Annotated in this window: 53 protein-coding genes (1 of these 53 running past the window's edge); 48 read left to right on the top strand and 5 right to left on the bottom strand. The window is 42.9% G+C overall.

Annotated features, from left to right (window positions below; all coding sequences use genetic code 11):
* Together fre and ubiD are read right to left on the bottom strand one after the other, a co-directional pair.
* Positions 1–509 carry the 5' portion of an NAD(P)H-flavin reductase gene (fre, locus tag ACFI6L_RS14875; RefSeq protein ID WP_462574315.1) on the bottom strand. 187 nt of this gene lie to the left of the window's left edge, so 509 of the gene's 696 nt are visible here — the first part of the coding sequence; its start codon is at positions 507–509; its stop codon lies off the left edge, out of view.
* Between the two features lie 98 nt (positions 510–607).
* Positions 608–2,074 carry a 4-hydroxy-3-polyprenylbenzoate decarboxylase gene (gene ubiD / locus ACFI6L_RS14870; protein WP_014950926.1) on the bottom strand — a complete coding sequence of 489 codons (1,467 nt, stop codon included), beginning with the start codon at positions 2,072–2,074 and terminating at the stop codon, positions 608–610.
* Between the two features lie 294 nt (positions 2,075–2,368).
* On the opposite strand from ubiD, the gene ACFI6L_RS14865 reads away from it, so the two are divergent.
* Together ACFI6L_RS14865 and ACFI6L_RS14860 are read left to right on the top strand one after the other, a co-directional pair.
* On the top strand, positions 2,369–2,620 hold the full coding sequence (locus tag ACFI6L_RS14865; RefSeq protein WP_014950925.1) for a TIGR02647 family protein: 252 nt from the start codon (positions 2,369–2,371) through the stop codon (positions 2,618–2,620).
* A gap of 178 nt (positions 2,621–2,798) precedes the next feature.
* Complete coding sequence (locus ACFI6L_RS14860) at positions 2,799–3,443, top strand: tetratricopeptide repeat protein (protein ID WP_462574314.1); 645 nt, start codon at positions 2,799–2,801, stop codon at positions 3,441–3,443.
* 137 nt (positions 3,444–3,580) lie between these two features.
* On the opposite strand, the gene ACFI6L_RS14855 is transcribed toward ACFI6L_RS14860, so the two are convergent.
* Complete coding sequence (locus ACFI6L_RS14855) at positions 3,581–4,144, bottom strand: cytochrome b/b6 domain-containing protein (protein ID WP_462574313.1); 564 nt, start codon at positions 4,142–4,144, stop codon at positions 3,581–3,583.
* Between the two features lie 101 nt (positions 4,145–4,245).
* Positions 4,246–4,527, bottom strand: a complete 282-nt coding sequence (locus tag ACFI6L_RS14850) for a PepSY domain-containing protein (RefSeq protein WP_014950922.1) — start codon at positions 4,525–4,527, stop codon at positions 4,246–4,248.
* Between the two features lie 318 nt (positions 4,528–4,845).
* Here ACFI6L_RS14850 and ACFI6L_RS14845 point away from each other — a divergent pair, with 318 nt between their 5' ends.
* Positions 4,846–7,209 (top strand): TonB-dependent receptor, encoded by a 2,364-nt coding sequence (locus ACFI6L_RS14845; RefSeq protein WP_283633220.1) that lies wholly within the window; start codon positions 4,846–4,848, stop codon positions 7,207–7,209.
* A 121-nt stretch (positions 7,210–7,330) separates the two neighbouring features.
* Here the strand turns inward: ACFI6L_RS14845 and ACFI6L_RS14840 are convergent, their stop codons facing one another.
* Positions 7,331–9,049 (bottom strand): alkaline phosphatase D family protein, encoded by a 1,719-nt coding sequence (locus ACFI6L_RS14840; protein ID WP_462574312.1) that lies wholly within the window; start codon positions 9,047–9,049, stop codon positions 7,331–7,333.
* A 307-nt stretch (positions 9,050–9,356) separates the two neighbouring features.
* On the opposite strand from ACFI6L_RS14840, the gene rnr reads away from it, so the two are divergent.
* From rnr to ACFI6L_RS14615, 45 genes are all read left to right on the top strand, one after another.
* Entirely contained in the window at positions 9,357–11,774 is a 2,418-nt protein-coding gene (gene rnr, locus ACFI6L_RS14835; protein ID WP_462574311.1) for a ribonuclease R, read from the top strand.
* A complete protein-coding gene (gene rlmB / locus ACFI6L_RS14830; RefSeq protein ID WP_239246084.1) occupies positions 11,775–12,515 on the top strand; it encodes a 23S rRNA (guanosine(2251)-2'-O)-methyltransferase RlmB in 741 nt (246 codons plus the stop codon).
* A 512-nt stretch (positions 12,516–13,027) separates the two neighbouring features.
* Positions 13,028–14,698 (top strand): S8 family serine peptidase, encoded by a 1,671-nt coding sequence (locus ACFI6L_RS14825; RefSeq protein ID WP_462574309.1) that lies wholly within the window; start codon positions 13,028–13,030, stop codon positions 14,696–14,698.
* A 311-nt stretch (positions 14,699–15,009) separates the two neighbouring features.
* Positions 15,010–16,404 carry a DUF4397 domain-containing protein gene (locus tag ACFI6L_RS14820; protein WP_462574308.1) on the top strand — a complete coding sequence of 465 codons (1,395 nt, stop codon included), beginning with the start codon at positions 15,010–15,012 and terminating at the stop codon, positions 16,402–16,404.
* Between the two features lie 132 nt (positions 16,405–16,536).
* Positions 16,537–18,645 carry a GAF domain-containing hybrid sensor histidine kinase/response regulator gene (locus ACFI6L_RS14815; protein ID WP_462574307.1) on the top strand — a complete coding sequence of 703 codons (2,109 nt, stop codon included), beginning with the start codon at positions 16,537–16,539 and terminating at the stop codon, positions 18,643–18,645.
* A 221-nt stretch (positions 18,646–18,866) separates the two neighbouring features.
* Entirely contained in the window at positions 18,867–19,235 is a 369-nt protein-coding gene (gene rplN, locus ACFI6L_RS14810; RefSeq protein ID WP_012519228.1) for a 50S ribosomal protein L14, read from the top strand.
* Positions 19,236–19,247: 12 nt separating this feature from the next.
* Positions 19,248–19,562 (top strand): 50S ribosomal protein L24, encoded by a 315-nt coding sequence (rplX, locus tag ACFI6L_RS14805; protein ID WP_014950912.1) that lies wholly within the window; start codon positions 19,248–19,250, stop codon positions 19,560–19,562.
* Positions 19,563–19,579: 17 nt separating this feature from the next.
* Entirely contained in the window at positions 19,580–20,119 is a 540-nt protein-coding gene (rplE, locus tag ACFI6L_RS14800) for a 50S ribosomal protein L5 (protein ID WP_012519226.1), read from the top strand.
* Positions 20,120–20,131: 12 nt separating this feature from the next.
* Positions 20,132–20,437 (top strand): 30S ribosomal protein S14, encoded by a 306-nt coding sequence (gene rpsN / locus ACFI6L_RS14795; RefSeq protein ID WP_012519225.1) that lies wholly within the window; start codon positions 20,132–20,134, stop codon positions 20,435–20,437.
* A gap of 13 nt (positions 20,438–20,450) precedes the next feature.
* Complete coding sequence (gene rpsH, locus ACFI6L_RS14790; RefSeq protein WP_012519224.1) at positions 20,451–20,843, top strand: 30S ribosomal protein S8; 393 nt, start codon at positions 20,451–20,453, stop codon at positions 20,841–20,843.
* Between the two features lie 13 nt (positions 20,844–20,856).
* On the top strand, positions 20,857–21,390 hold the full coding sequence (gene rplF, locus ACFI6L_RS14785; protein ID WP_014950909.1) for a 50S ribosomal protein L6: 534 nt from the start codon (positions 20,857–20,859) through the stop codon (positions 21,388–21,390).
* A gap of 12 nt (positions 21,391–21,402) precedes the next feature.
* Positions 21,403–21,756, top strand: a complete 354-nt coding sequence (gene rplR / locus ACFI6L_RS14780; RefSeq protein WP_014950908.1) for a 50S ribosomal protein L18 — start codon at positions 21,403–21,405, stop codon at positions 21,754–21,756.
* Between the two features lie 9 nt (positions 21,757–21,765).
* Positions 21,766–22,266, top strand: coding sequence for a 30S ribosomal protein S5 (gene rpsE, locus ACFI6L_RS14775; RefSeq protein WP_012519221.1), 501 nt, complete (start codon positions 21,766–21,768; stop codon positions 22,264–22,266).
* Between the two features lie 6 nt (positions 22,267–22,272).
* Positions 22,273–22,452: a 50S ribosomal protein L30 gene (rpmD, locus tag ACFI6L_RS14770; RefSeq protein ID WP_014950907.1), complete on the top strand. Its 180-nt coding sequence runs from the start codon at positions 22,273–22,275 to the stop codon at positions 22,450–22,452.
* A gap of 3 nt (positions 22,453–22,455) precedes the next feature.
* Positions 22,456–22,890 (top strand): 50S ribosomal protein L15, encoded by a 435-nt coding sequence (rplO, locus tag ACFI6L_RS14765; RefSeq protein ID WP_014950906.1) that lies wholly within the window; start codon positions 22,456–22,458, stop codon positions 22,888–22,890.
* Positions 22,891–22,895: 5 nt separating this feature from the next.
* Positions 22,896–24,215, top strand: coding sequence for a preprotein translocase subunit SecY (secY, locus tag ACFI6L_RS14760; RefSeq protein WP_014977524.1), 1,320 nt, complete (start codon positions 22,896–22,898; stop codon positions 24,213–24,215).
* 38 nt (positions 24,216–24,253) lie between these two features.
* Positions 24,254–24,370: a 50S ribosomal protein L36 gene (rpmJ, locus tag ACFI6L_RS14755; RefSeq protein ID WP_012519217.1), complete on the top strand. Its 117-nt coding sequence runs from the start codon at positions 24,254–24,256 to the stop codon at positions 24,368–24,370.
* A 175-nt stretch (positions 24,371–24,545) separates the two neighbouring features.
* Positions 24,546–24,902, top strand: coding sequence for a 30S ribosomal protein S13 (gene rpsM, locus ACFI6L_RS14750; RefSeq protein ID WP_012519216.1), 357 nt, complete (start codon positions 24,546–24,548; stop codon positions 24,900–24,902).
* A 14-nt stretch (positions 24,903–24,916) separates the two neighbouring features.
* Positions 24,917–25,309 (top strand): 30S ribosomal protein S11, encoded by a 393-nt coding sequence (gene rpsK / locus ACFI6L_RS14745; protein ID WP_012519215.1) that lies wholly within the window; start codon positions 24,917–24,919, stop codon positions 25,307–25,309.
* 24 nt (positions 25,310–25,333) lie between these two features.
* Positions 25,334–25,954, top strand: coding sequence for a 30S ribosomal protein S4 (rpsD, locus tag ACFI6L_RS14740; RefSeq protein WP_012519214.1), 621 nt, complete (start codon positions 25,334–25,336; stop codon positions 25,952–25,954).
* Positions 25,955–25,973: 19 nt separating this feature from the next.
* The gene (locus ACFI6L_RS14735; RefSeq protein WP_039226687.1) at positions 25,974–26,963 is read left to right on the top strand and encodes a DNA-directed RNA polymerase subunit alpha; all 990 of its coding nucleotides are present in this window, start codon (positions 25,974–25,976) and stop codon (positions 26,961–26,963) included.
* Positions 26,964–27,004: 41 nt separating this feature from the next.
* Positions 27,005–27,406 (top strand): 50S ribosomal protein L17, encoded by a 402-nt coding sequence (rplQ, locus tag ACFI6L_RS14730; protein WP_012519212.1) that lies wholly within the window; start codon positions 27,005–27,007, stop codon positions 27,404–27,406.
* A gap of 168 nt (positions 27,407–27,574) precedes the next feature.
* Positions 27,575–27,817 (top strand): type II toxin-antitoxin system Phd/YefM family antitoxin, encoded by a 243-nt coding sequence (locus ACFI6L_RS14725; RefSeq protein WP_462574305.1) that lies wholly within the window; start codon positions 27,575–27,577, stop codon positions 27,815–27,817.
* Positions 27,818–28,340: 523 nt separating this feature from the next.
* Positions 28,341–29,561, top strand: a complete 1,221-nt coding sequence (locus ACFI6L_RS14720; protein WP_462574328.1) for a flagellin N-terminal helical domain-containing protein — start codon at positions 28,341–28,343, stop codon at positions 29,559–29,561.
* A gap of 345 nt (positions 29,562–29,906) precedes the next feature.
* A complete protein-coding gene (locus ACFI6L_RS14715; protein WP_462574304.1) occupies positions 29,907–32,735 on the top strand; it encodes an SLBB domain-containing protein in 2,829 nt (942 codons plus the stop codon).
* Positions 32,736–32,746: 11 nt separating this feature from the next.
* Positions 32,747–33,688 (top strand): Wzz/FepE/Etk N-terminal domain-containing protein, encoded by a 942-nt coding sequence (locus tag ACFI6L_RS14710; RefSeq protein WP_462574303.1) that lies wholly within the window; start codon positions 32,747–32,749, stop codon positions 33,686–33,688.
* The gene (gene tviB, locus ACFI6L_RS14705) at positions 33,688–34,962 is read left to right on the top strand and encodes a Vi polysaccharide biosynthesis UDP-N-acetylglucosamine C-6 dehydrogenase TviB (RefSeq protein WP_462574302.1); all 1,275 of its coding nucleotides are present in this window, start codon (positions 33,688–33,690) and stop codon (positions 34,960–34,962) included. The genes ACFI6L_RS14710 and tviB overlap by 1 nt, the downstream gene beginning before the upstream one ends.
* A gap of 27 nt (positions 34,963–34,989) precedes the next feature.
* Entirely contained in the window at positions 34,990–36,015 is a 1,026-nt protein-coding gene (locus ACFI6L_RS14700) for an NAD-dependent epimerase/dehydratase family protein (RefSeq protein ID WP_462574301.1), read from the top strand.
* 1 nt (position 36,016) lies between these two features.
* The gene (gene rfbB / locus ACFI6L_RS14695; protein ID WP_462574300.1) at positions 36,017–37,081 is read left to right on the top strand and encodes a dTDP-glucose 4,6-dehydratase; all 1,065 of its coding nucleotides are present in this window, start codon (positions 36,017–36,019) and stop codon (positions 37,079–37,081) included.
* Positions 37,081–37,959: a glucose-1-phosphate thymidylyltransferase RfbA gene (gene rfbA, locus ACFI6L_RS14690; RefSeq protein WP_462574299.1), complete on the top strand. Its 879-nt coding sequence runs from the start codon at positions 37,081–37,083 to the stop codon at positions 37,957–37,959. The genes rfbB and rfbA overlap by 1 nt, the downstream gene beginning before the upstream one ends.
* Positions 37,956–39,032, top strand: a complete 1,077-nt coding sequence (locus ACFI6L_RS14685) for a DegT/DnrJ/EryC1/StrS family aminotransferase (protein WP_462574297.1) — start codon at positions 37,956–37,958, stop codon at positions 39,030–39,032. The genes rfbA and ACFI6L_RS14685 overlap by 4 nt, the downstream gene beginning before the upstream one ends.
* Positions 39,029–39,622: an acyltransferase gene (locus ACFI6L_RS14680; RefSeq protein ID WP_462574296.1), complete on the top strand. Its 594-nt coding sequence runs from the start codon at positions 39,029–39,031 to the stop codon at positions 39,620–39,622. The genes ACFI6L_RS14685 and ACFI6L_RS14680 overlap by 4 nt, the downstream gene beginning before the upstream one ends.
* Positions 39,609–41,105, top strand: a complete 1,497-nt coding sequence (locus tag ACFI6L_RS14675) for an oligosaccharide flippase family protein (RefSeq protein WP_462574295.1) — start codon at positions 39,609–39,611, stop codon at positions 41,103–41,105. The genes ACFI6L_RS14680 and ACFI6L_RS14675 overlap by 14 nt, the downstream gene beginning before the upstream one ends.
* A gap of 2 nt (positions 41,106–41,107) precedes the next feature.
* Positions 41,108–42,004 (top strand): glycosyltransferase family 2 protein, encoded by an 897-nt coding sequence (locus ACFI6L_RS14670; RefSeq protein ID WP_462574293.1) that lies wholly within the window; start codon positions 41,108–41,110, stop codon positions 42,002–42,004.
* On the top strand, positions 41,994–43,130 hold the full coding sequence (locus tag ACFI6L_RS14665) for a hypothetical protein (RefSeq protein ID WP_462574292.1): 1,137 nt from the start codon (positions 41,994–41,996) through the stop codon (positions 43,128–43,130). The genes ACFI6L_RS14670 and ACFI6L_RS14665 overlap by 11 nt, the downstream gene beginning before the upstream one ends.
* 60 nt (positions 43,131–43,190) lie before the next feature.
* The gene (locus ACFI6L_RS14660) at positions 43,191–44,285 is read left to right on the top strand and encodes a glycosyltransferase (RefSeq protein WP_462574291.1); all 1,095 of its coding nucleotides are present in this window, start codon (positions 43,191–43,193) and stop codon (positions 44,283–44,285) included.
* Entirely contained in the window at positions 44,286–46,208 is a 1,923-nt protein-coding gene (gene asnB / locus ACFI6L_RS14655) for an asparagine synthase (glutamine-hydrolyzing) (protein WP_462574290.1), read from the top strand.
* Positions 46,201–47,316, top strand: coding sequence for a glycosyltransferase family 4 protein (locus tag ACFI6L_RS14650; protein WP_462574289.1), 1,116 nt, complete (start codon positions 46,201–46,203; stop codon positions 47,314–47,316). The genes asnB and ACFI6L_RS14650 overlap by 8 nt, the downstream gene beginning before the upstream one ends.
* Positions 47,316–48,254, top strand: a complete 939-nt coding sequence (locus ACFI6L_RS14645; protein WP_462574287.1) for an NAD-dependent epimerase/dehydratase family protein — start codon at positions 47,316–47,318, stop codon at positions 48,252–48,254. Before ACFI6L_RS14650 ends, ACFI6L_RS14645 begins: the two co-directional genes overlap by 1 nt.
* Before the next feature lie 5 nt (positions 48,255–48,259).
* Positions 48,260–48,808, top strand: coding sequence for a sugar transferase (locus ACFI6L_RS14640; protein WP_462574286.1), 549 nt, complete (start codon positions 48,260–48,262; stop codon positions 48,806–48,808).
* Positions 48,809–48,903: 95 nt separating this feature from the next.
* Positions 48,904–50,841 carry a polysaccharide biosynthesis protein gene (locus ACFI6L_RS14635; protein ID WP_462574285.1) on the top strand — a complete coding sequence of 646 codons (1,938 nt, stop codon included), beginning with the start codon at positions 48,904–48,906 and terminating at the stop codon, positions 50,839–50,841.
* 34 nt (positions 50,842–50,875) lie between these two features.
* A complete protein-coding gene (locus tag ACFI6L_RS14630) occupies positions 50,876–52,288 on the top strand; it encodes a capsule assembly Wzi family protein (RefSeq protein ID WP_462574283.1) in 1,413 nt (470 codons plus the stop codon).
* 322 nt (positions 52,289–52,610) lie between these two features.
* The gene (gene glmS, locus ACFI6L_RS14625) at positions 52,611–54,443 is read left to right on the top strand and encodes a glutamine--fructose-6-phosphate transaminase (isomerizing) (protein WP_462574282.1); all 1,833 of its coding nucleotides are present in this window, start codon (positions 52,611–52,613) and stop codon (positions 54,441–54,443) included.
* A gap of 66 nt (positions 54,444–54,509) precedes the next feature.
* Positions 54,510–55,850 carry a phosphoglucosamine mutase gene (gene glmM, locus ACFI6L_RS14620; protein WP_462574281.1) on the top strand — a complete coding sequence of 447 codons (1,341 nt, stop codon included), beginning with the start codon at positions 54,510–54,512 and terminating at the stop codon, positions 55,848–55,850.
* A 600-nt stretch (positions 55,851–56,450) separates the two neighbouring features.
* Positions 56,451–57,638 carry a nucleotide sugar dehydrogenase gene (locus ACFI6L_RS14615; RefSeq protein ID WP_462574280.1) on the top strand — a complete coding sequence of 396 codons (1,188 nt, stop codon included), beginning with the start codon at positions 56,451–56,453 and terminating at the stop codon, positions 57,636–57,638.
* The last annotated feature ends 33 nt before the right edge of the window (positions 57,639–57,671 follow it).

Raw genomic sequence — 57,671 nt, 5'->3', positions numbered from 1 at the left:
GCAAACTCTACAACCGGCACAAAAGTGAAGTGATCGTTAGCTTCAGCGAGCTCAGTTAGCTTGTCAGCTAAATACAAATCAGCCGCGTGTTTTCCACCCCAATAAAGGGTAAGTGATGTCTTATCACCGCTGTTAAGATGCTCTTGCAGAATAGAGTAGGTATATGAGAAGCCAGTACCACCAGCAATAAGCACCATAGGCAGGCCATTACTTTGCAAAAAGGCATTGCCATTACCTACGTTTACGGTAATTTCGCCATCCGCACGCATGCGCTCTAGCACTTCACCAGCGTAGCTATTGCCAGGCTCTGCGCCAATGTGTAATTCAATGCGGCTATTATCAAATGCGGCATTGGCAATAGAAAATGGACGCATATCTTTTTCGCCCATTACCACCATGGCGTACTGACCCGCCTTAAACTCAACAGGGCTTGCTGGCGTTAATTCAACTTTTTGAACCACTTCGGTTAAAGGCGTGATGCTTGCAACCTTACACTTAATTTCTGACATGTATTCTCTTCTAACCTTCTTGCTTAGCGTGTCGCCTTTTCATGCGCTTAAGAAAAGCGCATGTTTCAATACAAAATAAATAGCGCTAAAAATAGTCGCTACATAATACCAAGACTGTCCCAAATATCATCAACGCGTTTCTTAACGTCTTCGTCCATCACAATAGGTACGCCCCATTCTCGGTCGGTCTCGCCCGGCATTTTATTGGTGGCGTCCATTCCCATTTTAGAACCTAGCCCTGAAACGGGGGACGCAAAATCCAAGTAGTCGATAGGCGTATTTTCTATCATTACCGTGTCGCGGGCTGGGTCCATACGGGTAGTGATGGCCCAAATAACATCGTTCCAGTCACGCGCGTTGACGTCGTCATCGCACACTATCACAAATTTGGTGTACATGAACTGGCGCAAGAACGACCACACACCCATCATCACCCGTTTCGCATGCCCAGGGTATTGTTTCTTCATCGTCACTACTGCCATACGATAAGAGCATCCTTCAGGCGGTAAGTAGAAGTCGACAATTTCAGGGAACTGCTTTTGCAAAATAGGCACAAACACTTCGTTTAGCGCAACACCTAAAATAGCTGGCTCATCTGGTGGACGGCCTGTATAGGTTGAATGATAGATAGGATCTTTACGATGGGTAATATGCGTTACCGTAAACACAGGGAAGTCATCGACTTCATTGTAATACCCGGTGTGATCGCCGTATGGACCTTCAGGCGCTGTTTCATCTTGTGCAATATAACCTTCAAGCACAATCTCGGCACTGGCAGGTACTTGTAAGTCGTTACTAATAGACTTAACTACTTCGGTTTTATCACCACGTAGTAAGCCCGCAAAAGCATATTCAGAAAGGGTGTCTGGTACAGGGGTAACCGCACCTAAAATGGTAGCGGGATCTGCGCCAAGGGCCACAGATACCGGGTAGGGCTCGCCTGGGTGTGTTTGACACCACTCACGAAAATCAAGGGCGCCACCACGGTGTGACAACCAGCGCATAATAAGTTTGTTTTTGCCGATAACCTGCTGACGGTAAATGCCCAGATTCTGGCGCTTCTTATGCGGCCCCTTAGTAACACTCAAACCCCATGTTACCAGAGGTGCAGCGTCACCCGGCCAACAGCGCTGTACCGGAATTTTTGACAAGTCTACGTCGTCACCGGTAAGTACAACTTCCTGACAAGGGGCTTTTTTAAGTACTTTGGCAGGCATATTAAGTACCTGTTTAAATACTGGCAGCTTCTCCCAAAGATCTTTCAGCCCTTTTGGGGGCTCTGGCTCTTTTAAGTAAGCCAGTAGCTTACCTACTTCGCGAAGTGCTTCAACAGACTCTTGACCCATGCCCATAGCTACGCGCTCTGGCGTACCAAACAAATTAGCCAATACGGGCATGTCGTGGTTTTTCGGGTTTTCAAATAACAGCGCAGGGCCGCCAGCACGCAACGTCCTGTCGGCAATTTCTGTCATTTCAAGGTCGGTATCAATGGGCTGGGTAATGCGTACCAATTCACCTTTAGCTTCTAGCTGGCGAATAAAGTCGCGTAAATCTTTGTACTTCATCAGTGCAGGTGCATCCACAAACTCAATTTATGGCAAGAATATACTATTTAGCGCCAAAGTCCGATCAGTAAGCGCTGTGTTTACACGATTAAACGTTTTACAGATAAATTACGCTTTACAGAGGTGCCATTTGGGTGTGATATAAGAAAGCGTTAAAAATATTAACAAATCTAGGGCTAATAGTGCTTTGGTGTGTGCGCTTCGGTATAGGTTGTTACCATAGTGCTTTGCTGAGGTGTTTTACAGTGGCCAGCGTGCTAAATCCCTACTAACCCTTTTGCCTAAGGTGGTTACATGAGTTCATTCGATCAGGACATGTTAGACGAATTAAATTTGTTACTGAAATTTCCAACAGACAGCCTACTTCAAGGTTTAAAAATTCATCACGATGCCAGCCAAAGCATGGTGAACGCAGCATCCAGGCTATACTCAAAAGGCCTAATCACCCAGCCAGACGGTGGTTACCTAACTGATTTAGGTATTGACCTAGCCGATCACGCCCGCCATATCCAATCGGCCATGTGCCCACGAAAAAGTAGCCACTAAAAGCAAGATGCTGGCGTACGGTTAAATGCAGGTGGTCAGCATAAAGTTGAAAGCAGATATTAGCTGGCCGCAGACGCTCATGTGTCCATTCGTAAAGAAAAGCATGTCTTGGTTAAGATAATCTATAATTAGTCGATACCTTAACTAAGACATTGTAATCAACACATACTCTTTTGCTATGAAACGTATTCTACACACAGCCTTATTTATCTGCGCGACTGTCACGGGTTTTTGCGCTCATGCTCTTGAAGGGGAAACGATTGAAGAGCTTCGCGCAGTTCAGCTTTACAGCCAAGATGCCTTAATCGATATGATTAATGCTAATACGCATTTAGACAAAGTAGTGGCTGATCGATGCCAATTAGTGCAAGACATTGAAGCGCGTGCCAACGTGTTGAAAGTACCGGCCTACCAGTTTTTATGGGGAGATATGCTGGCGTGGGGCGTGTGCGTAGACGCTGAACCTGCCCGTGGTATTGGCTACATGGAAGATGCCGCGAATCAAGGTTTGCCAGCAGCACTAGAGCAATTGGGGCGTTACTATGCCAAAGGCACACTCGTACAGCAGGATAAATCTCGCGCCGTGGTGTATTTACGAGAAGCCGCTGCGCTTAAAAACCTAAAAGCGCAAATTCACTTGGTTGAGTTGTTTTTGGACGGTTATGGCAGTCCTTACGATTATGAAGACGCATACCACTGGCTTTATAACTCGGTGACCAACGATAAAAAGCAGCATCAGAAAATTGCGTCTTACCTCGCTCGCTTAGAAAAATTAATGCACCCGAAAGCCGTGCGAGAGGCAAAGCGGCCTTTGGATAGTTAAAAGCCACAAGCGGCGAGGTGATAACGAACACCTGCAGGCAACTAAAATCTTAAGGGCAGAAAGGCTGGCAAACACAACAAGCCAGCTTCGGCAAAAGTGTATTTATGTCCGCAGCACATCTATGTCTTTACGTAGGCTTAACGCTTACGCCAGCCAGTAAGCATAGGGCGAACTAACTGAATATTACCCATACGTTGTACAGCAAATACGGCAGCAATATGCACCAACACACAGCCGTACAATACATCAGCCATAATACTGTGTATCCATTCCAGCGTGCTATTCCCAAACAGTGCGTCTATTTCTTCCATCATAAAACCGGTAATACCTAACCCAAGCAAAAGGGCAATAACTGCCATCACCATAAGCCAGCCAAAAGGATTGTGGCCATGAGTACGTGGGATTTGTTTATGCCTTAAGTGCTGAAGATGTTCTCTAAAGGCCTGCTTGCTTAGCGAAATAGTGGAGAAGCTAGCGTAAGCTGTGGAGCCCTTTTTGTTGGGATTAGCTGAATATAAGCCCCAAGCAACGCGTATAGATGTAAGCGCTACGCCAACATAGCCCGCTATTTCATGAAAAAGCCGGCCCGGCTCTACAATAAAGTAGTTGGTGATAAAACTTGCAACAATGCCCCAGTGGCATACGCGCACTACCCAATCCCAAACATAAATATCTGAACCCGTGTCTTTAGCTTTGTGCATTACGTGACTTTCTCAGGGTAAAACAAAAACGCTGCAATAGTTTGCAGCGTTTTTATCAAGTTTTAAAGCAAGCGTTCGATGAACCGTTTGCTAAACAGAATTTAGTGCATTTCTTTTTTAACAATGCTGCCATCAACAGGGTTAAAGTAAATCTCTACTTTGTTCTCTTCTTTATCGAAGCCGTAGATTTCGTAGCAGTTACCGCCTGTCACTTTAAATTCGTTGATTTTGTAGCCTTGCGCTAACAGCTGAGCCTGAAACGCATCTTGGTTTTGCCATTCAGCTTCCGGCGCAGTAGTACACTGAGTGGTGCCGTGCTCTGCACTACATGCGCTTAATAAGGTCGCGGCGCCAATAGCAGTAGCCATCATTAGTTTTTTCATTGCAGTCTCCGTTTCGCTTTTTATTTAAAAGTTCTTTCTATCCTACTTAAATATTGTACTGACATTGTTCTTTTGTGCATAGAGGTTGCACTACTTTGTTGTACAGAATTGAGTTCTGTTTGGTTTTATAACGGGGCACAGAATACTTGTCATAAAATTGCCTCCGACATGTCACGGATAGTTCATCGAACCGTCTCAAAAGCGTTCTACATTTTTGGGCTTTGATATTTCTAAACACTAGGCAATGTCGCCAATCTGTCGGCGAAATGTTTAAAAAATACATAAAACACCCAATAAGCACACAAAAGGAATGATTTGATGCGTCCTCTGTACCCACGAACGGTTTATCCACGCTCTCTGCTTGCCACAACAATTGCATTTGCGCTATCAAGCGCCGCAATTGCACAAGAAGTAGCGCCCGACACAGAAAACGAACATAACTATATAGAAGAGATTACGGTAACCGCACAAATGCGTGAGCAGTCCGTTATGGATGTGCCTGTTACTATGGATGTAATAGGTAGCGAGTTCTTAGAGCGCACCAATATCATGGAACTTGATGAGCTTTCTCGTATTTTACCTAACGTTCAAATTCAAGAGCAGGCTGTAAGCTTACCGTCCTTTAATATTCGAGGCGTGACTGACGACGTATCTTCGGTGTCGGCAACGCCTCGCATCTCTGTATATCAAGATGGCTTTGATATCAGTAAAAAGACGGTAGCCAGCGTCGCGCTTTTTGATATTGCGCGCGTAGAGGTTTTAAAAGGCCCCCAGCCAACCTTGTTTGGTGTGGCGGCAGCCAATGGTGCGGTGAGTATTCATTCTAATCTTCCCACCTTCGAACAAGAAGGCAAGGTACAGGTTGGCTATAACTCAGAGCAAGGGCAAGAACTTGAATTCATGTATAACCAGCCTATTAACGACAACCACAGTTTTCGTATAGCAGGTCTTTATCGCGAAATGGACGGCATTGTAGAAAACAATGCCTGTAGCGCTGACTCCTATTACGGTAATGCAAATATGTACAACCATCTTGGTGAAGAAGTGCCGTGCAACAGCGAAGATCTTCAGGGTGTTTCAGTACAAGCACTACGTGCAACATGGCGAGCGAATTATGATCAGCTTGAAATCATTGCGCGCGCAGCCATGGAGTATAACGACCAGCCGGGCATTGCCTTCAAATCAGGCTCTATCGCCCCCAATGGCGGAGATACTAGCCCTTTTACTGATGCCGAATTTAGTTTAGGCAGTGAACTAGGCATTGAACGAACGCTTCAAGCTTATGACTTAACCGTAAACTACGATTTCAACCAAATGCTCAGTCTGCATGCCGACGCATACTATAAAGATGTAGAAGTAAGCGAAGGTTTCGATGCTGATGGATCAGCACTTAGAATTCAAGATGCTTACTTTGATAACGATGCTACGCTTAAAGGTGCGTCAATGCGTTTAGTGTATGACTCGGGTGATAAATTGGCCGCGTTTGTAGGTGCGTCTATTACTCAAGACGATTCTATTTTGCCCTACTATGTGATGGTCGACCCATTTGTACGTGGTACCTTCGATGCGGTTAAAGCACAGCTTGAGGCCACCTCAAACATTCCGCTAAATCAGAATATCGCTACTGACGCATCGTTAGAAGAAATAGAAGCACTGCGTGCGATGTTAGTGTCGCAACTGTTTAATGAAGATGGCTCTCCTATTTCTAACCCTGCATTGCCGCCTATTCTGATACAAGGGCCGTTTATATTTGAAGCTGAACTTGATATAGCGTCTTATGTTGCTGAGGTGTCGTATTTTGTTACCGACGACATCAACATTACTGCTGGCGTGCGCTATATCGACGAAACACGTTATACCCGTAATACTTATACTACTGCAGACGGTGCATTTACGTTCGATGCCGAGCGCGACTTTGACGATACCCTGCCGCGCTTTGCCGTAAGCTATGATGTTAATAACAACTGGAACGTATACGCAAACTACGCTAGGGGACGACGTTCACCAGTTGTGGATGCTAATGCAGGTGGCGTTAATGTGACTAAACCTGAAATAGTAGACAGTTACGATTTAGGTATTAAATACCAAAGCGCGAACTTCCTGTTCTCAGGTGCCATTTTCACCTACGAATACAGCGATTATCAGCAAAGCTTTACCGACGCAGAAACCTTACAGTCTATTACTGTAACGGTAGGCGACTCGACCATGTCGGGTATTGAAGGCATGGCGACCTATAACTACAGCGAGACGCTGACGCTAACAGCAAGCCTTGGTTTCCTTGACGCTGAATTTGCAGACAATACTGCTGATGGATCTGAGTTCCAATACGGTGGCAATAAGTTCCGCTTAGCGCCAGAAGTTAGCGGCGCGATAAACATCAACAAAGTATTCAATATGGACAGTTTTGACATTGATGTTAACTGGCTTACCAGTTTCCAGTCAGAAGTGTTTTTTGAAAGCAGCAATTACCCTGGTCTTTCTCAAGATACTTACTCACTGACTGATGTATCGGTGAAGCTGCTTCAAGACAACAGCAAGTTTGCCTATGAGTTTTACGTGAACAACCTGTTTGATAAAGAATTCTTGATTGATGCTGGTAATACGGGCGGTGGATTGGGTATTCCTACCTTCGTACGCGGGATGCCACGCATTGCTGGTGTGCGTGTTTATTACGAGTTTTAAGGTTGGCAAGGAGTAAACGCGCCGCATTCAATTAAGCGCGTTTACTTATTTAATTAAAAAATGACTTCATAAAGTAAATCCGCAAGCATGCGGCTTATTCCGTCTTAATAAATAGCCTTTATCAAGCGTTTATCTCATAGCTATGCGTATTAACCACTTTGCCTGCTTTGGTCAAAATCACATCAACATAGTGCCACGTTGCTTTTGCGCTATCTTGGCTAACGGTTAAAGTCATGAACCCGCGCTGGTGGAGGTTACAGTACTGCAAATCTTCTATAAGAAGCGGTAGGTCGTCTGCAAGGGTTTTAGCTTTTTCATCCCCCATGCTTAGGTAATGTTCCATACCGGGTGACGTCACGCCTGGTGTGGCAAGTTCAACTCCCACCTCCGTGCCGTCTTTAAGGGTTAATTTATTGTGCCAAGCGTTATGTGTATCACCTGCAAGGGCAATAACTGGCTTGCCGATGGACTTAAGCTGCATCAGCACCTGTTCCCGCTCAACAGGGTAGCCATCCCATGCGTCTAAGTTGTAAGGCATTACGGTATTGATAAGCGCAAGCTCTTGCTCACTAAGTGCACCACCTTGCTTTTGTTTGCGTTTGATATTCGCGAGCCTATGTACATGATCAGGTATTGCTTTGCGTTCAACGCCGTTAAAAATAGATACAGGGAAAAGCATGCGGCCTATTAATAGCTGTTGCCCTAACACCTGCCATTTAGCCTGGCTTTGCCGCATAGACGAATGTAGCCAGTTGCGTTGGGTTTCACCGAGTAAACCGCGGTTAGGGTTGCCGATGTCTTTCATAAAGCGTGCTTGATCAAACGCTTTAGTTTCAGCATCGCGATAGTTGGCGTATTCAAGCTGTTTGTCGCGGGCAAGAACGCGGGTGTCGAGCATATATAAGTCAAGAAGTTTACCAAAGGTAAACTGACGATAAATTTCTATGCGCTCGGTGCCAAAAGGTGGGCGAATGGGTAGCCACTCATAAAAAGCTTGTACGGCCGCTGCACGACGGGCATAAAAATCTCCTTCATCCTCTTGGTGATTCTCAGCACCGTCTTTGTAGGTGTCGTTAGTAATTTCATGATCATCCCACACAACAATAAATGGCTTATTTTGATGTAACGACAGCAAGCCTTCATCCGTACGATATAGCGCGTAGCGGTTGCGATAGTCAGTGAGAGTGTAAAGCTCGGTGTCGTTATCTGGCACATAGGTTCTGCCAATTTCCTTGGCGTGCTCAGTTGCGTAACCTTCACCATCGTACTCATAAATGTAGTCACCAAGGTGCAATACATAGTCGATGTTGTCGTCTTTCGCTGCTTCCATATAAGGCGTGAAAAAGCCAGCGGGGTAGTTGGAACAAGAAAATATGCCGAACGTGACGTTAGACACATCGACCTCAGGTAGCGTACGGGTTTCTCCAACAGGGCTTGTATTATTAGCGCTTTTGAAACGGTAAAAATAACGACGAGCTGGACTAAGTCCTGCTACATCCACTTTTACGGTAAAATCATGGATTGCTTTGGTTTCAACAATACCGCTACTTATCACATTGGCAAAATCCGCATCGCTTGCCATTTCCCATAAAATATCGGCCTTGGCTAAAGCTGACTTTGAGCCCGAACCTGAGCCCAAATTTGCTGTGGGCACGGCGCGCGTCCAAATAATCACGGCGTCTTTTAATGGGTCTCCACTCGCCACACCATGGGTAAAGGTAGCGTTGGTTTGCGGTTGGCTGTTTGCTGAAGCGCTAACAGTACAGCCTGCTAGCCCTGTAGACACTGCTACGCTCGCGCCTGCGAGTGACGACAGCTTTATAAACGATCTTCTATCCATATGCCTGCTCTTTATAAGGTTTGTAAGGTATCCGGTGATGTCATTGTTTTGTTGAACGCTCATGCAACAAAAACGAAAACCCATTTTTATACTGAGTGTTTGTGACATAGAGATGTCAGGCTGAGAATCCATAATAACAGTCAATGTTTTACTGCAAATACTGTTATACTGTGCAGCAAATAACCACATGAACCAAAAATGGTTTGTGTGTCTAAACAATCATATTTATGTTTTCTACAGGGCTTTGAAGAACTAAGCCACAAACGAAAACACGTTGAACAAAATACGAAAGGTAAATTTAAAATACATGAGTGATGATCCGCATTATCAGCGCGAGAAAGAGAAGTACGAAAATCCGGTAGCCAGCCGCGAATATTTAATGAGTTTATTAAAAGAGCACGACAAGCCGTTGTCGTTTCTTGATATCTGTAACTTGGTGAACGCCTTCGACGAAGAAGCGCGAATTGGAATTCAGCGCCGACTACGTGCCATGGAGCGCGAAGGTCAGGTGCAATTTACCAAGCAGAAAAAATACATTCTCCAAAACCGTGATGAACTCATTAAAGGCAGAATTATTGGTCACCGTGATGGCTACGGCTTTTTGCGTCCTGAAGATAAGAGCGGTGATTTATTTATCAGTGCTGGGCAAATGAACCTGTTCCTTCACGACGATGTGGTAGAAGCGCGCATTAGCGGAACCGATCGCCGCGGAAGAAAAGAAGCGTTTGTTACGCAAGTCATTGAGCCACGCAGCGAACCAATTGTTGGCCGCTACTTTGTTGAACAAGGTTTTGGCATGGTTGTGCCAGATGACAGCCGGTTGCAGCACGAAATTGTTATTCCACCAGAGAGCACACACGGTGCTCGAATGGGGCAGGTGGTTGTGGTAGAGCTTACCCAGCGTCCACGCCGTAAAATGAGTCCGGTGGGCAAAATTGTTGAAGTACTTGGTGAACATATGGCGCCAGGTATGGAAATAGAAATGGCACTTCGTACGTTTGATATTCCACATCAGTGGCCTAAAGGCGTAACCAAGCAAGTGGAAAAGCTATCTGACCAAGTGCCCGAAGAAGCCAAAGAAGGTCGCATAGACTTGCGCCAGCTTCCGCTTGTTACCATTGACGGTGAAGACGCCCGCGACTTCGACGACGCGGTATATTGTGAACCGCTCGACGATGGTGGCTGGCAGCTATGGGTAGCTATTGCCGATGTAAGTCACTATGTAAGAACAGGCTCAGCTCTTGATGATGAAGCGCAGCAGCGCGGTAACTCGGTCTATTTCCCTGACCAAGTAATTCCAATGTTGCCAGAAGTACTGTCAAACGGCTTGTGTTCACTAAACCCTGAAGTCGATCGCCTATGTATGGTGTGTGAGATGACCATCAGTGCAAATGGTAAACTAGAAGAATTCCAGTTTTACGAAGCAGTCATGAACTCACACGCCCGTTTAACCTACACTAAAGTGTGGAATATTCTGCAGGGCGACAAAGAACTTCATCAGCGTTACGAGCCTCATGTACCTCATCTACGCAATCTTCACGACTTGTACCGCGCGCTTAAAAAAGCCCGTGCCAAGCGCGGAGCCATTGAGTTTGAAACCCAAGAAGTGAAGTTCGTATTCAACGCCCAGCGAAAGATTGAAAATATTGTGCCATTGGTGCGTAACGACGCGCACAAGCTTATTGAAGAGTGCATGATCATGGCAAACGTGAGTGCGGCTCTTATGCTTGAAAAGCATGAGGCGCCAGCGCTATACCGTGTGCACGACAAACCAGACGCCGACAGGCTTACCGCATTTACCAGTTACTTAAGTGAAATCGGTATTCCTCATCGCATAGTTGAAGACGCGGAGCCTGCCGCATTCACCGATGTGGTGCTTAAAACCCGCGGTCGAGTGGACGAAGAACTAATTCAAACCATGCTGCTGCGCTCAATGAAGCAAGCGGTTTACGATGGTGACAACGTAGGTCACTTTGGGTTGGCGCTAGAAGCTTACGCGCACTTCACGTCACCTATCCGTCGCTACCCAGATTTGGTCGTGCACCGTGCGCTAAAAGGCATTATTGCTAAACAGCAGGGCAAAAAAGCTGTCAGTGGCGCGAAAAACTACACCGTTGAAGAAATTGAACAGTTAGGCGAGCAGTGTTCAATGACAGAGCGCCGCGCCGATGATGCCACCCGTGACGTGGCTGACTGGCTTAAGTGCGAGTTTATGCTCGACCACGTCGGCGACACCTTTGAAGGTGTGGTCAGCTCGGTCACTAACTTTGGTTTATTTATACGTCTTACCGAATATCACATCGACGGCCTAGTACACATTACATCGCTAGATGATGACTATTATCACTATGACGATGTAAAACAAGCGCTGGTTGGTGAGTCGGGCCATCGCCAGTTCAGATTGGGTGATACGGTTGAAGTAACCGTAGCAGCGGTCAACCTTGATGAAAGAAAGATTGATTTATTACTCGATAAGTCTATGCTGCGCGGCACTAAGGGTAAGAAGGTAAAAGTGAGGTCTGCGAAAAAGGCTTCAGATAAACCTACTCGTTTTGATAACAAATCACGCTCTGATAAAGGCTCGCGTTCTGATAAAAAAGGGAACAAAGGCAAAGGCGGCTCAAGCTCGTCTAGTCGTAGCGGTGGAAAATCGTCAAGTCGCGGCAGCGCCAAAGGCGGTAGTAGCGGCAAAACACTGTCATTGAATAAAAGAGGTAAGCGTTAAATGGCGCAGCAAGAATGGTTATACGGTTTACATGCCATGCAATCGGTACTTGAAAAAGAACCCGAGCGTGTAATGGAAGTGTTAGTGTTAAAAGGTCGCAATGACGAGCGCCTAACCAACATTGTTAACCAAGCCCGTCGTTTCGGTATTTCCGTTCAGTTTTGTCAGCGCAAAGCGCTAGATGACAAAGTAAGCGGTGAGCAACACCAAGGTGTGGTAGCAAGAGCAAAACCAGCCCGCGTGCTAGATGAAGCTGACTTAGACAAAATTTTAGAAAGCGAAACGCAGCCTTTAATTTTGGTACTAGACGGTGTTACCGACCCGCATAATTTAGGTGCGTGCTTGCGTACTGCAGATGGAGCAGGGGTACACGCGGTAGTAGTACCGAAGGATAAATCAGCAAGCTTAAACGGCACAGTAAGAAAGGTGGCCTGTGGTGCAGCTGAAGTGGTTCCACTTATTCAAATCACGAACCTGGCCAGAACCTTGAAGCACCTTCAAGATAAAGGCCTTTGGATCGTCGGCACAGCCGGTGAAACCGATAAAACCCTTTATGATGTAGACCTGAAAGGCCCAACTGCATTAGTAATGGGGGCTGAAGGTAAGGGCATGCGTAGACTTACCAAAGAAACGTGCGATGAGTTAGTGAAGCTCCCTATGGCTGGCAGTGTGACAAGTTTAAACGTGTCGGTAGCAACCGGCGTGTGCTTATACGAGATCGTAAGACAGCGCAGTTTATGAGGCTAAGTTGCTAGAATTGAGCCTCTAATGAGTTTTCAATTGGTTTTTAAAAAAGCGTGTACCTTTGGGTACACGCTTTTTTTATATTTAAGTAAAACTTATAAAGAGTTTAATATTTTGTTACATTTGAATTTGTGAAATTAATGTTAATTATAGTTTTTTATTCCTACCATGAATCTGCTCGTAATACACATATGGCGCGCTCTTCATAAGTTGTGTTGTTTTTTTGTGCATTTTTAAAGGTATTAAAAATGCTCACCAGGGTTAAGGCAACATACTCAACAGCCTGATTCGCCGCCTAATATGAGCTCTGTAAATAATTGGTAATACCGTTTATTTGCATACCTGACAAACGGGTAGGTCGTTGCAACGCAGTTGCGTCGGTTGTCATGGATGAGCTTTTCGTATGAGGTAATGGTTATACCTGTATGTCATTTAATAACAAATAGCTTCCAAAGCACGGAATAAAACAGTGTTGAAGTTAATAAGACAGATAAAACAGGAAATAAATTTTGAACTTAAAATTAAATAAGAAACACACATGTCTAACAGCAGCTGCTCTAGCTGTATCACTTGGCTTAATGGGTAATTCTGCAATGGCAGCAGGCGAAGGTCTGGTAAAAGTTAAAGAAAAGCCTCAAACCCTAAAACAAGCACTAGGTAAGCGATTGACTGTCGATCGTCTTGTCACCACTGACCAAGAGCGTTACATCATCAAGTTCAAAGATGAGATGACCAGTGAAACGGTTGAAGTGAGTGCATTAAAAGGTAAAGGTCAAATCTCAAGTGCCAAAGTAAAAGGTAAAAAGCCTTTCGATATCGCGTCTGCTAAATCAGAAGTAAGAAAAGCAGGTGGTGCAATTAAGAAAGAGCTTAAGAAGCATAAAATGGTAGCGGCTACAATGAGTAAGTCAGCGCTGAACAAGCTTCGTAAAAATCCAAACGTAGAAAGTATTGAAGTGGACGTTCGTCGTAAGCCTATGGCGCAGACCACGCCTTACGGCTACACCATGGTTCAGGCTAATCAATTTGCACAGTCAGATACTACGGCTCGCAAAGTATGTATCATCGATACAGGTTACAACCTGGGTCACCCAGATTTGCCTGGAACAAACGATGGCGTTACAGGTCAGGCAAATAATAGTGCTGTAGGTAACTGGTATAACGATGGTAACGGTCACGGTACCCACGTAGCGGGAACCATTGCAGCATACGATAATAACGAAGGTGTAGTTGGTGTGTATCCTGGCGTAGATATGCATATCGTTAAAATCTTCAACGACAATGGCCAATGGACTTACGCATCTGACCTAATCGATGCTATCACCCAATGTCAGGATGCCGGCTCAAACGTAGTTAACATGAGCTTAGGTGGCGGCAGTTCGTCAACTACCGAGCGAAATGCAATGCAGAGCTTCACAGATGCAGGCATGTTGTTAGTTGCGGCGGCAGGTAACGATGGTAACAGTGCGAAGTCTTACCCTGCTTCATATGATGCAGTAATGTCAGTAGCAGCGGTAGATTCAAGCGAAAACCGTGCAAGCTACAGCCAATATAACGATCAGGTTGAAATTGCCGCGCCAGGCAGTGCAGTTCAGTCTACTTATCCTACTAACACCTATGCATCGCTAAGCGGTACCTCAATGGCTACTCCGCACGTTGCTGGTGGTGCAGCGCTGGTATGGAGCTACTTCCCGCAGTGTTCAAATAACCAAATTCGTAGTGCACTTAATGCAACGGCAGAAGATAAAGGCAGTGCGGGGCGTGATAACTTCTACGGTTATGGCTTAATGCAGCTTGCTGATGCCTACAACTACCTTAACACCAACGGTTGTGCCGGTGGCGGTACTGGTGGCGGTGGCGGTTCTGAGCCTGGTGTAGAGCCAGTATCAGGTCAGCTAACTGGTCTTTCAGGTTCTCGTGGTAACTGGGATCGTTACACATGGACTATTCCAGAGGGCGTAACGCAAATGACCATTAGTACTGCTGGTGGCTCAGGCGACGCAGACCTTTATGTGAAGTTTGGCTCACAGCCAGAAACGAATAGCTATGATTGTCGTCCTTATCAAAATGGCAACAGCGAAGTATGTACATTCGACGCGCCAGCGTCAGGCACGTGGCACATTGGTATTCGCGCTTATTCGTCATACAGCGGTGTGACGCTATCATACTCGTATGAGTAAGTAATCCCGTCTCCCTAAGACACAGTTAAAGCCTGCTTATGCAGGCTTTTTTTTGTTTCAGTTTTGTGCGCGGTTTGCTTACGTTTATTCGCACACCTATGCCTTTTACCAGCATTTTTCGTAGCTTGAATGTCAAGTTTCCATAAAGAAAGGTCAGCTTTGCAAAGTTGACGTAAAGCTGCGAACTAAGCCCTATTCACATAGCCATATCGCTGTATTGTGCGTGCCAAGAACAGCACTCTTTACATGTGCCTATTTGCTTTAACGCAGGCTTTATCCAACCAAGAACAACTTCAAAGGACATTCAATTTATGCAATTGACCTCTCAATCTTTGCTTCGTGGAACATGGTTCCAAGCAGCGGCAATTGGGCTTATTGCACTGCTTGGGCTTACCGCTTGCGGTGGCTCAGGCAGCAGTAGCTCAGATTATTCGTATGCTTACATTCAGTTTTACAACGCTTCGCCTAACGGTGCTAATGTAGAAATGCGTGAAGTTGATGGCGATAGCTTTGGCTCTGCTCAATTTGGTGACACTACGTCAATGTACTCTATGGATGATGGAGAATTAGAACTCGAGTTCATTCGAACTGATTCAGACGACCAAGAAGTATTTATTGACGAGATTACCGTTAACTTAAAAACCGGTTATAAGACCATTGTTGTTATGAGTGGTGACTTTAGTAACCCTGTTTTTACCACCTATTCTTATAAGCGCGAAACATTGGAAGATCACTTCCGCCTATTCGCTTTGTCGGTAGCAGTAGATGAATCTTCTTATGATTTCTACATGAGTGAGTCTGGCGACCCGTTTGAAGCAGCCAACTTCCTTGGCACGGTTACAACGGGCGACATGATTGAATTTGACTTCTGGGATGCAGATGATGACAGTGAATACTTTGATGAGGGCGAGTACACGATTTATTTGACCGAACCAGGAAGTGACGATGTTGTCTTTGAATCACAAACCATCGATTTTGTATACGAAACTGAGTATCTAATGACACTGCGCGATGTCAGTGGCGCCATTCAAGAAGGGCTAGTTGTAGACACTATTCTTAACTCTTCATCAGTTACGGCGCTTACAGATGTAGAAGCAGATTCACAGTATCGTATTTACAATTCTACGAATCTGGATGCAGAGCTTCAGGTTACCTTTGGTGGAAACACTGATGAAGAGGACGTCAGTTTTACACTCGCGGCGGGCGAGTTGTCTGAGTTTAGTACTATCCGCTATGGCGATTATCGCGTTACCGTAACAGACCCATCAGGTACAGTAACGTCACTGAGCAACAAGCTAATTACGCTTAATCAGGGTGAGAGTAAGGCTATTCTTATCTACAACACCAACAATAAATTAGGCGCAGCAACCTTTGTAGAAAGTGGTTTGCCTCAGGCCTACGATAAGACAGTAAACTTCATCAACTTAGTTAGCGACTTTGATGACGTAGACTTCTACTTGGTAAGAAATGACGAAACCATTGATACTGCTGAGTACGATATACAGAATCTTGAATTTGCTGAAAGTACCAGTGAAGTGCTGCCATCAGACTATTATGAAGTGATTGCCGTATACGAAGATGACAACGAGGAGCAGGTGCTGCTTGATAGAACCGCGCTGTTTGGCTTTACAGAGGAAGAAAACTATATAGTTACTGTTGAGCCAGCGGATACGCCAACGGGATATGAAATTAACGTGCTTTATTAATCGGTTAGTACATTTATTATACTAATTGATAAGGGTGAAAACTTTCATCTGCGTATATTTCACGTAAGTTTAAAAGGTCAACGCTAAAAACGTTGGCCTTTTTACTTGCTGTCCGGGAGGGCGAAAATCCTCATGAGTATCATTAAAGATCTACAAACCATATCAAATGACAAAGCACTTTCATTTGATAAAAAGCTCGAGAGCTTGCTAAGCATAGGTACGGAAATACTCGGGTTGGAAACAGGGATTGTAAGTAACATTCAAGGCGATAATTACCGTGTGCTTAGCGTTATTACGCCCGACAACGACATACCATTAAATACGACCTTCGCATTACCAGACACTTACTGTGCAGACGTGGTGAACAGCGATGCTGTTGTCGCTTATCACAATATAGATACTGCGCCAGGTGCCTCGCATCCGTGTTTTGAAAAATACACATTAAAGAGTTATCTCGCTTCACCAGTGCGAGTACATGGTGAATTTTTCGGTACAGTAAACTTCTCATCTCTCGGTCCACGGGACACACCCTTTACGCCATTAGAGATGGATTATTTACTTTTGCTTGCTTCGTGGATAGGCAACGAATTAGAGCGTCAACAAGCGATAAGTAATCTCAATGCGCAAAAAGCGATATTAGAAGAGAGAAACTCGTTATTACACCAAGTGACTAACCTTGCCGGTGTAGGTACATGGGAATTAAATATTGATACCGGAGCATTGATTTGGTCTGGTGCACTGAAGCGAATGCTGCATGTGCACGGTGAAAAAGTAGTAAAGCCAGAAGACGTGATCAAATTCGTGGTTGATGAAGACCAGCGGAATAAATACGTCGCCCAGTTCAATCAGATGATAAAAACCGGCGAAGATTTTTCCTATGAACTTGAAGTTCGCACCGATGCGGGAGAAACCCGTTGGTTACAAAGCCGCGCTCATCCGGTCATGGAAAATGACCGTTGCGTTAAGGTAATTGGTGCTACAGTTGATATTACGCAGCTTCACATGGACAAGGCAATGCTGCAGCAAAAAACGGATATGGCAGAAAGCGCCTTGAAAGCACGAAGTGAGTTCCTTGCGAATATGAGCCATGAAATAAGAACACCAATTCATGGGGTACAGGGCATGCTTGAAGCACTTATTAGTTCCTCGCTAAATTCTACCCAGCTAGAACATGCCTCTATTGCTATGAAAAGTGCAGATTCATTACTCAACATCGTGAATGATATATTGGATTTTTCTAAAATCGACTCTGGCAACATGTCGTTTGAAGAATCGCCCACCAACCTTGCTGACACCATAGAAGAGCAAGTGCCGATGTTCACGCGGCTAGCTCACGAGAAAGGTATTGAACTTTCAGTAAGCACAAAGGGGGTTGAGGGCAAAACCTTCATAGCTGACAAACTAAGAATTGGGCAAATTCTGATTAACCTATTGAATAACGCCATTAAATTCACAAAAGAGGGGAAGGTAACGGTTGAAACTAAAAGCACCCGATACGGAAAAGGGCGGTTCAGAGTAAAACTAATCGTGACTGATTCAGGGATCGGAATTAGCGAGCAACAGCAAAAGCTCATTTTCTCGCCGTTCGTTCAAGCAGAAAACTCGACGCAGCGAAGATATGGTGGCACAGGCTTAGGGTTGTCTATAGTCAGTCAAATAGTGAAGCATTACGGTGGTAAAATTGAGGTGTGCAGCGATTTAGGCGTGGGGGCGCGATTTATCGTAACCCTCATGCTAGACGATGCTAACGCAGGCACCGTAGCCGAAAAAGCATGTGGCCATAATGCTGTTTATATCCCTTCTAAACAGGAACTGAGCGCGTTTAAAGCACTAATAGTTGAAGACAATGAAATAAATCAGCTTGTCATTAAAGAGCAACTAAAAGAGATAGGCATTACCGCCGATTTAGCAGAAAACGGTGAAGAGGCAGTAGAAAAAGTTAAAGACGCATTAAAAGGAAAGTCACCCTACACAATCATTTTGATGGACTGCCATATGCCTGTAATGGATGGGTTAGAGGCGACGAAGCTAATTAGGTCAATGGGAGACAAGGCACGGGACATCCCAATAATTGCATTAACCGCAAATGCGTTAACCGGCGACAAAGAAAAATGCTTGAAATCCGGCATGGATGACTTCATATCAAAACCTGTTGGTGTAAGCCGGTTGAAAGAGTGCCTTTACAGGCACTTGAGTAAGCAGCTTGTAAGTAATGAAAATCGCCTAAAAGATCCTGCTTGATAACCTATGACGTGGTTATCAGCCCCGACTTTTAGTCGGGGCTTTTTTATTGCTCACATAGTTTAAAAATAATTCAATTTACCGCTATCACTTCCAAATGTTTTCTGTTATTATTTCGCGCCCTTTTTATGGGGGTATGTACATAAAAGCAACGACATCCAGTTGTTTTTAGCAGCACTAACGACTCGGGAGAGTCTTAATTTTAAGAGCGGAGCACTAACATGATCCAAATGCAAACTAACCTGGACGTTGCAGACAACAGCGGCGCTCGCAGGGTTCAGTGTATTAAGGTTCTTGGTGGCTCGCATCGCCGTTATGCAGGTATCGGTGACATCATCAAAGTTACTGTTAAGGAAGCAATTCCTCGCGGTAAAGTTAAAAAAGGTGACGTACTGAATGCAGTGGTGGTGCGTACTAGAAAAGGCGTTCGTCGTGCAGATGGTTCTACCATTCGTTTTGACGGTAACGCGGCTGTTATGCTTAATGCTAACAAGCAACCAATTGGTACGCGTATCTTTGGCCCGGTTACCCGTGAGTTGAGAAGTGAAAACTTCATGAAAATCATCTCATTGGCCCCAGAGGTACTATAAGGAGTCACGATAATGGCTAATAAAATTCGTCGTGATGATGAAGTAGTCGTATTAGCGGGTAAAGACAAAGGCAAACAAGGCAAAGTCCTTAAAGTGCTTATTGCTGATAACCGTGTAATTGTAGAAGGCGTTAATCTCGTTAAGAAGCACACTAAGCCAAACCCACAACTGGGCGTAGCTGGTGGCATCGTTGAGAAAGAAGCTTCTATTCACGTTTCTAATGTTGCGATTGTTAACCCGGCAACGGGCAAAGCAGATCGCGTTGGTTTCCGTTTCGAAGATGAGAAGAAAGTACGTTTCTTCAAGTCTAACGGCGAACTTGTTTAATTATATTGGAGAGTACGATGGCGAAACTGCATGATTTCTATAAAGAAACAGTAGTAGCTGAACTTGCTAAGCAGTTCGGATACAAAAGCGTCATGCAAGTCCCTCGGATTGAAAAAATCACTCTAAACATGGGTTTAGGTGAAGCAGTTGCTGACAAAAAGGTACTTGAGAATGCTCAAGCTGACATGACGGCTATCGCCGGTCAGAAGCCTGTTGTTACAGTTGCTAGAAAATCAGTAGCGGGTTTTAAAATCCGTGAAGGTTATCCGATTGGCTGTAAAGTAACCCTACGCGGCGAGCGTATGTGGGAATTCCTAGAGCGTTTGATTTCAATCGCTATTCCACGTGTTCGCGACTTCCGTGGTTTGAATCCTAAATCATTCGACGGACGTGGTAACTACAGCATGGGCGTGCGTGAGCAAATCATTTTCCCTGAAATCGATTTCGATAAAGTGGATAAGGTTCGCGGTATGGATATCACTATCACTACCAGTGCGAATACAAATGACGAAGCACGTGCTCTGCTGGACGCGTTTAACTTCCCATTCAAAAAGTAGGGGTGTAGGGTTATGGCAAAAGAATCAATGAAGGCACGCGAAGCTAAGCGTACTAAGCTAGTAGCTAAGTATGCTGAGAAGCGCGCCGCACTTAAAGCGATTATCAGCGATGTTAACGTTTCTGAAGAAGAGCGTTGGGACGCTGTTCTGAAGCTACAACAACTGCCACGTGACTCTAGTTCTTCACGTCAACGTAACCGTTGCCGTGTAACTGGTCGTCCACATGGTTACCTACGCAAATTCGGTCTTAGCCGTATTAAGCTTCGCGAAGCAGCGATGCGCGGTGAAGTCCCTGGCCTTAAGAAAGCCAGCTGGTAAGGAGTAGCTGATAATGAGCATGCAAGATCCTATCGCGGATATGTTTACCCGCATCCGTAACGGCCAGATGGCACAGAAAGTTTCTGTGACTATGCCTTCTTCAAAACTTCGCGTTGCAATCTGTGAAGTATTGAAAGCTGAAGGTTATATCACTGACTTCGCTGCTTCTGGTGACGTTAAGCCTGTTTTAGAAGTTACGCTTAAGTACTTCGAAGGCAAGCAAGTAATTGACACTATCGAACGTGTAAGCCGTCCTGGTCTGCGCATCTATAAGAAAAAAGATGAGCTTCCAAAGGTTATGGGTGGTTTAGGCGTAGCTATCGTGTCGACTTCTAAAGGTGTGATGACTGACCGTGCAGCGCGTAACGCTGGCATGGGCGGTGAGATCATCGGTTATGTAGCATAACGGAGGAGTTGAAATGTCACGTATAGCAAAAGCCCCAGTAGACGTTGTATCAGGTGTAGAAGTTTCTATCTCTGGTCAAGAAGTTACTGTTAAAGGTAGTAAAGGCACTTTGACCCGCGTTTTCAACGACGCTGTAGAAGTTGCACAGGAAGAGAACCAACTTAAAGCACTTCCACGTGAAGGCTTTGTTGACGGTTGGGCACAGGCTGGTACTGCGCGCTCTATCCTTAACGCAATGGTTCAAGGTGTTTCAGAAGGTTTTGAGAAAAAACTTCAGTTGTTAGGTGTTGGTTACCGTGCACAAGCACAAGGTAACAAACTAAACCTTACACTAGGTTTCTCTCACCCTGTAGCATACGAAATGCCTGAAGGCATTACGGTTGAAACTCCTAGCCAAACTGAAATCGTCGTTAAAGGCGCCGATAAGCAGGTGGTTGGTCAGGTTGCGGCGAACATTCGTGGTTACCGTCCACCAGAGCCTTACAAAGGTAAAGGTGTACGTTACGCTGACGAACACGTACGTCGTAAAGAAGCTAAGAAAAAGTAGGTGGGTGATACGATGGATAAGAAAACAGCTCGCATTCGTCGCGCTACTCGCGCACGAGCAAAAATTCGTGAACTGGCCGCGCATCGCTTGGTAGTTAACCGTACACCTCGCCACATCTACGCTCAGCTAATCGCTCCATGCGGTTCTGAAGTGTTGGCAGCGGCTTCAACTGTTGAGAAAGATCTTGCAAAAGATCTTAAGTCTACAGGTAACGCTGAAGCAGCGACGGTAGTCGGTAAAGCAATCGCAGAGCGCGCGCTTGAGAAAGGCATTAAAACAGTGGCTTTCGATCGCAGTGGTTTCCAATACCACGGTCGCGTTAAAGCATTAGCTGATGCAGCTCGCGAAGCTGGTCTTCAGTTCTAGGAGTTTATAATGGCTAAACAAGACGTTCAAAATGGTGAATTTCTAGAGAAATTGATCGCCGTAAACCGCGTATCTAAAGTGGTTAAAGGTGGTCGTATCTTTAGTTTCACTGCATTGACAGTAGTGGGTGACGGTAACGGTCGCGTTGGTTTTGGTTACGGTAAGGCACGTGAAGTACCTGCTGCAATCCAAAAAGCAATGGAAAAGGCACGTCGCAACATGGTTGACGTAGACCTTAACGGTCACACGTTACAGCACCCGATTAAAGGTCGTCACTCTGGCTCTAAAGTTTACATGCAGCCAGCATCTGAAGGTACCGGTATTATTGCCGGTGGTGCGATGCGTGCAGTACTTGAAGTAGCTGGTGTACAAAACGTACTTTCAAAATGTTACGGCTCTACAAACCCAATCAACGTTGTACGTGCAACAATCAACGCGCTGACAGAAATGAACAGCCCGGCGAAAGTTGCTGCGAAGCGTGGATTGTCTGTAGAAGAAATTTTGGGGTAATCAGACATGGCAACGATTAAAGTAAAGCAAACTAAAAGTGCAATTGGCCGTCTGCCAAAGCACAAAGCTACGCTTAAAGGTTTAGGCCTTCGTAAAATCAACCATGTTCGTGAACTGGAAGATACCCCAGCCGTTCGTGGCATGATCAACCGTGTATATTACATGGTTGAGATAGTGGAGGAGTAAGACATGCGTTTAAATACAATTTCTCCAGCCGAAGGTTCAAAGCCTACTGGTAAGCGTTCTGGTCGTGGTATCGGCTCAGGTCTTGGTAAAACGAGTGGCCACGGTCACAAAGGTCAAAAAAGCCGTTCAGGTGGCCGCGTTAAGCCAGGATTCGAAGGTGGTCAGATGCCTATCCAGCGTCGTCTTCCTAAGTTCGGTTTCACTTCACGCAAGAGCTTTGTTACTGATCAAGTAACTCTTGCTGAAATCGCGAAGGTTGATGGTGATACTGCGTCTCTTGAGACTTTAAAAGCAGCTGGTATCGTTAAGAAAGAAATCCAGTTCGTTAAAGTTGTTAAGAGCGGTGAAGTTTCACGCGCTGTTACAGTAAGCGGGTTAAAGGTTACTAAAGGCGCTAAAGAAGCGATTGAAGCTGCTGGCGGTAAAGTAGAGGAATAAGCTAGATGGCTAAACCAGGATTGGATTCAGGCGCTAAAAGCGGCTTGAGTGAGCTTAAGGCAAGATTGTTGTTCGTACTTGGTGCGATTGTTGTATTCAGACTAGGTTCTTACGTTCCTATCCCTGGCATCGATCCAGCTGTACTTGCTGACTTGTTCGAGCAACAAAAAGGCACCATTGTAGAAATGTTTAACATGTTCTCTGGTGGTGCGCTTGAGCGTGCATCCGTTCTGGCTTTGGGCATTATGCCATACATTACTGCATCCATTATCATGCAGTTGCTCTCGGTGGTTCACCCACCGATGGTGGAGCTTAAAAAAGAAGGCGAAGCAGGCCGTCGTAAAATTAGTCAGTACACGCGTTATCTAACGCTTGTATTGGCTATCTTCCAATCAATTGGAATTTCGACTGGTTTGCCTAACCTGATTAATGGATTGGTGATAAACCCTGGCTTCGGATTCTACTTTACGGCAGTAGTGAGCCTAGTCACAGGAACTATGTTCCTTATGTGGTTGGGTGAGCAAATTACCGAACGAGGTATTGGTAACGGTATCTCTATATTGATTTTTGCTGGTATTGTTGCCGGTCTGCCAACAGCGATAGGTCAGACTGCGGAACAAGCAAGGCAGGGCGACATTAACTTGTTGTTCCTACTGTTGATTGGCGTGATTGTTATCGCTCTTACATACCTAGTTGTATTTGTAGAGCGCGGACAGCGCAGAATTGTGGTAAACTACGCGAAACGTCAGCAAGGCCGTCAGGTTTTTGCTGCGCAAAGCACCCATTTACCGCTAAAAGTCAACATTGCTGGTGTAATTCCACCAATCTTTGCTTCTAGCATAATTCTGTTCCCGGGTACCATCGCAGGATGGTTCGGACAGAATGAATCAACAGCGTGGTTGCAAGATGTAGCGCTTATGCTATCTCCTGGTCAACCGCTGTACGTGATGTTATATGCAGCTGCGATTATCTTCTTCTGCTTCTTCTACACGGCGTTGGTTTTCAACCCGCGTGATACAGCAGATAACTTGAAGAAATCTGGTGCGTTCATCCCAGGCATCCGCCCGGGTGAGCAAACGTCACGATATATTGACAAGGTAATGACTCGCCTTACACTGGCTGGCGCACTGTACATAACCTTTATTTGTTTAGTGCCTGAATTCATGCTAATTGCTTGGAATGTGCCGTTCTACTTCGGTGGTACGTCGCTTCTCATTATCGTAGTAGTTATCATGGACTTTATGGCACAAGTACAGACACATTTGATGTCTAGTCAATATGAGTCTGTGCTGAAGAAAGCTAACCTTAAAGGCTACGGCCGATAAGTTAGCCCCTTAATATTGATAGAAAGGGGAAAGATGTAATGAAAGTTCGTGCATCAGTAAAAAAGATTTGCCGTAACTGTAAAGTTATCAAGCGCAACGGTGTTGTGCGTGTAATTTGCAGTTCTGACCCAAAGCATAAGCAGCGTCAGGGCTAATCTAAGCGGAACAAGATATTCGCAAAGCTAAGTAAGCAGAACCTAGATAGTACTTGTCTGGTTCTGCTAGTTTTGTTTTAAAGTATTTTGAACCTTAATTTGCAATTTAGTCGACGGGTAAGTATCCTATCGGGCTTTTTAGGTCGTCGACAAATAAACAAGAGGAGTGCTGTTAATGGCCCGTATCGCTGGCATTAACATTCCTGAGCACAAGCATGCTGTAATCGCTATCCAAGCGATCTATGGCGTTGGTCCCACACGTGCGAAAAGCATTTGTGCGGGTGCTGGTGTTGCAGAAAATACAAAAATCAAAGAGCTAGACGAAGCTACTATTGATAAGCTTCGTGACGAAGTGGCTAAATTCACCGTTGAAGGTGATCTACGCCGTGAAGTCTCTATGAGCATCAAACGTTTGATGGACCTGGGTTGCTTCCGTGGTATTCGCCACCGTCGTAGCTTGCCTCTACGTGGTCAGCGCACTAAAACTAATGCGCGTACCCGTAAAGGTCCTCGTAAGCCAATTAAGAAGTAAACGGGGAGTAAGTTATGGCTAAAGCACCAGCTCGTAGCACGCGTAAGCGCGCTAAACGTCAGGTTGCAGACGGTATGGCTCATATCCATGCGTCTTTCAACAACACAATTGTGACTATTACAGACCGTTCAGGCAATGCACTAGCATGGGCGACATCTGGTGGTTCAGGTTTCCGTGGTTCACGTAAATCTACCCCATTTGCTGCACAGGTAGCTGCTGAGCGTGCAGGTGTTGCTGCACAAGAATACGGTCTTAAGAACCTTGAAGTTTTCGTTAAAGGTCCAGGTCCAGGCCGTGAGTCTGCGATCCGTGCTCTTAACGCTACAGGTTATAAGATCACAAACATTACCGATGTGACCCCTATTCCTCACAACGGTTGTCGTCCACCGAAAAAACGTCGCGTTTAATCGACGGACAGTTGGAGAAAGATCATGGCAAGATATTTGGGTCCAAAACTCAAACTTAGCCGTCGCGAAGGAACTGACCTGTTCCTAAAAAGCGGCGTTCGCGCAATCGATTCTAAATGTAAAATCGATACAGCGCCTGGTCAGCACGGTGCCCGTCGTGGCCGTCTGTCTGACTACGGTGTTCAGCTGCGTGAAAAACAAAAAGTTCGTCGTATGTACGGCGTTCTGGAAAAGCAATTCCGCAACTACTATAAAGAAGCTGCACGTCTAAAAGGCAACACAGGTGAAAACTTGCTACAGCTTTTAGAACAGCGTCTTGATAACGTAGTTTACCGTATGGGTTTCGCTAGCACTCGTGCTGAAGCACGTCAGCTAGTTAGCCACAAGGCGATCATGGTAAATGGTCAAGTTGTGAACATCCCATCGTTTAACGTTTCTGCCGAAGACGTGGTTTCTGTTCGTGAAAAGGCTAAGAAGCAAGCGCGTATCGTTGCTGCTTTGGAACTGGCTGACCAACGTGAGAAGCCAACCTGGATTGAAGTAGACAGCAGCAAAATGGAAGGCACTTTCAAGCGCGTTCCTGAAAGAACTGACCTGTCTGCGGAAATTAACGAACAGTTGATCGTCGAACTTTACTCTAAGTAAAGCTAACTAAAGAGGAAGCATTGTGGGTTCTGTGACTGAATTCCTAAAACCGAGATTAGTTGAGATCGAAAACGTTTCTCCTACTCGTGCCAAAGTAACTTTGGAACCACTAGAGCGCGGCTTTGGCCATACTCTAGGTAACGCCCTACGTCGTATTTTACTGTCATCTATGCCAGGATGTGCAGTTACCGAGGTAGAAATTGACGGCGTTCTTCACGAGTACAGCACCAAAGAAGGTGTTCAGGAAGACGTAATTGAAATCTTGCTAAATCTTAAAGGTTTAGCGGTTCGCCTTGAAGGTAAAACTGAGGCAACCCTAACTCTAGTGAAATCTGGCGCTGGCCCTGTTGTTGCTGGTGATATTCAGCATGATGGCGACGTAGAAATTACAAACCCTGACCACGTTATTTGTACTTTAACTGGCGAAGCTGAAATCAGCATGCGCATTAAAGTAGAAATGGGTCGCGGTTATGTACCAGCTTCTACCCGTCGCTCCTCTGAAGAAGATGATCGTCCAATTGGTCGTTTGTTAGTAGACGCTTCATACAGCCCAGTTGAACGTATTGCTTACAGTGTAGAGTCTGCTCGTGTTGAACAACGCACAGACCTAGACAAACTAATCATCGACATGGAGACGAACGGTACTTTGGATCCTGAAGAAGCGATCCGCCGTTCTGCTACTATCCTAGCTGAACAGCTAGATGCATTCGTAGACCTACGTGATGTGTCTGAGCCTGAAGCGAAAGAAGAGAAGCCAGAATTCGATCCGATTCTGCTTCGTCCAGTAGATGACCTAGAGCTGACAGTACGTTCTGCAAACTGTTTGAAAGCAGAAGCTATCCAGTACATTGGTGACCTGGTACAGCGCACTGAGGTTGAGCTACTTAAAACGCCAAACCTTGGTAAGAAATCGCTAACTGAAATCAAAGATGTTCTAGCATCTCGTGGTCTTTCTCTAGGTATGCGCCTAGAAAACTGGCCGCCAGAGAGCATCGCTGAAAAAGATTAATCAGGTTTTTATCAAACTGATTTGTAGAGAAGGATAAAACTATGCGCCATCGTAAGAGTGGTCGTCAGTTGAATCGCAACAGCAGCCATCGTCAAGCTATGTTCAAAAACATGGCCGGTTCTTTGGTCAAGCACGAAGTGATCAAAACTACGTTACCAAAAGCGAAAGAATTACGTCGCGTAATCGAGCCTCTAATCACTATGGCTAAAGAAGACAGCGTTGCAAACCGCCGTTTAGCTTTCGCCCGCACTGGTGACAAAGAGGTTGTAGGTAAACTATTCAACGAGCTTGGTCCTCGTTACGAAGCTCGTCCAGGCGGTTACACTCGCATTCTTAAATGCGGTTTCCGTGCTGGCGACAATGCCCCAATGGCATATGTTGAGCTAGTTGACCGTCCAGTTGTAGAAGCTGAAGAAGAAGCAGTAGAAGCAACTGAAGAGTAATTAATACTCGATTAGAAAAAGGGGCCTGAGTGAAAACTCAGGCCCCTTTTTTTGTGCCTAAAGAATAATGGGGTCAGAGTTGCAACTCTGGCCCCATTATTCTCACTAGTAAAAATTTAACTCGCTGTACGCTTGGACGTACGTTAGAAGCTCTTTGGAGGAAATGTTATGAGTACATTATCGGCAACCGAAGCTAGGGCTAACTTGTATCGGGTAATAGAAGAAGCAGCTGAATCTCACGACCCCGTTTTAATTACTAGTAAGCGAAACAACGCATTACTACTTTCTGAAAGTGATTGGAACGCAATTCAAGAAACCTTGTACTTGTTATCAGTGTCAGGAATGCGTGAGTCTATTAAAGCAGGAATGGAAGAAGAGAGAGGGAACTGTGCAGAGGAGTTGGATTGGTGACTTAGTTGGTGCGTATTCGAGGCGTATTAACATCCAACATAGGTTAGGTTATCAAGTCCTCGAGGAAATTCAGACAGTGAAAGTTTTACGCATGTGGACGCATTACGAATAATTGCGCCATACGCTCATATCCACTAACCGTAAGGGGAAGTTAAATGTACATGCTTGAGACAGTCAGCTGTGCAGCCTTTCGAGCCTCGGTCTGAAAAGCAGGTCTCAAAATCCTTTGACTCAATAGAAGTTCATTTTTTGCTAATTTTGCTAATGGTCGGGTTGGCTCATTGTTTGCAGCTTGTTTGAAGTAATCACGTATTACGCTTATTTGAACTTTATATGTAACTGAGTTTTTTCATTGCATGTCTTTCAGTTTTTCATAGCAAGGAAGGTTATGTTAACCGTTTCATCATTTACGCAGTCACTATCTTCCAACCCTGTGTTTAGTATAACGCTGTCTACAGCGTATGAACGGCTAAGTTCAGGGCTTAGAATAAATAGTGCTGCAGATGATAGTGCCGGCCTGTAAATTTCGAACAGGCTGACGTCGGAATCTTTGGCGAAAAACCAGTTGCGAAGAAACTTAAACGACGGCATTAACTATGCACAAATAGCAGAAGGCGGCCTGAAAGAATCTGCCGACATATTACAGCGTATGCGGCAATTAGCCATGCAGTCACAAAACGGCATTAATACTGATTCAGATAGGCACGCACTAGATAAAGAATTTCAGCAATTAAAAAACGCACTTAATGGAATAGCCTACAATACCGAAGCGTTTAACCGATTGCCTTTGCTAGGTGATAACGATTTATTGTCAGATAACGTACCTTCAATAGGCGATACCTTCGTAAAGGGCAATACAACGAGATTGAGCAGTGGTTTACACTCGATAGCGTATATTCCCGCTGGTTCAACAAACATATCTATAGATATTGATAGCTTTTCAGCAGACGATGATCTGCAGGTATTTACAACAAGCGGTAGGCATCTAGTTGGTACACCACTGTCTGACAATGTGTGGGGTACCAATAACGTTAACTCAACGAGTGACATCAAACGCTTTTTATTCTTAGCAGAAGAAGGGTACGCAACAACGGCAAGCTACGATGGTACTTCTTTAATTACCAGTGGTTCTGGTTCGATTAATGGAACAACATTCACCTTCTCTGGTGACCAACACCCAGGGGTGACAACAGAGACCCTTACCATCGACAACACTAACGAGCCACTCATTATTTCAGTAGTGGGGCAAGGCGTATTTGATGCCACCGTAGATTGGGATACGCTGGGTGCTGCCGGAAGTGGTGGAAATAGCTTTGAGGCGGGCCCTGTGGATATAACTGCTACTAACTCGCTACGAGATGGCACAGACTTCATAAACTTAACTAAAACGCCAGTGGGTTTATCTGACCTAGACATGGTTGAAAGTGATGTGCTTACCTTTGAAAATGCAGAAGTGGCGTTGCAGCAAATTGATGATGCGTTAGCGTATGTAAGCGAGAGCCGAGCGTTTTACGGCGCAAAGATGAATCAAATGGAGTCGGCCCTAAAACTCAATGACCGTATGCATGAGGGCTTAATGGCAGCCCGATCTCAAATCCTCGATACAGACTTCGCTGCAGAAACCGCTAAATCTACACAGGCGCAAATCGTGGAACAAGCGAGTATTTCTGTAAGGGCACAGGCTAAATCTACTGATGAACAGGTTTTGGGGTTGTTGAACAACACAGTTAGTCAAAGTGCGTAGATACCTTAGCTGATCAAGTATCTTGCTGTTCTAGACATTTAGCTGACTTATCTTAATTCAAGAGAAAATCTAAGCTATAAGAAATACCAAATCCTTTTACTATTTTTCTGAGCAATTACCTGATAACCCTCTGTAATTTAACCGTCATACAAAACGACCCGTCTTGACTAGCTAATACCAATTTCCAATTCTACCAATTTAAAAAGTTCAAAAAATTTTGATCCACGTTACTTTTAATCATTAACGGTTGGAAATTCGCAATCTAAATAGGTAGAATGCGCCCTCCGGAAATATAAGGCCGGGCAGTTCGTTGTGGTAATTCTGCAAAAGAGAAAGGGAATAAATGTGAAAAAAGTGTGTTTACTCATTGCGTCGCTAATGGCTTCAATAGCCTTTCAAGTCTCCGCAGCCACTCCTACTCCAGAACAAATCGAAATGTTTTCGAAATTGCCCAGAGCGCAACAAGAAGCATTGGCTCGGCAATACGGCGTAGACCTCGATGCCCTAACCCAGCAGTCTGGTGCTAAATCACAGCCTTCTCCCACACTAAACGAACTAGTTCGCGAAAGAGGTGTAAGACGAAAAAGCGATGAAGATTTAGATAATTCTATAATGGCATCGCAAACAGGCGATGAAATTGAAACTGAAAATTCAAAGCCTAATGGCGACGAAGAAAATCCAAGTAGCGAAGAAGTCACTAACGACTTTTTCAAACAGCAAAAATCAGATGATCTTAAACCGTTTGGTTATGAACTTTTCGCTGGAGAGCCGAGCACTTTTGCCCCTGTCTCAGACGTACCTGTACCAAGCGAATATATTTTGGGCCCCGGCGACACGCTTCGTATTCAAATTTACGGTAAAGAATCGCAGGACTATTCACTCACGGTAAATCGCCAAGGCGAAATAGAAATTCCCAAGTTAGGCCCATATTCTGTAGTGGGTCAAACCTTTGCTACAGTGCGTGAGGAACTTAGCAATGAGATCAGCAATCGAATTATTGGTGTTCGCAGCAATATCACGATGGGTGAATTACGCTCAATACGTGTTTTTGTGTTAGGCGAAGCGTATAAGCCCGCCTCTTACACAATCAGTTCGTTATCAACCGTTACACAAGCAATTTTCGCCGCTGGCGGTATCAATGAAATCGGCTCATTACGTAACATAGAAGTGAAGCGTAATGGAAAAGTGGTAGCAAGTCTTGATCTCTATGATTTATTGCTTAAAGGCGATACCAGTGGCGATGTAAGCCTAATGGCGGGCGACGTGGTATTCATACCTACAAAAGGTAAAAGTGTTTCGGTAAAAGGCGCCGTACCTCGCCCAGCTATTTATGAGCTAGATGGCGAAGAAACTGTTCGCGATGTTATAAAGCTTGCGGGCGGTCTTCTACCTAATGCATATGGCGATATTGTTAAACTGCAGCGAATTACATCAAAAGGCTTAAGTCAGGTTATTAATGTTAACTTGAGAGATAGCAAACAAAATAGTGTGAAAAACGGCGACATCGTATCTGTTAGCTCATCACTAGATGCGTTGGAAAACAGCGTTACTCTTCTAGGGCATGTTGCCAGACCCGGCGTATACGGCTGGCAAAAAGGCATGCGGTTGAGCTCATTGCTTCGAAATATTAACGACTTTAAGTCGCAGCCCGACCTAAATTACGTTTTAGTAACAAGAGAAGATCCATTAACAGGTGCAATAACAGCATATGATGTTAATTATTCAAAATACCTTATTCAAAACGACTCATCCGAAGACTTAGTTTTAAGCTCAAAAGACACGGTATATGTATTTAGCAGAAAGTCGGAACGAGCGGAAAGTTTAGAGCCAGTAATTAGCCAGTTACGAGAACAGACAACGCTAGCAGAACCTCCAAAAATTGTTACTGTAAACGGCGCAGTGAGAAACCCTGGTACTTATCCACTGAGTGAAGGTTCCACAGTGAGTAACGTGTTACGTGCAGCAATGGGGTACACGCAAGAAGCAGAGTTAAACTTTGTGCTGATAGCTCGCCTAAATCAAAACACGTTTAAAACTGAGTTGAAGTATATTGATATCAAAACCAATAATAGTGAAAAGTTACAGCCACTAGATCGTTTATATGTTTTTGATAAAGACAAGCCAAGAGATGAGCTTCTTGAAGACCTTACAGATGAACTAGCGCAGCAGTCTTCAAAAGGGTTTACTCAGCAATTGATAACAATTAGCGGAGATGTGCGCTTCCCAGGTGTATACCCTTTCGTAGAAGGTATGACTCAGCAAACTTTAATAGCATTAGCTGGTGGATTAAATGAATCCGGTTACATGCTTAATGCAGAGCTTTCCAGATTTGAAACAGACGGCAAAACAACAGCCTCGCTTACGCACCAGCGCGTTTCTCTAAGTGATAATGTTGAGTTACAGCCCCTTGACTCTCTGTTAATAAAGCGTATTCCTGAATGGCGAGAGCGACGCACTATTAAGCTAGCGGGAGAGGTTATGTTTCCTGGTACTTATGTATTGCAAGAGGGTGAAACGCTTAGTTCTGTAATCGAAAGGGCGGGTGGGTTAACTGATTTAGCTTTTGCTGAAGGTGCGGTATTTACTCGTGAATCGTTAAGATTAAGAGAGCAGGAACAAATAAAGCGCTTAGCGACAGAATTAGATAATGAGATTGCAACACTTAGTGTTGATAAAAGCGAAGACGTGCAGGCTCTTTCTAGTAATGAAGCAAAAAGGTTAAAAGATCGTTTAACGAACACCGATGCCGTTGGTCGATTGGTAATTGATTTACCTACACTGCTGGCTGGCGAAGAAACCTTAGATTTAGCACTGAACGCAGGTGACGCGCTTTATGTGCCTAAAATATCACAAAGCGTTACTGTGCTTGGTGAAGTTCAGTTCCCAACGTCTCATATTTACGATGGAAGCTTAGACGCTAGCGATTATATTTCTCGCTCTGGTGGCCTGAAAGTTAGAGCTGACGATGAACGTATTTATGTTGTTAGGGCGAACGGTTCTGTATATCAGCCAAGTGCGTTTAATTGGTACTCGCTGGAAAACAAACTGGCACCAGGAGACACTGTTGTTGTGCCATTAGATACAGAGTACAGAGATACGTTGAGCCTATGGAGCACTGCAACTGGAATTCTATATAATACAGCGATTGCTGTTGCTGCGATTAATGGTTTGTAGGTTAAATGATTATGACGTCTAATTTAAAAACAAGCCACCAAGACTCATCTGATATTGATATTTTAGAGCTTTTGACTGCTGTATGGCGTGGAAAGTGGATAGTGGCAGTCGCATGCTTATTAGCAGGTATCGTCGGTGTAGTATACTCAATGAATCTTTCAAATGAATATAGAAGCGAAGTATTGCTCGCGCCGGCTGAAGAGGCGAATGGTGGTGGGTTGAATGCTCTCGCAGGTCAGTTCGGCGGTCTAGCTTCACTTGCTGGTGTTGATTTGGCTGGTGGTAAAAGCGATAAAGTTTCAATTGCATTGGAGATTTTAAAGAGTAAGAGCTTTATCGGCGAATTTGTGGCGAAGCGAAATCTTAAACCAGTGATAATGGCCAGCGACGGATGGAACAGAAGCTCAAATACTCTCGTGTTTGATGAGGAAATCTACGATGCAAACTCAAATTCTTGGGTTCGCCAAGTCTCTGCGCCATTGCAGCCGGAACCTAGTTTGCAAGAAGTTCATAAGAAGTTTGTTGAAGACTATCTCAGCGTCAATAAAGACAAAGAAACGGGTTTTGTAAAAATAGCGGTTACACATCATTCTCCATATGTAGCAAAAGAGATTACTACAAATCTTATCAACGACATTAATGACAGAATGAGGCGTTTAGACATAGCAGAGGCCGAAAAAAGTATCGGTTACCTTACGGATGCGCTCGAGAAAACTGCAATCGCAGACATGCAGCAAATTTTCTATCAGTTAATTGAAAAGCAACAGCAGACTAAAATGCTTGCAAATGTCAGGGACGAGTACGTCTTCAAAGTAATTGACCCTGCTGTTGTGCCAGAGAAAAAATCAGGTCCCAAAAGAGCATTAATTTGTTTATTACTGGTTACCTCAGCATTTTTAATATCATGTCTTGTGCTGATTGTAAGAGACCAAGTTAAGAAGAGTAGAGTTTAATGGAATTATCAAACGCAAAAATTGCAGTGTTGGGTTTAGGCTACGTAGGGTTGCCACTTGCTGTAGAATTCAGTAAAAAATTCGAAGTGGTTGGCTTTGATATAAATCAAGCTCGCGTTGACGAGCTTAAAGGTGGAACGGACTCGACTTTAGAAGTCAGCGAAAAGGAGTTAGCAGAAGCTAAAACGCTAACTTATGCTAGTGATAAATCGATTTTGTCATCTTGTAACGTTTTTATCGTTACAGTACCAACGCCAATAGACAAGTTTAAGCAACCTGACTTAACACCACTTATTAAAGTGAGTGAAATGTTAGGAACCATCATAAAGAAAGGCGATACGATCATATATGAATCAACTGTCTATCCTGGAGCAACAGAAGAAGATTGCATACCAGTTGTAGAGAGCGTATCAGGCCTCAAATTTAACGATGATTTCTTTGCTGGCTACTCTCCTGAAAGAATTAATCCAGGTGACAAAGAGCATAGAGTGACTAATATCCTTAAAGTTACTTCAGGATCAACGCCACAGGTCGCTGATTTTGTTGACGCACTTTATAAGTCAATTATTACTGCTGGCACACATAAAGCATCTTCAATACGTGTTGCTGAAGCTGCAAAAGTAATTGAGAACACACAGCGTGACGTGAACATTGCGCTCATTAATGAGCTATCGATTATTTTCAACAAACTTGGAATAGATACTTTAGAAGTATTAGAGGCAGCTGGAACAAAGTGGAATTTCTTGCCGTTTAGACCAGGTTTGGTTGGGGGGCATTGCATTGGCGTAGACCCGTACTACCTTACCCACAAAGCGCAAGCGGAAGGCTACCACCCGGACATGATATTGGCTGGTCGCCGAATCAATGATGGTATGGGCGAATACGTTGTATCACAACTTGTAAAACAAATGATGAAAAAGCGTATTCAGATTGACGGTGCAAGAGTTTTGATTATGGGCTTAACGTTTAAAGAGAACTGCCCTGATCTAAGAAACACCAAGGTTATTGACATTGTGAATGAATTAAAAGAATACAATATCACTGTGGATATTGTAGACCCTTGGTGTTCAAGTGAAGAAGCTCAGCATGAGTATGGTGTTTCAACAATGACGACTGCTGAAGAGGGAATTTATGATGGAATTGTTTTGGCTGTCGGACATCAAGAGTTTAAGGATTTAGGTGCTGAAGCTATTCGTAAGTTAGGTAAGCAATCACATGTGCTTTATGATTTAAAATATGTATTAGACAAATCATCTGTCGACATGCGTCTTTAATCGAACGATATCTAAGGAAGTATTGTAGTGTCTGAATTTGAAAAGCTCTGTGAGCAATTAGCATCTTCTCCTAAGAAATGGTTAATAACTGGCGTTGCTGGTTTCATAGGTTCGAACCTGTTAGAAACCTTACTTAAATTAGGTCAAACAGTTGTTGGTTTAGATAACTTTGCAACTGGACACCAACGAAACCTTGACGAAGTGAAGTCGACGGTGTCTGAAGAGCAGTGGGCGAATTTCAGTTTCATCGAAGGTGATATAAGAGACTATGACACGTGTAAAAACGCCGTAGAAAATATTGACTATGTCCTTCATCAAGCAGCGCTTGGTTCGGTTCCTCGCTCTATCGCTGATCCATTGACTTCCAATGCTGCTAATGTTTCAGGCTTTCTTAATATGCTACAGGCGGCTAAAGAAGCGAACGTGGATAGTTTCACTTATGCAGCTAGTAGTTCTACGTATGGAGACCATCCTGCCTTACCGAAAGTAGAAGAAAATATTGGTAATCCACTGTCTCCATATGCTGTAACGAAATATGTGAATGAACTTTACGCAAATGTATATGCGCGCACTTATGGTTTTAAATCTATAGGTCTTCGTTATTTCAATGTGTTCGGAAAAAGACAAGACCCTAATGGCGCTTATGCTGCAGTTATTCCGAAATGGACTGCAGCTATGATTGAGGGCCAAGATGTCTTTGTTAATGGCGATGGTGAAACGTCAAGAGATTTTTGCTTCATTGAAAACACTGTTCAGATGAATATTTTGGCAGCTTGTGCTAATGACCAGGCAAAAGACCAAGTTTATAACGTCGCAGTTGGAGATAGAACAACGCTAAATGATCTCTACCAATCAATCGCTTCTTCATTGACGAGTAACGGCATCGAAGTTTCAAATGAGCCGGTATATAGAGATTTTAGGGCTGGCGACGTAAGACATTCTCAAGCCGATATAAGTAAAGCAAAGAAAAATCTTGGTTATGATCCTAAATTTAATATCAGCGCTGGTATCGATAAAGCGATGCCTTGGTATATAGCGTTTGTGGGTAAATAATATGAAGATTTTGGTAACAGGTGGCGCTGGCTTTATTGGCTCTGCTGTAGTGAGACATATAATTCAGAATACCAAGGACGAAGTTGTAAACCTTGACAAACTCACCTACGCAGGAAACCAAGAGTCACTCAATGGCTGTGAACAGTCATCGAGATACAAATTTGAGCACGTTGATATCTGCGATTCTAGTGAGCTTTCAAGGGTGTTTGAAACACATCGACCTGACATTGTAATGCATTTGGCAGCGGAGTCGCACGTTGATCGTTCTATAGACGGGCCTGGCGAGTTTATGAAGACCAATATTATTGGGACTTATAATTTGCTCGAGGTATGCCGAACTTATTGGCAGAGCCTATCTGGAACCAAAAAGGAGCTATTTAGGTTTCATCATATTTCGACAGATGAAGTTTACGGAGATCTTGAAAATCCTGAAGAATTGTTTACTGAGACAACCTCATATGCACCTAGTTCTCCATACTCTGCCTCAAAAGCTTCAAGTGACCACCTTGTACGAGCGTGGAAACGTACGTACGGTCTCCCCACTTTAGTCACTAATTGTTCAAACAATTACGGGCCGTACCATTTCCCTGAGAAATTGATTCCTCACATGATATTAAATGCTCTCGATGGAAAGCCACTTCCGGTGTACGGTGACGGTAAGCAAATACGTGACTGGCTTTACGTAGAAGATCACGCCAGAGCACTTCTGCTAGTAGCGAAAGAAGGAGCAATAGGTGAAACGTATAATATTGGCGGGCATAATGAAAAAGCTAATATTGATGTAGTCAGAGAGATATGCAAACTTCTGGAAGAATTGGTACCTGAAAAGCCAAATGGAGTTAGTAATTACAACGACCTTGTTACTTTTGTAGCTGATCGCCCAGGTCACGATCTACGTTACGCCATCGATGCCTCAAAAATTAAGCGTGAATTAGGATGGGTTCCACAAGAAACCTTTGAAACAGGTTTGCGTAAGACGGTCGAGTGGTTTTTACAGAACCGTACATGGTGGGAGAGAGTTTTGGATGGTAGCTACAGCTTAGTTCGTATAGGTGGAAAAGAATAATGAAAGGGATCATTCTAGCAGGCGGATCAGGGACTCGTCTTTACCCTATAACTATGGGCGTCTCTAAACAACTACTACCCATTTATGATAAGCCAATGATTTACTATCCACTTTCTGTGCTCATGCTTGCGGGTATACGAGAAGTGATGATCATAACGACGCCAGAAGATTCAGAAGCGTTCAAACGCTTACTTGGTGACGGTAGTGCATTCGGTATCTCCCTTTCATACGAAACCCAACCCTCACCTGACGGCTTAGCACAGGCGTTTATTATAGGTGAAGAATTTATTGGCGATGATGATGTGTGCTTAGTGTTAGGCGACAATATTTTTTATGGTCAGGGGTTTTCTCCGAAGCTAAAGCACGCACTGCAAAATGCTGCTAATGGAAATGGCGCTACTGTATTTGGATATCAGGTTAAAGATCCTGAAAGGTTTGGTGTTGTTGCATTTGATGAGAATCAAAAAGCGATTTCAATTGAAGAAAAGCCACAAAAACCAAAATCAAACTATGCGGTCACCGGCCTGTATTTTTACGATAATTCGGTTGTAGAAAAAGCGAAACAAGTCCAACCCTCTGTTAGGGGAGAGTTGGAGATCACCTGTTTGAATGAAATGTACCTCGGAGAAGGTATGTTAAATGTTGAAATGTTGGGGCGCGGATTTGCGTGGCTTGATACAGGTACACATGAAAGTTTGCTAGAAGCCGCCCAATTTGTTGAAACAGTCGAAAAGCGCCAAGGTTTCAAAATCGCGTGTTTAGAAGAGATCGCCTACAACAATGGTTGGATTTCTAAAGACGCTGTTCATCAAACAGCAGAGCTGATGAAGAAAAATTCTTACGGCCAGTATCTAAAGGAAATTGTTAGTCATTCATGAAGGTATTACTAAATAAACCTTTTAGCCCATGCCTTAAAACGCTTCAAGGCTACCTAGAGCAGGTCAATAACTCTGGATGGTACACAAACTTTGGCCCTTTACATGAGGAGTTGACCGCCAAATTAGAGGAATATCTTGGTGTATCTAATCTCCTACTTGTATCGAATGGAACGCTAGCTATTCAAGTAGCAGCTAAAGTATTAGGCTTGAAAAATGTGCTAACTACACCTTTTAGTTTTGCGGCAACTTCAAGTTCACTTCTTTGGCAGGGCATTGACATTGCATACTCTGATATCGATGCAAAATCTCTTAATATTTGCCCTAGAGCCCTTGGAACTAAAATCAAGCAAGATGCAAGGTTCGACGGTATTGTAGCCACACACGTGTATGGAAACCCTTGCGACGTTGAAGCTTTATCTTCTCTCAGTGAGAAAACAAATACAAAAGTAATTTACGATGCTGCACACGCTTTTGGAGTAAATTGCTTTAACCGGTCGGTATTATCCTACGGAGACGCAAGTACTCTAAGTTTCCACGCTACAAAGTTATTCCATACTGTTGAAGGCGGCGCAATCATTTTCAGTGAAAAGGCAGATTACTCGAAAGCCAAGGAATTGATTAACTTTGGTATTAACGGTAGTGGTAAGCTTGCCGAAGCAGGAATAAACGCAAAGCTAAATGAATATCAATGCGCTGTTGGCCTTACCGTTTTCGAAAAAATAAATGAAATTTTACAGCATCGGAGCTTCTTGTTTTCGACTTACGTAAATGCACTAAGTGATTTTGTGGAGCTACCTTCGTGGCACACTCAGAGTAATTACAACGGTGCATATATGCCTATCCTTTTAAAGGATGGTGCTGAAAAGGAGAAAGTTAAACAGGCACTGATTAGTAATGGCGTTCAGTGCCGCGATTATTTTTCTCCATCATTAAATACTGTCTACAAACCCGAAGTAAAAATGCCTATCTCGGAGAATATCTCTAAGCGTGTATTGTGTTTACCACTTCACTACTATTTAACTGAAGCAGAAGTTGGATATGTTTGTGATACCATTAAAGCGTCATTGTCATGAGTATTTATTCTGATGTCGAGCTTCAACAGTTAGGTTTTGCCAAGTTAGGTGAAAATGTACGAATTTCTAAAAAAGCGAGCTTCTACGGCATCGAGAGAATCTCAGTTGGTAGTAATGTTAGGATTGACGATTTTTGTGTTCTCTCTGCCGGAAAAGGTGGAATAGAAATAGGCAGTTTTATTCATATCGCAGTGTACACTTCTCTTATAGGTGGAGGGAAAATAACGCTTAGTGATTTCTGCAACATATCATCAAGAGTTTCGATATATTCAAGTAACGATGACTATTCAGGCGAGTTTATGTCAAATCCAATGGTGCCTGAAGAATATACCAATGTGACAACAGACTCGGTTGTAGTGGGAAAGCATACCATTATAGGTTCAGGCACTGTTGTGCTTCCAGGCGTAGTCTTAGGTGAGGGAGTAGCAATAGGCGCGCTGAGTTTAGTTAGTAAAAGCTGCGAGGCTTTTAATATATACGCTGGTAACCCCCTGAAATTAATTAAGGTCAGAAAAAAGCAACTTATAGATTTAGAAGTAAAGCTACACCACTCTCAAAATGATTTGACAGACTCCAATGCCAAGCAATAATTCTCTGAAAAAAAATGTTGTTGCGAACTATACGTCACAAATTTATTCAACATTAGTTTCTATTTTATTTTTCCCTCTCTACTTAAAGTATCTTGGTGCCGAATCCTATGGCTTAATCGGCTTTTTTGCAATGATGCAAGTGTGGTTCGCGCTCTTGGATTTCGGTCTATCGCCGTTAATAAGCAGAGAAACAACCCGTTACAAGAGTGGTGCGTTGAAGCAAAGTGAATATTACAGCCTGCTGAAATCACTTGCTTTTGTGTTTTTTATAATTGGTTTGATTGGCTATCTCTCAATTTATTTTCTTTCGGCTTTCATATCGCGCGATTGGTTTGAGTTGGAGTTACTTAGTACGGAAGTAGTTTCCAACTCAATTCAGATAATGGGTGGTGTTGTAGTTTTTCGTTGGCTTTCTGGATTATTGCGCGGAATACTGATTGGCAATGAAAAGTTTGTTTCGCTAGCCCTAATAAATATAACTTTTAACTCTTTAAGATTTATAGGAGTATTCGGTTCATTTTGGCTCTTCGACTTTAAAATTGAGGTATTCTTTTTTCATCAATTGGTAGTCGGCTTTTTGGAGTTAATTTGCCTAGCTTTTTGCAATAGGAAATTAATCCCTAATAAACCGAAAAACGCTACCTTATTAAAGATTGATTTCAGGCCACTAAAACTGCGATTAGGTTTTTCACTATCAGTTGCATTTACCTCTTCGGTATGGGTTTTTGTTACACAGACAGATAAATTAATTTTGTCAGGAATGCTTGAACTTTCAGAGTATGGATACTTCTCACTAGCAGTCATGGTTGCAAACGCTATTATAATTCTCAACTCTCCAATAACTGCAGCTATCTTGCCGCGACTTACTAGTCACCATGCAAAAGGTTTGAACGCTGAACTAACAAAACTTTATGCTCAGACAACAAAAGTAACTGCGCTTATTTCTGGCACTGCCGCGCTTACTCTAGCAGTATTCCCCGATGAGATACTTTTTGTTTGGACAGGGGATCAAGAAGTGGTAAAAAACACTAGTGATATTATGAGTATTTACGCTGTTGGAAATTTCTTTTTAATATTTTCATCATTTGCCAGTCTTCTACAAACGGCCATAGGAAACTTGAAGCTTCATCTGATAGGAAGTGGACTCCTATTAACGATAGGAGTGCCAAGTATACTTATATCAGCGGTTTACTTTGGTGCTTCAGGGGCAGCTTGGGCTTGGTTAGTAGTAAACTTCTTCTATTTAACTGGCTACGTAACATTTACCCATTATAAGTTATTGAAAAAAATAGCTTATAGCTGGATATTTAGAGTTATTGTCTATTCTGTTGTGCCTATATTGGTGCTAATCACTTCATCGATGCTTTTCAATAACATTGAATCTAGGTTTTACAACTTTCTCTTAATATCAATATCGGCGTTAGCCGCATTAATTTTTAATTTCGTTTTTCTCAAAAAAGTTGATAGATTGATACAGGACTAAACATGCAGTTTTCAATTATTACTCCCTGCTACAAAAGTGGTCGCACTTTGATGAGAGCATACAAAAGTCTTCTACAATCATCTATAAAAGATTTTGAGTGGATTTTAGTTGACGATTGTTCTCCTGATGGTGGCGAAACCGTAGAGCTCATAAAAGAGATTCAGGACCAAGCACCTTTTACAGTAAAATCAGTATTTCTTACGGAAAACTACTTCTGTTCAAAAAGCGTATATGAAGGTTCATTAATAGCAGAGGGAGATTTTGTTTGTATTTTAGATCAAGATGACGAGCTGACACCTAATGCACTTAGTGGGGTGTCAAATATTATAAAGAATTTCTCTATACTGGAAAATCCACGTATAGCCGGTGTTTGTGGACGATGTGTAGATGAAAAAGGAAAGTTAATAGGTAAAAATTTTCCGGAAGAGGCTTTCAAAGCCAATGAAGGTGATATTCGTTTTAAACTCAAAGAGTATTGTGAGCTACTCCAGTTTACAAAAACGCAGTTGATTCGAGACCATTTTGTGCATATGAAGCCAGGTTTTACTAACGGTTTTTTGTGGGCGCGAATATCTGAAAGTCATGACTATATATTCAGTAACCTAGTAGTTCGAGTGTACGATACCTATAACCCTGAATCTTACAGCAATAATAAAAGTATGATTTTGAGTTATCCAAAAAATAAAGCGTTAAATTTGAAAGGAATAGTTAACTCTTATGCTAAATACGCTATCTATAATATTCCGTATACGCTGCGAAAGCTCTCTAGTATGAACCGATACAACTATATCGCTCGCCAAAAAATGACGACTAGTGATTTTGACGGAATCTTATTAAAGATATTGTTCTTGATTAGCAAACCTGTTGGCTTAATTAAAGGCTTTTTAGATGAAAGGTAATATATCGAAAGACCTTCTATTTAGTCTTTCTTTTATTTTTTTATCTCTCACTTCAATCTATTTTTTCTCATTACAGATTGCTAGTTTGTTTGGTCTGTTGTTAGCCACGTTTTGTTTATTTATTTTCAACAAACGTCCTTTTGTACAAGACTTTACTGTAATACTTATTTATGTTGGGTTATTTATAATAACTGCCCTTTTTAGTGCCTTTTTCGTCCTTGACGCTGATTGGAAAAGGCTATTGGCATTCCTTTTACTTATCTTGTCTGCTGGCGTTGCGTCTTCTCTAGTTACACAGGTCAATGTCGGAAGGGTTATTTTTATATTTTTATGTTGCCATATAACATTTTTTTACATTCAGTTCGTTGCGTATTTTTTATTCAGCATCCACATTGATTACCTAGGGGCAATTGGCATCGAATCGCGCAATTTTGGCGGTACTTTTAAACTCCCAATTATCAATAAAATGATGAGAGCATCTGGTTTGTTTAACGAACCAGGCACCTATGTTACGTTTGTAGCGCCTGCTGTTGCGTTATCAATGAGATACCTTACAAGTAAGCCAAGAAAAAGGATCGCATATCTAGCATTACTTAGCCTAGCTCTCACGCTTAGTACGTTCGGGGCAATTTTTGCAGTGATTATTTTGGCAATTACACCAATAAAAATTAAGGTTAAAGCTTTACTTGCCCTTGTATTTGGTGCTTTTTCGCTTCCATATTTGTATTGGCGTTTTTTTGTGAGGAGTTCTTTTGGCTCATCGCATGGGATGAGCTTCAGAGAAGAGTTCATACGAGCGACGATTGAGAACACTTCAAGCGTGAATGGATTCTTTCACGGGGTTGGAGGGTTTAGCTCTACACCATTTAACTTTAGTTCGAGCGGAGCTGTCAATGATTCAGGGCTTTTATTTACTCTAATTTATTATATGGGTTTTTTCCCATCTCTTCTATTTATATTCTCAATATCTTTAATCGCTATCTATAAAGGTCGAGCATCGACTTCGTTGGTTTTAATCCTAATGCTATCTAAAATTAATTTTTTTGCTTTGATAATGCCATTCTATCTTGTCTTTGCTCTTTGCGATCCTAAAAAAAGATTGGCTCGCACTGACATGGAAGAGTAAACCTATTTTTTAAACCACTCAATACCTTAAATATTTTGTACATAATTAGGAATTTCGTAAGTGATAATTGTTCATATATTTAGCGCGCTACATCAAGGTGGCGCTGAGAATCAATTCGAGCAAATTGTTGCTGATGATGCTAAAAGTGAATATACACATCTAGTTGTATCTATGAAGAAAGAGCGAAGTAAACTTTCTGAACGATTGGAGAAAAAAGGACTGCCTGTTTATTTCTTTGATTTCACGGGTCTATCTTTCGTTTACTCAATAATTGAACTTCGTAGCATGCTTCAAGCTTTAAAGAAAGATAACAGAGTAATAATTCAATGTTGGATGTACCATGCAAATATAGCTGGTTGGATTTTATCGCTGCTAACACCTGTCCCTATAATCTGGTCGATTCGTAGAACAGAGATTCCTAAAGGGTTAACTGGCATTTTGGCTAGAGCTTCTGCTTTTATTGCTCGGCTCGGTAAATTTCCAATTATTAGTAATTCTTATGCTGGTAAAGAGTCTCATCAGCGCATATTTTACCCAACTAGAATTAAGGTTATTGGAAATGGTTTTTCAATAAAAAAGTTGTCCCGTGAAATTTGTTTAAAAACACAGCCTTTCAAGTTTGTTCACATAGGAAGATATGCTCCCATTAAAGGGCAAAGGAATTTTGCTGAGTCAGCAATAATATTGCTTGGGAAGCTGTCGGATGAGGAAAGGAAAAATGTTAGTTTTACCTTTATAGGCCGGGACGTGGAAATTGCTTTAAAATCGCTAATTGTTAGTTCAGGTTATGAAGAACATTTTGACTTTCTAGGTGAAATCGAGTCACCAAGAAGAATCTTGAGTGATTACTCTTGTTATGTTTTATCTTCTCTTAGTGAAGGCTCCCCTAATAGTTTGGTTGAAGCTATGTTGGAAGGTCTACCATGTATCGCTAGTGATGTCGGTGACGCTCAGCGTATTCTCGATAACGATACGTTGCTTTATAAACCTGAGGATTCTGTTAAATTAGCCGATTTGATGGAAGCAATGTTGAAAGCGCCCTCTTCAACGCTTATGGAGATAGGTGCTTCGAATCGACAGCGCGCAATGGAATGGTTTGGCGTAGAAAGAGTTCGAGCCGAATACGAAAAGTTATACAAAGAGGTAGCCAAATAGATGTGTGGTTTTGCTGGGCTGTATTCACCGTTTAAACAAAATATGGTGACAGAAGAGAGTGTCATGGAAATGATTGCTCCTATTTATCGTCGTGGCCCAGATGATTTTGGTACTTGGTGTGATCCGCAAGACGGGATTGGTCTAGGTCACCGTCGTCTTTCAATAATAGATATCTCGCATGCAGGTCATCAGCCCATGAGGTCGCATGATGAGAGATATCATATTGCTTTCAACGGTGAAATTTATAATTTTTCAGAGTTAAAAGAAGATATAGAGAAGTTAAGAATAGTCGACTGGAAAGGGCACTCTGATACCGAAATTCTATTGGAATACATAGCCAGTTTCGGTATTCAAGAAACCTTGAGTAAAGCGGTAGGTATGTTTGCTTTTGCATTGTGGGATGGGCAAAAAAGAACGTTGACATTGGCTAGAGATAGGGTTGGCGAAAAGCCACTTTATTATTTTTCTAACAAGGAATATCTTCTTTTTGGGTCAGAATTAAGTTGTATTGAAGCGGTAGCTAAAGAGTCGCTTGAAATTGACCGCCATGCGCTTTCTCAACTAGTTCGTCAGGGTTATATATGTGCGCCGAGTTCAATTTATAAACAAGTGTCTAAGGTGATGCCCGGTGAGTTTATTACTTTTAATAGTGAATTGACCAAAGATAGTAAGTGTTATTGGAGTGTTGCAGGTGTTTTAAAGCAGCCTGAATTATCTTTCGAAGACGATGAACAAGCAGTTAACGAGCTAGAGAAGCTTTTTAATCAGAGTTTAAGTGGTCAGATGCTAGCTGATGTCCCATTGGGAGCATTTTTATCTGGAGGAGTCGACTCATCAAGCGTTGTTGCGCTAATGCAGTCTAAAGCCAACGCTCCTGTCAAAACTTTTTCAATCGGCTTTAAGGATCCGCGGTACGATGAAGCAAAGTATGCTAGAGAAGTAGCTGAGCATTTAGGAACTGAGCATCATGAACTGTATATTGACGAGAGCGATCTCTTAAACGTCGTCAATGATATTCCCAATGTATTCTCTGAACCATTTGCTGATTCAAGTCAGCTGCCCATGTTTTTGGTTAGTAAGCTCGCTAAACAGCATGTAACTGTATGCTTGTCTGGCGATGGGGGAGACGAGCTGTTTTGGGGATACAGCCGTTATCAACAAACGTTAAATGCATGGAAACGCATAACGGGTCTATCGGAGTTCAATAAATCAGCAATTAAGTTACTAGCTAAATGCTTGCCGATACACGCCCTTAATATGATTGGTGACGTGAAAAGCAAAGGGTCTATGTTAGGTGATAAAGTACATAAAGCTCTAACACTACTCGACCATAAAGAGTTTATGAATTTCTACAGAGACTTCTTAATGTCTAGCTATCGCGATGTTGGCAGTCTAGTCATTGGTGAAGACGATGGGTTTTCACAATTGAGCATCAGCGATTCAGAATGTGATTACGATAGTTTAAATGAACTTATGTCAACAGTCGATATGACCACCTATCTCCCCGATGACATACTTTGCAAAGTAGATAGGTGTGCGATGGGGCATTCTCTTGAAGGAAGAATTCCCTTGCTTGACCACAGGATTATCGAATTCGCATTGCGTTTACCAAGTAGTTATAAGACGCGAGATAAAGCTAAATGGTTATTGCGCCAGGTATTATTCAAGCATGTGCCTCCTGCCCTTATTGAGCGGCCTAAAAAAGGATTTTCTGTGCCTTTAGATGTATGGCTTCGCGGTCCATTAAAAGAGTGGGCCGAGTCACTGTTATCTAGCGATAAAATAGAGAAGCAAGGGTTTTTAAACACTGTGACTCTTAAGAGGTTATGGCGTGAGCATCAATCAGGCGTTAGAAACTGGTCAGCAGTTTTATGGAATATATTGATGTTCCAACAGTGGTTGGAGTCAAGAGCAAGTGACTAAGCTTCTATTTGTAGTAAATGTAGACTGGTTTTTTATCTCTCATCGATTACCAATTGCCCTTAGTGCAATGGAAAAGGGATATGAAGTTCATTTAGCATGTGCGGATACAGGACAATGCGACTCACTCGAAGGTTTAGGTATCCGTGTACATAGAATAAAAATGTCGCGTTCAGGAACCCAGTTATTATCAGAGATAAAGTCACTGTGGTCGATTTTTTCAGTAGTGAGGAATGTAAGACCTGATATTATTCATGGGGTTACCATAAAGCCCGTCGTTTACAGTTCTTTAATCAGCAGAATTTGCGGCGTAAAAAAGCGTGTATTTTCTATCTCAGGGCTTGGCTATGTTTTCATCGATGAAAGTCCAAAAGCAAAGGTACTTCGTCAAATTATATCAAGGCTTTATAAATTCGGATTAAATAACGCAAATTCAACCGTTATTTTTCAAAATTCAACAGATAGGCAGTCTTTTATTGACCTGAATATCGTACAGCCTTCTTCTGCATGTTTAATCAGAGGTTCGGGGGTCAACCTTTCTGAATATCACTACACACCAATTAGAGCTGATAGGCCTTCGGTGATGTTTCTGGCGCGCTTATTAAAAGATAAGGGAGTTATAGAGTTTTGTGAGGCAGTGAAGTCGCTTAAGGATAGACATCCCAGTGTAGATTTTGTGCTAGTTGGTGACTTAGACCCTGAAAACCCAAACTCAATGAGTATTGAGGAGCTTACTAGCTATGTAAGTGAAGGTATCGTCAGGCACGTTGGGTACAGAAAAGACATACCGCAGGTAATATCTTCTTCAACCATTATGGTTTTGCCGTCGTATCGTGAAGGCTTGCCTAAAAGCTTAATTGAAGCAGCAGCCTGTGGGCGAGCTGTTGTGACAACTGATGTTCCAGGATGTAGGGATGCAATAGTTCCTGACGTTACAGGAGTTCTCGTTCCAGCAAGAAATACTTCAAAGTTGGCCTCTGCTATTGAGCATTTACTTCTGAATCCGGAAAAAACATCGGAAATGGGCAGGCAGGGCAGAAAGTTCGCAGAAACTACTTTTTCTATTGAAGATGTAATCACTGCGCATTTCAAATTATATGAGAATAATTAATGAAGTTGTTAGTAACCGGTTACTCAGGTTTTGTTGGTAAGCATTTAGTTGACCAACTGAAAAAAACAGAGCATGAATTGACTTTGTTGGGTAGAAAAAGGCCTAGCGAAAACAAACAAATTCAGTTTTATAACTTCTCCCTCGGTGACAGTTCTCCTGAATTACAAATTGCGTCATCAATCGATGTAGTAATACATTGTGCTGCCAGAGCACACATTATGAAAGATGAAGTTGATGATCCAATTGCTGAATATAGACGGGTTAATGTCGCGGGAACTTTAGCGCTGGCAGAATTAGCCTACAAAAATGGCGCTAAAAGGTTTATATACCTGAGTTCAGTTAAAGCTCTAGGCGAAAGCACAGAGGAAGGACATAAGTTCTCTTACAACTCTCCTTATAATGCTGAAGACCCATACGGTCAATCAAAAGCTGAAGCTGAGGCTGCTTTAATACACTACTGTGAAACCGTAGGTATGGAATACGTTATAATTAGGCCTCCGCTTGTTTATGGAAAAGGTGTTAAAGCTAATTTTGCTTCGTTGTACAAGTTGATTGGAAGTGGTTTCCCGCTTCCGTTAGCAGGCATTAAGAGTAATCGTAGGTCAATTGTTGCCATCGAAAATTTGGTCGATCTTATTCTGTGTTGTATAAGTCACACTAATGCTAAAAATCAATGCTTCATGGTGTCAGACAACGTGGATCTGTCTACCGCGGAATTGATAAAGTTGATGGCTCAAGCGCAAGGAAAAAGAGGTTGGGGCGTGTATGTTCCAAACTGGTGTTTTAGCCTAATAGGTAAACTCTTTGGAAAAGAAGATGTGATAGCGAGATTGACTGGCAGCTTGCAAGTGGATATTTCTCATACTCAGTCCACTTTGAGCTGGAGCCCTGTCATGAGTACAGAAGATGCGTTAAAAAATATGAATGGGATTGATTAGTAAATATGCTTAGGTTGTTTGATCTTTTATTTTCACTTTTTGGGTTAATTGTTGGGTTCCCAGTTTTGTTGTTAATTTTTATTGTTGGGCTGTTTGACACAGGATCACCGGTTTTTACCCAAGAACGCGTTGGTCGTAATAAAAAGCCTTTTGTTCTTGTCAAGTTTAGAACTATGAAAGTAGACACTGCGTCTGTGGCGAGTCATCTGGCTAGCAGCGCTTCCATTACAAAAATGGGGCACTTTCTCAGAAAAACGAAACTAGATGAGCTGCCACAGCTGTGGAATGTGTTGAAGGGGGAAATGAGTTTAGTAGGACCACGTCCAGGTCTTTTTAATCAAGAAGAGCTAACTAAGGAGAGAGACGAACGCGGAGTCTATAGTGTTCGCCCAGGGATTACTGGTTTGGCGCAAATAAATGAAATAGATATGTCAACGCCGAAGCTTCTTGCTGAAACTGATGGGAAAATGATTGATACACTCAATATATCATCCTATTTTAAATACATTTTATTGACAGTTACGGGCAAGGGGAGCGGAGATCGAGTAAATTAGGGCATCGTTTTGACAGGTATTAACACAATGTATGTTATTATCCGCGTCAAAAGTATTAGTTAGGTTACAAATTTTGTAGCAACAAGGATTGATGTTTGAAAACTTTAGTTAAAACTCTTCTATCTTTGCCTCGTGCTCAAAAACGGGTGATCACCGTCTTAATTGACGCTGTTTTCATTCTCATCGCGTTCTGGTCGGCAATGTTTATTCGTCTCGACTCTGTTGAGTTAATCTCCAGTATTGAGCATTGGATTTTAATTGGTCTAGTTATACCAATTAGTATTTATATATTTGTCAAACTTGGGCTTTACCGAGCTGTTCTTCGATATGTTGGCATAAATGCGTTAGGAGCAGTCGTAGGAGGCGTAGTCGCTTCGTGTTGTGCTCTAATAGGACTTGCATTTTTCTTACACTATCCTATTCCTAGAACAGTTCCAATTATATTTATCTCCTTTTCGTTACTGCTTGTTGGCGGCAGTAGAATAACTGTCCGAGCTCTTGTAAATAAAGTCAGCGCGTCTAAACGTCGCCCTGTCATCATCTACGGAGCTGGGTCTGCAGGCCGTCAGTTAGCTACAGCATTAAGGCATGGCCCAGAATACCGTGTAGTCGCGTTTGTCGATGATGACAGAACTAAGCAGGGGTCACAAATCGAAGGGCATTTGGTTCATGCTGTTGAAGATTTAGAGTCCATAATTCGACATGAAAATGTTGAGAAAGTGCTTCTTGCATTGCCCAGTACGTCCCGTGCAAGGCGTAAGAAGATTTTACAAAAGCTTGAAATGTATGCTGTAAAAGTGCAAACCATTCCTGGGATGGCTGATATTGTTGGTGGTGCAGTAAATGTTGACCAAGTCAAAGATGTAGAGGTTGAGGACTTACTCGGCCGCGACCCTGTATCACCGAAAAAAGCACTGATGCACGCCGATATTAAAGACAAAGTGGTAATGGTTACCGGTGGTGGGGGATCTATTGGCTCCGAGCTGTGTCGACAAATAGTAAAGAGCGAGCCACTAAAACTTGTCTTGTTTGAGCTATCCGAGTTCGCTTTGTATTCTATTGAAAGAGAACTTTCACAGTACGTTGAGGAGCGTTCTCTGCGTGTGGAGATCGTTCCTATAATGGGGTCAGTTCAAAAACAGAATAGATTAGAAACGGTGATGAGCTCGTTCAAGGTGCAAACCGTTTATCATGCTGCCGCTTATAAGCATGTACCGTTAGTAGAACACAACGTGGTAGAAGGTGTAAGAAATAATATCTTTGGAACCTTATATACGGCGCAGGCTGCTATCAAGTGCAATGTAGAGACGTTTGTATTAGTGTCTACAGATAAAGCCGTAAGGCCAACAAATATTATGGGCACTACAAAGCGTATGTCTGAGCTTGTGTTACAAGCACTGGCAGACAAGCAGTCTACCACGCGTTTTTGTATGGTACGGTTTGGTAATGTCTTGGGATCTTCGGGCTCTGTCGTCCCCTTGTTTAGAAAGCAAATTAGGCAAGGGGGGCCAGTTACGCTTACTCATCCCGACATAACTCGTTACTTTATGACTATCCCTGAGGCTGCTCAGCTAGTTATACAAGCCGGCGCAATGGGAATGGGGGGAGACGTGTTTGTGTTGGACATGGGTGAGCCAGTTAGAATTAAAGACTTGGCCACTAAAATGATTCACTTGTCTGGTTACTCCGTAAAGGATGATAAATTTCCCGAGGGTGATATTGAGGTGGTTTGCACAGGACTACGACCTGGTGAAAAGTTATATGAAGAATTGCTTATTGGAAATAATGTAGAGGGGACAACCCACGAACGCATTATGACCGCACATGAAAATAAGCTTACATGGTCGGAATTAGAGAAGATTTTAAATGCTCTTGATGAAGCCTGTCATAATTTTGAACATGAGCGCATTCGTGAAGTGTTATTGAAAGCTCCAACAGGTTTTGCCCCTACTGATGAGATTTGTGATTTAGTTTGGCTTGAGCGACAGCTTGAATCGTCAGAGAAAGCTGAAATAGCTAAATTAAAACATTAATTCGTGTTTACTCACTAGCAAATTGGATTTGTTCATGCGCCTTCGTAGTTCTTGTTTTCTGGTGGCAACAGTTGTTGCTACCAGTTCTTTCTTTTCACTGCCAGCAAACAGCACGGGAGTATCACCCTATCTCCCACTAAACTTACCTAATCATATTGCTCAAAAGATTGAGCAGATAGCTGTTATAGCCGGAGAAACATCGTTAAACAAACCTTATAAAGTGGCACAAATTACCGCGTTGGCCCGTAAAATTCAAACGTCTCATCCACTGCTGTTTAGAGACATAGCGCCATATTTGCGGGATCATAAAGAGCGTTCTAGTTCCAGCTTAATGCAAGTGTCTATAGCTGCCAGCAATAGCAGTTATGGCGCCCCCTATCACTTTGGTGTTGATGGGAAAAGTAATATACTTTTAGAGGCCGCTGGCTATGCGATGTATTCTGACCATCTCGGGGCAAGCGCTAGTGCAATTATAACTGAAAACGGTGTTAACAGAGCACAGGGGATGTTGCACACTGGCATTGATATCTTGCAGCTCGATATAGGTTATAAATCTCGTTGGTGGTCGGTGGGCCGAATTGATTCTCTTCTACTTTCTAATGAGTCTGAGGCCTTCGCAAGTTTATCTGCAAGCAACGTCATACCATTAACTGAATATGATATTAATTACGAGGTGTTTGCTGGTAAATTGAGCAATACAACCATTAGTTCAGGCGACTCCATAGAGCGAGACCAGCCTTATATTACTGGCGCATCACTAAGTTTCTCACCTGTAGACCAAATCACCCTTGGTCTTTCTCATACCACAGTATTTGGTGGCGATATAAGAGATAATGGTAGCAAAGAATTTTTTGACGCCTTAGCAATCAATCGCCTTGATAGTGCATCAAATACTTCTTACGCCGATGCACAAGCTGATAGGCGATATGCGATACAAGCTAGATACAGCACCGAGGTTGTCGGTTTTCATTATTCAATTTACGGTGAACATGTTACTAAAAAAGTGCTCGGTGACGACAGCACTCAACCGAGTGCTGCAACCGTAGGTATATATTTCCCCGCAATTAACGAAAGCTCTTTTAGAATAGAAGCAACCCGTTACGATCGAGGTTTTTACAGTAGCGATATTTACGGTAATGGTTATCAATATGATGAGAGAGCGTTAGCGTATTTCGTTTCAAGCCAAGCGCAAAACACGTCAGCAAAGAGTATAACGGCTCAGTGGTTTTGGTCTATGGGAGCTGAAAATAGTCTAACTACTACGTTTGGTTGGTCTCAAGTGGTGTTACTCAACGAACCCTCAAACGAGCTCGTTAATTCAAGCTTAAATTTCAGTGCCGATTATCGGTCTCGCTTTCAAAACGTCTATTGGGGAGTAGAAGCGTCAACTGGCTTAGACGTCTTAGGTGAACGCATTTACAGCGTTGGAGTTTATCTGGGGTTCTAGAACTATTTTCTAAGTCCCGACTCTTTGGCTATCAAATTTATCCCGAGACAAGCGCGCTCACATTATTTCGAAATATGTACTGACAGTAAGATAAAAAAAATAGAGCGAAGCTGAACTCCGCAAATTAGGTTTATTATCTAAACTTCTTCTGCAGGAAAGCTAATAGCATTGTTACGCTGTAGAAGAGGCTAACAATACGCCCCGAACATTCACTAAAAAAGTAATATTAAATGAATGGGTAGTTGTTGCCTTAGTAATGACATGCTTTAAAATATGTGCACAGAAACTTAATAATTAACTCGAGAAGTACGGAGTAAATAGGATGTGTGGAATAGTAGGCGCTGTCGCCGAAAGGAATGTAGTTGAAATACTACTAGAGGGCTTAAAAAGGCTAGAGTACAGAGGATATGATTCAGCCGGTGTAGCCCTGTTAGACAAGGATGGCAACTTAAAGCGCATTCGTAAAATTGGTAAGGTTAAAAATTTAGCTGAAGCTGTTGAAAGTGAAACAGCTCTAGGTACCACTGGTATTGCCCATACTCGATGGGCTACGCATGGTGGTGTAACGGAATATAATGCACACCCGCACTTCTCATCAAGCCGTGTGGCGGTAGTACATAATGGTATTATCGAAAATTACGTTTCGCTGCGTAAGAACCTTACTGAAAAAGGGTACACCTTTTCAAGCGATACCGATACCGAGACCATTGCGCATGTAGTTCACGAAATGCTTAACGACGGTAAGCCTTTATTAGAAGCTGTTCAAAGTGCAGTAACGCACTTTACTGGGGCATACGGTACAGTAGTTATCGACAAAGAAGACCCGGATAAAATGGTTGTCGCTCGTTCAGGTAGCCCTCTAGTAATCGGTCTGGGTTTAGGTGAAAACTTCATAGCTTCTGATCAATTAGCATTACTACCTGTAACACGCCGCTTTATCTTTTTAGAAGAAGGTGACGTAGCGGAAGTTACCCGTCGAGAAGTAACAATTTTTGATAAATCTGGTGTTCGGGTAGAACGTGAAATTATCGAATCGACGGTAGAGCATGATGCTGGTGACAAAGGTGGTTACCGCCACTACATGCTAAAAGAAATTTATGAGCAGCCTGCGGTTATTCGAAGTGCTCTTCAGGATAGAGTGGATAATGTTCACAACATCGACGCTTTGTTTGGCAATGGTGCTGAAGAAATTTTGAAGCAAGTTAAGCATGTGCAAATTATCGCATGTGGCACGAGTTATCATGCTGGAATGACTGCGCGATATTGGCTTGAAGAGCATGCAAATGTTTCTTGCTCAGTAGAGATAGCTTCAGAATTCAGATATCGCAAGTCAGCCGTTCATCAAAACAGTTTGCTTGTTACGATTTCTCAAAGTGGAGAGACGGCAGATACGTTAGCAGCATTACGCTTGGCTAAAGAATTAGGTTACATGTCTGCACTTACAATTTGTAATGTGCCAGGGTCATCGTTAGTGCGTGAGTCTGATCTTGCTTTTATGACTCTTGCCGGTGCTGAGATTGGCGTTGCATCAACTAAAGCGTTTACGACCCAACTTACCGCCTTTTTAATGCTTACACTAGCGTTAGGTAAATTTAATGGTTTGTCTGATGACAAAGCTCAAGCGATCACCGCCGCTATTAAGACATTACCCGGTAAGATTGAAGAGGCGCTAAGTACTGCAGACGCTATCGAATCGCTGGCTGAAGAGTTCGCCGATAAGCATCATAGCTTATTCTTAGGACGTGGTGCTCAATACCCAATTGCTATGGAAGGCGCGCTTAAGCTTAAAGAGATTTCATATATTCACGCCGAAGCATACGCTTCAGGTGAACTCAAGCATGGTCCATTAGCGTTAATAGACGACGAAATGCCCGTCATCGTGGTTGCCCCAAATGATGAGTTGCTCGAAAAATTGAAGTCTAACGTGGAAGAAGTGCGAGCAAGAGGCGGTATTATGTACGTGTTTGCAGACGCTGACGCACACTTTGAAAGTGATGAAACAATGCGCGTAATTGATATCCCACATTGTGCAGATATTATTGCCCCCATTGTTTACACTATTCCTTTACAGCTTCTCTCTTACTATGTCGCCCTGATCAAAGGGACTGATGTTGACCAGCCACGAAACTTAGCCAAGTCAGTTACAGTAGAATAGCGCTAATGTCTTGATATTTGGCCATGACTTTTTAAGTTGTGGCCTTTCGTTTTTTAGGAAGTAAGAATGTCTCAAAAATATTTTGGCACTGATGGAATTCGCGGAAAAGTTGGCGAATTTCCAATGACACCAGATTTCGTAATGAAGCTGGGCTGGGCTGCAGGTGTAGTCTTGGCGGCAGACGGTACAAAAGAGGTACTAGTAGGAAAAGATACACGCGCCAGTGGATACATGCTGGAATCTGCACTGGAAGCTGGTTTGTCGGCTGCCGGCGTAAACATTGCACTCGCTGGGCCTATTCCTACTCCAGCGGTAGCCTATTTAGCTTCGACTTTTAGAGCTGACGCAGGCGTAGTCATCAGCGCATCCCACAACCCATATTACGACAATGGGATTAAGTTTTTTGGCCGTAGCGGGGCTAAACTAGGCAGTGAACAGCAGCAGGCTATTGAAGAAAAGCTCCAGTATGCACTGGAAAATGGTATCGATTGTGTTGACTCAGAACGATTAGGCAAAGCTCGAAGAGTTGAAGATGCCGCTGGTCGTTATATCGAGTTTTGTAAAGGTACCTTTTCGAGCGAGCTTAGCTTAGAAGGACTAACAATTGTTGTCGATAGTGCCAACGGTGCTGCATATAAAGTTGCACCTAGTGTATTTGAAGAACTTGGCGCAAAAGTAATTAATATTGCCAACACGCCGAATGGCATAAATATTAATAATGATTGCGGAGCAACTTCCCTCGACTCGTTGAGTAAGGCTGTGACGACAAATAAAGCTGATTTAGGTATAGCTGTTGATGGCGACGCTGATAGAATCATGTTTGTCGACTCTCAAGGTGAAGTGGTGGATGGAGATGAAATTCTCTTCTTAATGGCTCGTGAAGCCAAGCAAGCTGGCTATAAAGGTGGTGTTGTCGGCACACTAATGAGCAACCTGGGTCTTGAAATAGCATTAAAAGAACTTGATATCCCGTTCGTTAGAACAAATGTTGGGGATAGATATGTCGTCGAAAAGCTTAAAGAGACGGGTTGGCGAATTGGGGGGGAAACCTCAGGACATATCCTTAACCTAGATTATGCATTTACTGGAGATGCTATTATCGCTGCGCTACAAATTTTAACCGTAGTAGTAAAAAGTGAATACTCCTTAAGTGAACTAAAAGCAGGGATGACAAAGCTTCCTCAGACTATTGTGAATGTTCGTCATAGTGATTTAGATTCAGTGCTTGATTTAGATGTAGTTAAAGATGAAGTCAGTCGCGTAGAAAGTACGCTAGGAGAGGACGGTCGGTTAGTACTTCGAAAGTCCGGAACTGAGCCTTTAATTCGTGTAATGGTTGAAGCTAAAGAAAAAAGTGTGAGCGTAACATTAGCAAACCGATTGGCAGAAGTTATCAGAACAAATTAGAAGTATTAAAAGATACTTATTTATTAAACCATAACAGCTGGAAAAGTTAGCTATAAACAGTTTTGTTGCTGCCTACCCTTAGAAGTAGCTAAGGGTAGGCAGTTCATTAAAGTTCGTAGCAAAAAAAGAGGATGTTTTAAATGAGCAGAATAAACAAGGAACGAAACTCAGTAGATAGTTGACAGTGTTAACTACAATGACATAGTAATCTCATCTCATCTCATCTCATCTCATCTCATCTCATCTCACCTTTCTTCTCGCACTGAGAGCAATGCTTGTTTGCAATGTATGCCTTTTCAAATCTACCAAGATTATTTTTAAGTTAACCGAGCCAATATAAATGTTTTGTCTACCAATCCAAATGCAGAGAACATTGAAAAAATAAAGTTAAAGCGCAAGAGAGGTTCTCATAAAAACAAAAAAGATCTTAGAGCTCTCTAAAAGGTGTGAAATATGCATGGAAATAGAAAATTACTTAGGTCATAAAGACTAGAAAGGTTAGTTTACTCTCAAACTTATTCATGATTGTTTCAAACTAATGTGTAATATTAGAGAGAATATCCGCTTTGGTTAAATTGTATAAAATTGGAGAAAAGTTAAATGGATAGTACGATGCAGAAGCTTAAAATAGCGGTTGCCGGAACAGGCTATGTAGGGCTTTCAAATGCAGTGTTACTTGCGCAGCACAATGAAGTGAAAGCAGTTGACTTGGTAGCTGAAAAAGTCGAAATGCTGAATAACAAAAAGTCTCCAATTGAAGACAAAGAGATAGCCGAATACCTGACAACAAAAGAGTTAAACCTAAAAGCAACTTTGGATGCGCAAGAAGCATATAAAGATGCTGACTATGTGGTAATTGCTACACCTACGGATTACGACCCGCAAACGAATTACTTCAATACGGGTAGTGTAGAAGCTGTTATTAGAACAGTGATGGAAGTAAATCCTGATGCAGTGATGATTGTAAAATCGACCGTACCGGTAGGCTTTACTAAAGATGCAAAAGCCCGTTTTGAATCTGAAAATATCATCTTTTCGCCTGAATTTTTGCGCGAAGGCAAAGCGCTTTACGACAATCTTTACCCAAGCCGTATTATCGTAGGCGAGCGTAGTGAGCGCGCGGAGGTTTTCGCAAAACTGCTTCAGCAAGGTGCAATAAAAGAGAATATCGATGTTTTATTCACCGACAGTACTGAAGCAGAAGCTATCAAACTTTTCGCCAACACTTACTTGGCAATGCGTGTAGCGTACTTTAACGAGCTAGATAGCTATGCAGAGCGTAATGGTTTAGACACTAAACAAATCATCGAAGGTGTCGGTTTAGACCCGCGTATCGGCAATCATTACAACAACCCAAGTTTTGGTTACGGTGGTTATTGCTTACCAAAAGATACTAAGCAATTGCTTGCTAACTACAGTGAAGTGCCTAATAACATGATTCAGGCTATTGTAGATGCTAACCGTACGCGTAAAGATTTTATCGCCGATTCAATTGTAAGCCGTAAGCCTAAAATTGTAGGCATTTATCGTCTTATCATGAAGTCTGGTTCTGATAACTTCCGAGCAAGTGCTATTCAAGGAATCATGAAACGTATCAAAGCAAAAGGTATCGAAGTTGTAGTTTACGAACCAGTACTTAAGGAAGAGGAGTTCTTCCGCTCTCGAGTGGTAAATGACTTAGAAGAATTTAAGAAAATCTCTGACGTAATCGTAGCGAACCGTGTTACGGGCGATATCGAAGATGTACTAGATAAAGTATACAGCCGCGACTTGTTCAACGCTGATTAACCCAAGTTTGGGGTCAGAGTAAATTTTGCCATG

The organism is Alteromonas sp. G4i35 (assembly GCF_054960375.1).
The sequence above is the reverse complement of the archived record's forward strand: the minus strand, read 5'-3'. Positions and strand labels throughout refer to the sequence as shown.

What these genes read in the sequence shown, in the direction of transcription:
- glmS (WP_462574282.1), top strand. Translation starts at nt 52,611, where the DNA reads ATGTGTGGAATAGTAGGCGCTGTCGCCGAAAGGAATGTAGTTGAAATA.
- rpsE (WP_012519221.1), top strand. Translation starts at nt 21,766, where the DNA reads ATGGCTAAACAAGACGTTCAAAATGGTGAATTTCTAGAGAAATTGATC.
- ubiD (WP_014950926.1), bottom strand. Translation starts at nt 2,074, where the DNA reads ATGAAGTACAAAGATTTACGCGACTTTATTCGCCAGCTAGAAGCTAAA.
- rnr (WP_462574311.1), top strand. Translation starts at nt 9,357, where the DNA reads ATGAGTGATGATCCGCATTATCAGCGCGAGAAAGAGAAGTACGAAAAT.
- ACFI6L_RS14645 (WP_462574287.1), top strand. Translation starts at nt 47,316, where the DNA reads ATGAAGTTGTTAGTAACCGGTTACTCAGGTTTTGTTGGTAAGCATTTA.
- ACFI6L_RS14725 (WP_462574305.1), top strand. Translation starts at nt 27,575, where the DNA reads ATGAGTACATTATCGGCAACCGAAGCTAGGGCTAACTTGTATCGGGTA.
- rpmD (WP_014950907.1), top strand. Translation starts at nt 22,273, where the DNA reads ATGGCAACGATTAAAGTAAAGCAAACTAAAAGTGCAATTGGCCGTCTG.
- secY (WP_014977524.1), top strand. Translation starts at nt 22,896, where the DNA reads ATGGCTAAACCAGGATTGGATTCAGGCGCTAAAAGCGGCTTGAGTGAG.
- rpsH (WP_012519224.1), top strand. Translation starts at nt 20,451, where the DNA reads ATGAGCATGCAAGATCCTATCGCGGATATGTTTACCCGCATCCGTAAC.
- rplF (WP_014950909.1), top strand. Translation starts at nt 20,857, where the DNA reads ATGTCACGTATAGCAAAAGCCCCAGTAGACGTTGTATCAGGTGTAGAA.
- rpsK (WP_012519215.1), top strand. Translation starts at nt 24,917, where the DNA reads ATGGCTAAAGCACCAGCTCGTAGCACGCGTAAGCGCGCTAAACGTCAG.
- rpsN (WP_012519225.1), top strand. Translation starts at nt 20,132, where the DNA reads ATGGCAAAAGAATCAATGAAGGCACGCGAAGCTAAGCGTACTAAGCTA.
- ACFI6L_RS14680 (WP_462574296.1), top strand. Translation starts at nt 39,029, where the DNA reads ATGAGTATTTATTCTGATGTCGAGCTTCAACAGTTAGGTTTTGCCAAG.
- glmM (WP_462574281.1), top strand. Translation starts at nt 54,510, where the DNA reads ATGTCTCAAAAATATTTTGGCACTGATGGAATTCGCGGAAAAGTTGGC.
- rpsM (WP_012519216.1), top strand. Translation starts at nt 24,546, where the DNA reads ATGGCCCGTATCGCTGGCATTAACATTCCTGAGCACAAGCATGCTGTA.
- ACFI6L_RS14840 (WP_462574312.1), bottom strand. Translation starts at nt 9,049, where the DNA reads ATGGATAGAAGATCGTTTATAAAGCTGTCGTCACTCGCAGGCGCGAGC.
- tviB (WP_462574302.1), top strand. Translation starts at nt 33,688, where the DNA reads ATGGAATTATCAAACGCAAAAATTGCAGTGTTGGGTTTAGGCTACGTA.
- ACFI6L_RS14665 (WP_462574292.1), top strand. Translation starts at nt 41,994, where the DNA reads ATGAAAGGTAATATATCGAAAGACCTTCTATTTAGTCTTTCTTTTATT.
- rfbB (WP_462574300.1), top strand. Translation starts at nt 36,017, where the DNA reads ATGAAGATTTTGGTAACAGGTGGCGCTGGCTTTATTGGCTCTGCTGTA.
- rplE (WP_012519226.1), top strand. Translation starts at nt 19,580, where the DNA reads ATGGCGAAACTGCATGATTTCTATAAAGAAACAGTAGTAGCTGAACTT.
- rplX (WP_014950912.1), top strand. Translation starts at nt 19,248, where the DNA reads ATGGCTAATAAAATTCGTCGTGATGATGAAGTAGTCGTATTAGCGGGT.
- ACFI6L_RS14855 (WP_462574313.1), bottom strand. Translation starts at nt 4,144, where the DNA reads ATGCACAAAGCTAAAGACACGGGTTCAGATATTTATGTTTGGGATTGG.
- asnB (WP_462574290.1), top strand. Translation starts at nt 44,286, where the DNA reads ATGTGTGGTTTTGCTGGGCTGTATTCACCGTTTAAACAAAATATGGTG.
- ACFI6L_RS14820 (WP_462574308.1), top strand. Translation starts at nt 15,010, where the DNA reads ATGCAATTGACCTCTCAATCTTTGCTTCGTGGAACATGGTTCCAAGCA.
- rlmB (WP_239246084.1), top strand. Translation starts at nt 11,775, where the DNA reads ATGGCGCAGCAAGAATGGTTATACGGTTTACATGCCATGCAATCGGTA.
- ACFI6L_RS14850 (WP_014950922.1), bottom strand. Translation starts at nt 4,527, where the DNA reads ATGAAAAAACTAATGATGGCTACTGCTATTGGCGCCGCGACCTTATTA.
- ACFI6L_RS14865 (WP_014950925.1), top strand. Translation starts at nt 2,369, where the DNA reads ATGAGTTCATTCGATCAGGACATGTTAGACGAATTAAATTTGTTACTG.
- ACFI6L_RS14710 (WP_462574303.1), top strand. Translation starts at nt 32,747, where the DNA reads ATGACGTCTAATTTAAAAACAAGCCACCAAGACTCATCTGATATTGAT.
- rplR (WP_014950908.1), top strand. Translation starts at nt 21,403, where the DNA reads ATGGATAAGAAAACAGCTCGCATTCGTCGCGCTACTCGCGCACGAGCA.
- rplN (WP_012519228.1), top strand. Translation starts at nt 18,867, where the DNA reads ATGATCCAAATGCAAACTAACCTGGACGTTGCAGACAACAGCGGCGCT.
- rplO (WP_014950906.1), top strand. Translation starts at nt 22,456, where the DNA reads ATGCGTTTAAATACAATTTCTCCAGCCGAAGGTTCAAAGCCTACTGGT.
- rfbA (WP_462574299.1), top strand. Translation starts at nt 37,081, where the DNA reads ATGAAAGGGATCATTCTAGCAGGCGGATCAGGGACTCGTCTTTACCCT.
- ACFI6L_RS14685 (WP_462574297.1), top strand. Translation starts at nt 37,956, where the DNA reads ATGAAGGTATTACTAAATAAACCTTTTAGCCCATGCCTTAAAACGCTT.
- ACFI6L_RS14640 (WP_462574286.1), top strand. Translation starts at nt 48,260, where the DNA reads ATGCTTAGGTTGTTTGATCTTTTATTTTCACTTTTTGGGTTAATTGTT.
- ACFI6L_RS14845 (WP_283633220.1), top strand. Translation starts at nt 4,846, where the DNA reads ATGCGTCCTCTGTACCCACGAACGGTTTATCCACGCTCTCTGCTTGCC.
- ACFI6L_RS14675 (WP_462574295.1), top strand. Translation starts at nt 39,609, where the DNA reads ATGCCAAGCAATAATTCTCTGAAAAAAAATGTTGTTGCGAACTATACG.
- rpsD (WP_012519214.1), top strand. Translation starts at nt 25,334, where the DNA reads ATGGCAAGATATTTGGGTCCAAAACTCAAACTTAGCCGTCGCGAAGGA.
- ACFI6L_RS14630 (WP_462574283.1), top strand. Translation starts at nt 50,876, where the DNA reads ATGCGCCTTCGTAGTTCTTGTTTTCTGGTGGCAACAGTTGTTGCTACC.
- ACFI6L_RS14615 (WP_462574280.1), top strand. Translation starts at nt 56,451, where the DNA reads ATGGATAGTACGATGCAGAAGCTTAAAATAGCGGTTGCCGGAACAGGC.
- rpmJ (WP_012519217.1), top strand. Translation starts at nt 24,254, where the DNA reads ATGAAAGTTCGTGCATCAGTAAAAAAGATTTGCCGTAACTGTAAAGTT.
- ACFI6L_RS14860 (WP_462574314.1), top strand. Translation starts at nt 2,799, where the DNA reads ATGAAACGTATTCTACACACAGCCTTATTTATCTGCGCGACTGTCACG.
- ACFI6L_RS14815 (WP_462574307.1), top strand. Translation starts at nt 16,537, where the DNA reads ATGAGTATCATTAAAGATCTACAAACCATATCAAATGACAAAGCACTT.
- ACFI6L_RS14670 (WP_462574293.1), top strand. Translation starts at nt 41,108, where the DNA reads ATGCAGTTTTCAATTATTACTCCCTGCTACAAAAGTGGTCGCACTTTG.
- rplQ (WP_012519212.1), top strand. Translation starts at nt 27,005, where the DNA reads ATGCGCCATCGTAAGAGTGGTCGTCAGTTGAATCGCAACAGCAGCCAT.